The organism is Actinomyces sp. B33, from assembly GCF_028437565.1.
GTDB lineage: Bacteria > Actinomycetota > Actinomycetes > Actinomycetales > Actinomycetaceae > Pauljensenia.
This window is the reverse complement of record NZ_JAMRYR010000002.1, coordinates 170,791-227,330: the sequence shown is the minus strand read 5'-3', so window position 1 is coordinate 227,330 and position 56,540 is coordinate 170,791. Positions and strand designations below refer to the sequence as shown.

At 70.5% G+C, this 56,540-nt stretch carries 49 protein-coding genes and 3 tRNA genes (2 of these 52 only partly in view); 11 read left to right on the top strand and 41 right to left on the bottom strand.

Annotated features, from left to right (window positions below; all coding sequences use genetic code 11):
* The 4 genes from M3T53_RS03495 to M3T53_RS03480 all read right to left on the bottom strand — a co-directional run.
* Positions 1-182 carry the 5' portion of a metallopeptidase family protein gene (locus tag M3T53_RS03495; protein ID WP_272433068.1) on the bottom strand. 172 nt of this gene lie to the left of the window's left edge, so only the first 182 of its 354 coding nucleotides appear in the window; the start codon lies at positions 180-182; its stop codon lies off the left edge, out of view.
* A gap of 58 nt (positions 183-240) precedes the next feature.
* Positions 241-1,158 carry an ATP-grasp domain-containing protein gene (locus tag M3T53_RS03490; protein WP_272433067.1) on the bottom strand — a complete coding sequence of 306 codons (918 nt, stop codon included), beginning with the start codon at positions 1,156-1,158 and terminating at the stop codon, positions 241-243.
* Between the two features lie 53 nt (positions 1,159-1,211).
* The gene (locus M3T53_RS03485) at positions 1,212-2,351 is read right to left on the bottom strand and encodes a D-alanine--D-alanine ligase family protein (protein WP_272433066.1); all 1,140 of its coding nucleotides are present in this window, start codon (positions 2,349-2,351) and stop codon (positions 1,212-1,214) included.
* Positions 2,352-2,541: 190 nt separating this feature from the next.
* Positions 2,542-3,573 (bottom strand): NAD(P)H-dependent glycerol-3-phosphate dehydrogenase, encoded by a 1,032-nt coding sequence (locus M3T53_RS03480; RefSeq protein WP_272433065.1) that lies wholly within the window; start codon positions 3,571-3,573, stop codon positions 2,542-2,544.
* Positions 3,574-3,629: 56 nt separating this feature from the next.
* On the opposite strand from M3T53_RS03480, the gene M3T53_RS03475 reads away from it, so the two are divergent.
* Positions 3,630-4,289, top strand: a complete 660-nt coding sequence (locus M3T53_RS03475; RefSeq protein ID WP_272433064.1) for an AMIN-like domain-containing (lipo)protein — start codon at positions 3,630-3,632, stop codon at positions 4,287-4,289.
* A gap of 9 nt (positions 4,290-4,298) precedes the next feature.
* Here the strand turns inward: M3T53_RS03475 and M3T53_RS03470 are convergent, their stop codons facing one another.
* From M3T53_RS03470 to leuC, 5 genes are all read right to left on the bottom strand, one after another.
* A complete protein-coding gene (locus M3T53_RS03470) occupies positions 4,299-5,096 on the bottom strand; it encodes a lysophospholipid acyltransferase family protein (protein WP_272433063.1) in 798 nt (265 codons plus the stop codon).
* A gap of 92 nt (positions 5,097-5,188) precedes the next feature.
* Complete coding sequence (locus M3T53_RS03465) at positions 5,189-6,127, bottom strand: diacylglycerol/lipid kinase family protein (RefSeq protein WP_272433062.1); 939 nt, start codon at positions 6,125-6,127, stop codon at positions 5,189-5,191.
* A gap of 3 nt (positions 6,128-6,130) precedes the next feature.
* On the bottom strand, positions 6,131-7,456 hold the full coding sequence (murA, locus tag M3T53_RS03460) for a UDP-N-acetylglucosamine 1-carboxyvinyltransferase (RefSeq protein WP_272433061.1): 1,326 nt from the start codon (positions 7,454-7,456) through the stop codon (positions 6,131-6,133).
* A gap of 138 nt (positions 7,457-7,594) precedes the next feature.
* Positions 7,595-8,254, bottom strand: coding sequence for a 3-isopropylmalate dehydratase small subunit (gene leuD, locus M3T53_RS03455; protein ID WP_272433060.1), 660 nt, complete (start codon positions 8,252-8,254; stop codon positions 7,595-7,597).
* A gap of 26 nt (positions 8,255-8,280) precedes the next feature.
* Positions 8,281-9,681, bottom strand: a complete 1,401-nt coding sequence (leuC, locus tag M3T53_RS03450; RefSeq protein WP_272433059.1) for a 3-isopropylmalate dehydratase large subunit — start codon at positions 9,679-9,681, stop codon at positions 8,281-8,283.
* Positions 9,682-9,833: 152 nt separating this feature from the next.
* Here leuC and M3T53_RS03445 point away from each other — a divergent pair, with 152 nt between their 5' ends.
* The gene (locus tag M3T53_RS03445; RefSeq protein WP_272433058.1) at positions 9,834-10,568 is read left to right on the top strand and encodes an IclR family transcriptional regulator; all 735 of its coding nucleotides are present in this window, start codon (positions 9,834-9,836) and stop codon (positions 10,566-10,568) included.
* A 25-nt stretch (positions 10,569-10,593) separates the two neighbouring features.
* On the opposite strand, the gene M3T53_RS03440 is transcribed toward M3T53_RS03445, so the two are convergent.
* The 8 genes from M3T53_RS03440 to gltX all read right to left on the bottom strand — a co-directional run bounded on the left by M3T53_RS03440 (position 10,594) and on the right by gltX (position 16,428).
* Positions 10,594-11,463: a metal ABC transporter permease gene (locus tag M3T53_RS03440; RefSeq protein ID WP_272433057.1), complete on the bottom strand. Its 870-nt coding sequence runs from the start codon at positions 11,461-11,463 to the stop codon at positions 10,594-10,596.
* Positions 11,460-12,407: a metal ABC transporter permease gene (locus tag M3T53_RS03435; RefSeq protein WP_272433056.1), complete on the bottom strand. Its 948-nt coding sequence runs from the start codon at positions 12,405-12,407 to the stop codon at positions 11,460-11,462. The genes M3T53_RS03440 and M3T53_RS03435 overlap by 4 nt, the downstream gene beginning before the upstream one ends.
* The gene (locus M3T53_RS03430; RefSeq protein ID WP_272433055.1) at positions 12,404-13,183 is read right to left on the bottom strand and encodes a metal ABC transporter ATP-binding protein; all 780 of its coding nucleotides are present in this window, start codon (positions 13,181-13,183) and stop codon (positions 12,404-12,406) included. The genes M3T53_RS03435 and M3T53_RS03430 overlap by 4 nt, the downstream gene beginning before the upstream one ends.
* Complete coding sequence (locus tag M3T53_RS03425) at positions 13,180-14,148, bottom strand: metal ABC transporter substrate-binding protein (RefSeq protein WP_272433054.1); 969 nt, start codon at positions 14,146-14,148, stop codon at positions 13,180-13,182. Before M3T53_RS03425 ends, M3T53_RS03430 begins: the two co-directional genes overlap by 4 nt.
* Positions 14,149-14,336: 188 nt before the next feature.
* Positions 14,337-14,409: transfer RNA gene (locus tag M3T53_RS03420), tRNA-Glu, on the bottom strand.
* Positions 14,410-14,454: 45 nt separating this feature from the next.
* Positions 14,455-14,527, bottom strand: a tRNA-Glu gene (locus tag M3T53_RS03415).
* A 30-nt stretch (positions 14,528-14,557) separates the two neighbouring features.
* Positions 14,558-14,629, bottom strand: a tRNA-Gln gene (locus tag M3T53_RS03410).
* A 293-nt stretch (positions 14,630-14,922) separates the two neighbouring features.
* Positions 14,923-16,428, bottom strand: coding sequence for a glutamate--tRNA ligase (gene gltX, locus M3T53_RS03405; protein WP_272433053.1), 1,506 nt, complete (start codon positions 16,426-16,428; stop codon positions 14,923-14,925).
* 345 nt (positions 16,429-16,773) lie between these two features.
* Here gltX and M3T53_RS03400 point away from each other — a divergent pair, with 345 nt between their 5' ends.
* Positions 16,774-17,943 carry a MalY/PatB family protein gene (locus M3T53_RS03400; protein ID WP_272433052.1) on the top strand — a complete coding sequence of 390 codons (1,170 nt, stop codon included), beginning with the start codon at positions 16,774-16,776 and terminating at the stop codon, positions 17,941-17,943.
* A 70-nt stretch (positions 17,944-18,013) separates the two neighbouring features.
* Here the strand turns inward: M3T53_RS03400 and M3T53_RS03395 are convergent, their stop codons facing one another.
* From M3T53_RS03395 to M3T53_RS03375, 5 genes are all read right to left on the bottom strand, one after another.
* Positions 18,014-18,835, bottom strand: coding sequence for a TraX family protein (locus M3T53_RS03395; RefSeq protein ID WP_272433051.1), 822 nt, complete (start codon positions 18,833-18,835; stop codon positions 18,014-18,016).
* A 131-nt stretch (positions 18,836-18,966) separates the two neighbouring features.
* Positions 18,967-19,791 (bottom strand): purine-nucleoside phosphorylase, encoded by an 825-nt coding sequence (locus M3T53_RS03390; RefSeq protein WP_272433050.1) that lies wholly within the window; start codon positions 19,789-19,791, stop codon positions 18,967-18,969.
* 1 nt (position 19,792) lies between these two features.
* Positions 19,793-21,271, bottom strand: coding sequence for a purine-cytosine permease family protein (locus tag M3T53_RS03385; protein WP_272433049.1), 1,479 nt, complete (start codon positions 21,269-21,271; stop codon positions 19,793-19,795).
* Between the two features lie 86 nt (positions 21,272-21,357).
* A complete protein-coding gene (locus M3T53_RS03380; RefSeq protein ID WP_272433048.1) occupies positions 21,358-22,134 on the bottom strand; it encodes a fumarylacetoacetate hydrolase family protein in 777 nt (258 codons plus the stop codon).
* 18 nt (positions 22,135-22,152) lie between these two features.
* Complete coding sequence (locus M3T53_RS03375) at positions 22,153-23,625, bottom strand: alanine/glycine:cation symporter family protein (RefSeq protein WP_272433047.1); 1,473 nt, start codon at positions 23,623-23,625, stop codon at positions 22,153-22,155.
* Between the two features lie 618 nt (positions 23,626-24,243).
* On the opposite strand from M3T53_RS03375, the gene M3T53_RS03370 reads away from it, so the two are divergent.
* The 3 genes from M3T53_RS03370 (at position 24,244) to M3T53_RS03360 (ending at position 28,810) form a co-directional block, all read left to right on the top strand.
* Positions 24,244-24,621 (top strand): hypothetical protein, encoded by a 378-nt coding sequence (locus M3T53_RS03370; RefSeq protein WP_272433046.1) that lies wholly within the window; start codon positions 24,244-24,246, stop codon positions 24,619-24,621.
* A gap of 304 nt (positions 24,622-24,925) precedes the next feature.
* Positions 24,926-26,035 carry a sialidase family protein gene (locus M3T53_RS03365; protein ID WP_272433045.1) on the top strand — a complete coding sequence of 370 codons (1,110 nt, stop codon included), beginning with the start codon at positions 24,926-24,928 and terminating at the stop codon, positions 26,033-26,035.
* Between the two features lie 75 nt (positions 26,036-26,110).
* Positions 26,111-28,810: a DEAD/DEAH box helicase gene (locus M3T53_RS03360; RefSeq protein WP_272433044.1), complete on the top strand. Its 2,700-nt coding sequence runs from the start codon at positions 26,111-26,113 to the stop codon at positions 28,808-28,810.
* Between the two features lie 111 nt (positions 28,811-28,921).
* On the opposite strand, the gene ybaK is transcribed toward M3T53_RS03360, so the two are convergent.
* Both ybaK and M3T53_RS03350 read right to left on the bottom strand, forming a co-directional pair.
* Positions 28,922-29,428 carry a Cys-tRNA(Pro) deacylase gene (ybaK, locus tag M3T53_RS03355; protein WP_272433043.1) on the bottom strand — a complete coding sequence of 169 codons (507 nt, stop codon included), beginning with the start codon at positions 29,426-29,428 and terminating at the stop codon, positions 28,922-28,924.
* 1 nt (position 29,429) lies between these two features.
* Positions 29,430-29,819 (bottom strand): YccF domain-containing protein, encoded by a 390-nt coding sequence (locus M3T53_RS03350; protein WP_272433042.1) that lies wholly within the window; start codon positions 29,817-29,819, stop codon positions 29,430-29,432.
* 140 nt (positions 29,820-29,959) lie between these two features.
* Between M3T53_RS03350 and M3T53_RS03345 the strand changes: the two genes are divergently transcribed.
* Entirely contained in the window at positions 29,960-30,658 is a 699-nt protein-coding gene (locus tag M3T53_RS03345; RefSeq protein ID WP_272433041.1) for a YggS family pyridoxal phosphate enzyme, read from the top strand.
* A 71-nt stretch (positions 30,659-30,729) separates the two neighbouring features.
* On the opposite strand, the gene M3T53_RS03340 is transcribed toward M3T53_RS03345, so the two are convergent.
* Positions 30,730-31,779, bottom strand: a complete 1,050-nt coding sequence (locus M3T53_RS03340) for a lipoate--protein ligase family protein (RefSeq protein WP_272433040.1) — start codon at positions 31,777-31,779, stop codon at positions 30,730-30,732.
* Between the two features lie 46 nt (positions 31,780-31,825).
* Positions 31,826-33,697 (bottom strand): dihydroxy-acid dehydratase, encoded by a 1,872-nt coding sequence (gene ilvD / locus M3T53_RS03335; protein WP_272433039.1) that lies wholly within the window; start codon positions 33,695-33,697, stop codon positions 31,826-31,828.
* Between the two features lie 173 nt (positions 33,698-33,870).
* On the opposite strand from ilvD, the gene M3T53_RS03330 reads away from it, so the two are divergent.
* Entirely contained in the window at positions 33,871-35,064 is a 1,194-nt protein-coding gene (locus M3T53_RS03330; protein ID WP_272433038.1) for a cobalamin-independent methionine synthase II family protein, read from the top strand.
* Between the two features lie 99 nt (positions 35,065-35,163).
* Here the strand turns inward: M3T53_RS03330 and cydC are convergent, their stop codons facing one another.
* From cydC to M3T53_RS03315, 3 genes are all read right to left on the bottom strand, one after another.
* A complete protein-coding gene (cydC, locus tag M3T53_RS03325; protein WP_272433037.1) occupies positions 35,164-36,930 on the bottom strand; it encodes a thiol reductant ABC exporter subunit CydC in 1,767 nt (588 codons plus the stop codon).
* The gene (locus tag M3T53_RS03320; RefSeq protein WP_272433036.1) at positions 36,927-38,528 is read right to left on the bottom strand and encodes an ABC transporter ATP-binding protein/permease; all 1,602 of its coding nucleotides are present in this window, start codon (positions 38,526-38,528) and stop codon (positions 36,927-36,929) included. The genes cydC and M3T53_RS03320 overlap by 4 nt, the downstream gene beginning before the upstream one ends.
* 103 nt (positions 38,529-38,631) lie before the next feature.
* Positions 38,632-39,780: a branched-chain amino acid aminotransferase gene (locus M3T53_RS03315; protein WP_272433035.1), complete on the bottom strand. Its 1,149-nt coding sequence runs from the start codon at positions 39,778-39,780 to the stop codon at positions 38,632-38,634.
* A 155-nt stretch (positions 39,781-39,935) separates the two neighbouring features.
* Here M3T53_RS03315 and M3T53_RS03310 point away from each other — a divergent pair, with 155 nt between their 5' ends.
* Complete coding sequence (locus M3T53_RS03310) at positions 39,936-40,436, top strand: hypothetical protein (protein WP_272433034.1); 501 nt, start codon at positions 39,936-39,938, stop codon at positions 40,434-40,436.
* Positions 40,437-40,466: 30 nt separating this feature from the next.
* Here M3T53_RS03310 and M3T53_RS03305 read toward each other — a convergent pair whose 3' ends face one another.
* The 3 genes from M3T53_RS03305 to M3T53_RS03295 form a co-directional block, all read right to left on the bottom strand.
* Positions 40,467-40,946 (bottom strand): S-ribosylhomocysteine lyase, encoded by a 480-nt coding sequence (locus tag M3T53_RS03305; protein WP_272433033.1) that lies wholly within the window; start codon positions 40,944-40,946, stop codon positions 40,467-40,469.
* A gap of 137 nt (positions 40,947-41,083) precedes the next feature.
* The gene (gene dnaG, locus M3T53_RS03300) at positions 41,084-43,057 is read right to left on the bottom strand and encodes a DNA primase (protein WP_272433032.1); all 1,974 of its coding nucleotides are present in this window, start codon (positions 43,055-43,057) and stop codon (positions 41,084-41,086) included.
* Positions 43,058-43,099: 42 nt separating this feature from the next.
* Entirely contained in the window at positions 43,100-44,365 is a 1,266-nt protein-coding gene (locus M3T53_RS03295; protein ID WP_272433299.1) for a deoxyguanosinetriphosphate triphosphohydrolase, read from the bottom strand.
* A gap of 114 nt (positions 44,366-44,479) precedes the next feature.
* Between M3T53_RS03295 and M3T53_RS03290 the strand changes: the two genes are divergently transcribed.
* The gene (locus M3T53_RS03290) at positions 44,480-45,730 is read left to right on the top strand and encodes a hypothetical protein (RefSeq protein WP_272433031.1); all 1,251 of its coding nucleotides are present in this window, start codon (positions 44,480-44,482) and stop codon (positions 45,728-45,730) included.
* Positions 45,731-45,846: 116 nt separating this feature from the next.
* Here the strand turns inward: M3T53_RS03290 and M3T53_RS03285 are convergent, their stop codons facing one another.
* The 3 genes from M3T53_RS03285 to M3T53_RS03275 form a co-directional block, all read right to left on the bottom strand.
* A complete protein-coding gene (locus M3T53_RS03285; RefSeq protein WP_272433030.1) occupies positions 45,847-47,739 on the bottom strand; it encodes an ATP-binding cassette domain-containing protein in 1,893 nt (630 codons plus the stop codon).
* 2 nt (positions 47,740-47,741) lie between these two features.
* A complete protein-coding gene (locus tag M3T53_RS03280) occupies positions 47,742-48,776 on the bottom strand; it encodes a biotin/lipoyl-binding protein (RefSeq protein WP_272433029.1) in 1,035 nt (344 codons plus the stop codon).
* Positions 48,777-48,996: 220 nt separating this feature from the next.
* On the bottom strand, positions 48,997-49,638 hold the full coding sequence (locus tag M3T53_RS03275) for a hypothetical protein (protein ID WP_272433028.1): 642 nt from the start codon (positions 49,636-49,638) through the stop codon (positions 48,997-48,999).
* A 919-nt stretch (positions 49,639-50,557) separates the two neighbouring features.
* Here M3T53_RS03275 and M3T53_RS03270 point away from each other — a divergent pair.
* Entirely contained in the window at positions 50,558-50,800 is a 243-nt protein-coding gene (locus M3T53_RS03270) for a hypothetical protein (RefSeq protein WP_272433027.1), read from the top strand.
* Here the strand turns inward: M3T53_RS03270 and M3T53_RS03265 are convergent.
* The 6 genes from M3T53_RS03265 to M3T53_RS03250 form a co-directional block, all read right to left on the bottom strand.
* Positions 50,797-51,666 (bottom strand): Abi family protein, encoded by an 870-nt coding sequence (locus tag M3T53_RS03265; protein WP_272433026.1) that lies wholly within the window; start codon positions 51,664-51,666, stop codon positions 50,797-50,799. The genes M3T53_RS03270 and M3T53_RS03265 overlap by 4 nt on opposite strands.
* Before the next feature lie 278 nt (positions 51,667-51,944).
* A complete protein-coding gene (locus M3T53_RS09870; protein ID WP_442866922.1) occupies positions 51,945-52,565 on the bottom strand; it encodes a transposase in 621 nt (206 codons plus the stop codon).
* Positions 52,566-52,708: 143 nt separating this feature from the next.
* Positions 52,709-52,852, bottom strand: coding sequence for a transposase (locus tag M3T53_RS09865; RefSeq protein ID WP_442866921.1), 144 nt, complete (start codon positions 52,850-52,852; stop codon positions 52,709-52,711).
* A 176-nt stretch (positions 52,853-53,028) separates the two neighbouring features.
* A complete protein-coding gene (gene aroD / locus M3T53_RS03260; protein WP_272433025.1) occupies positions 53,029-53,904 on the bottom strand; it encodes a type I 3-dehydroquinate dehydratase in 876 nt (291 codons plus the stop codon).
* A 1-nt stretch (position 53,905) separates the two neighbouring features.
* Complete coding sequence (gene dusB / locus M3T53_RS03255; RefSeq protein WP_272433024.1) at positions 53,906-55,168, bottom strand: tRNA dihydrouridine synthase DusB; 1,263 nt, start codon at positions 55,166-55,168, stop codon at positions 53,906-53,908.
* Positions 55,169-56,540, bottom strand: partial view of a glycine--tRNA ligase gene (locus M3T53_RS03250; protein WP_272433023.1) — the 3' portion only. 20 nt of this gene lie beyond the right edge of the window; the window shows 1,372 of its 1,392 coding nt (coding positions 21-1,392); the start codon falls outside the window, past its right edge — the gene reads right to left on this strand; its stop codon occupies positions 55,169-55,171.

Genomic DNA, 56,540 nt, shown 5'->3' with positions numbered 1-56,540 from the left:
TCCCGCTCGGTCAATGCCACCCCGTCGTACAGGCCCAGCAGATCCGGCTCCATGTCCGCGGGAGGATCGTCCTCGACGAGGACGACGAGGTTGTCCACCTGCTCCCAGAACTCCTCGGGGATCTCATCGAGGGCGTCGGCGACGAGCGACTCGAACTCCTCCCGGTTCATCTCGACGGGCACGCCGCGCTCCCCTCGCCGAACATCCCGATCGTTCCGCTCCCTGCCGGGCGCACGTCCGTCACCAGTGGGCGCGCACCGAGATCGCGTCGGCGAAATTGCCCAGCGCCTCATCGGTCGCGCCCAGGTACAAGTCCGCGTCGACGAGCGACACCTCCATGACGAGGAACGACCCCTTCCCATCGGGCACCAGATCGACCCGGTTGAAGAGGAACTGCTCGTCGCGACCGATGCGCTCGCGCACGTACTCGTGGAGGACCTTGCGGATCTGCTCGCCCCACTGCCACGCCTGGCTGTCCGCGGTCCCCGCCGTGATGACCGCCTCGTGCATCGTCGGATCGGTGACCGACGCCGGGTGGAGGACGGCGCGCTTCTCCACCGCGTGAGAGACGATCCCGTTGAAGAACACGAGGGAGATCTCGCCGTGGGTGTCGATCTGCTCGACGTAGCGCTGGATCATCACCGAGCGGTTCTGCGAGAGGATGTCCTGGACCTGGGAGATCGCCGCCTGGCGCTGGGTCGTCGACAGCGTCGTGTACCGGCCGATGTCGCGCACGCCCGAGGACACCGCGGGCTTGACGATGAACTCGCCGGACGCCGGGAAGCGCGTGTGGATCTGGTGCTTGGACAGCCCCTGCTCCGGTTCGAGCCACGTCGTCGGAATCGTCGGCAGGCCGCGCGTGGCCAGGGACCGCAAGTAGGTCTTGTGGGTGTTCCACTCCAGGACGTCGCGGTGGTTGAGGATCCTCGGCACCTTCCGCGTCCATTCGAGGAACGCCTCGCGCTGGCGCGGGTAGTCCGACACGGAGCGGACGACGACCATCCCCGCCTCGGCCCAGTCGATGTCGGGGTCGGTCCAGCACGCGATCCGCGGGTCGCAGCCTCGCTCGGCCAGGGCGTCGGGCAGGGCCTCCTCACCGCGATACAGGTTCGGCATGGACTCGGAGGTCACAAGGGTGACCTTGGGCTTAGACGTCATGCGTTCACTCTACCCGGACGGCCGTCGGCATTCGCACAGCCCGGCTCTCTTCCTCAGCGCAGGCCCAGGTCGCGCGATCGGGCCTCCTCCAGGAGGGCGTCGAGGAGCGCCGGGTAGTCGAGGCCGCCGACGGCCCACATCTGCGGGAACATCGAGATCGGCGTGAACCCGGGCATCGTGTTGACCTCGTTGACGACGATCCGCCCGTCGTCCTCGCAGTAGAAGAAATCGACGCGCGCCAGCCCCTCGCATTCGAGGGCGTCGAAGGCCTCCATCGCCAAGGAGCGGATCGACTCGGCGACCGGCTCGGGCAGTGACGCCGGGCAGACGAGGCCGATGGCCTCCGTGTCGACGTACTTGAGCTCGTAGTCGTAGAACTCCCCGTCGGGCACCTCGATCTCGCCGAGCGGCGCGGTCCCGCTCCTCCACGAGTCCCGCCCCCCCAGGACTCCGCACTCGATCTCGCGGCCCGAGACCCCGGCCTCGACGATGACGCGAGGATCGTGGTTGCGCGCCTCCTTGACGGCCGTCGCCAGCTCCTCGGCGCAGTCGACGCGGCTGATCCCGATCGACGATCCGGCCCGGCAGGGCTTGACGAAGAGGGGGAATCCCAAGGGGACGAGGCGATCGAGGCACCCCTGGGGGTCGTCCTCCCATTGGCGCGGAGTGATGAGTTCCCACGAGCCGACGTCGATCCCGGCGGCCGCCAGGACCGTCTTCGTCAGGTGCTTGTCCATGCTGATGGCGCTGGACGTCACCCCGCAGCCGACGTAGCGCACATCCGCCATCTCGAAGAGCCCCTGGATCGTCCCGTCCTCCCCGTAGGGCCCGTGGAGGAGGGGCATGACGACGTCGACGCGCCCCAGGTCCTCGACGGAGACGACGCGCGCCGCCGGGTCCGACGGGTCGGCGTCGTAGGTCAGCTCGATAAGCGACGCCCCCCCGGGGGTCAGGGCGATGCGCGTGCGCCCGGCCCGCACCGACTGCCCCCGCCCGTCGCGGAACTCCAGGGCCTCCGGGTCGTCGGCGACGCGGACCCACTGCCCGTCGCGGGTGATCCCCAGGGGGATGACCTCCCACTTCGTTCGATCGACGGCGCGCAGGATGCCCGCGGCGGTCGCGCACGACACCTCGTGCTCGCTCGAACGGCCTCCGAAGACGATGAGGACGCGGGGACGGGTCGTTTCAGTCATGGGGTCCAGCCTAACGGCACCCGCCCCCGTCGCCGGCCACCGCCGACGGCCCGCGCGCGGACGACTCCCCTCGCGCCGAAGGGCCGCCGCCTCCCCGACCGGCGGACCCGGGCGCGGGCGCGGGATGACCTGTTCGTCGTCGAATGGCGTCGCGGCGGCCCGACAGCCCCGGGCCCGGGCGCCCTCCGGGTCACACGAGCTCGATGCGCCACCCGTCCATCTTCTGGGGCCGCGACAAGAGCATCTCCCCCATCTCCTCGATGCTCGCCCTCCCCGAGACGACGCGGACCACGGACTCGGTGATCGGCATGTCCACGTCGAGCCCACGGGCCACCTGGAGGATCGGCGCCGCCGAGCGAACCCCCTCGACGACGCCCGGCGACAGGGACAGCGCCTCGTCGAGCCCCATCCCGGTCCCCATCCGGTAGCCGAGCGAGTAGTTGCGCGACAGGCGCGACGAGCACGTCGTGATGAGGTCGCCGATGCCGGCCAGGCCCGCGAAGGTCGCCGGATCGGCGCCCATCGTCGTCCCCAGCCTCGTCATCTCCGCCAAGCCCCGCGTCATCAGCGTCGACCGCGTGTTGACCCCCAGGCCCATGCCCTCGGCCGCCCCGATGGCCACGGCGATGACGTTCTTCGTCGCCCCGGCGATCTCCGTACCGACGACGTCGGCCGACACGTAGGGGCGGAAGTAGGAGGTGTGGGCGGCCTTGGCGATCCTCGCCGCCAGGTCGACGTCGCGCGAGGCGACGACGGTCGCCGCCGGCTGATGCTCGGCGATCTCGCGCGACAGGTTCGGCCCCGACATCACGGCGATCCGGGAGTCGTCGACCCCGGCGGCGCGGGCGATCACCCGGTCGACAGTGTCGAGGGACTCCAATTCGAGCCCCTTGGCCAGGGACAGGATCGCGGCATCGGCCGCGAGCGCCGGCGCTGCCTCGACCAGCGTCGGCCGGATCGCGGCGACCGGCACGGCGACGGCGACGAGATCGGCCCCCTCGACCGCCCCGCGCAGGTCCGTCGTCGCCCGGATCGTGTCGGACAGCTCGATGCCCGGCAGATACGTCGGGTTCTCCCCGGAGTTGATGAACTCGACGGTCTGAGTGTTGCGCCCCCACATCGATACGGGCAGGCCCGCGTCGGCCAGGACCTGGGCGAAGGTCGTCCCCCAGGCGCCGGTGCCCAGGACGGCGGCGGAGCGGATCTCAACGGCAGTGCTCATGCCCCGAGACTACCGGCCCAGTACGATCGAAGGACGAGGACTCCAAGGAGGCACCCATGTCGCGCCGTTTCGCACCCGCCATCGTCCCGCTGCTCCTGCCGGCCCTGTGCGCGGCTCTCGCGGCCTGCTCCCCCGCCGGCCCCTCCCCCGCCGCGCAGTCGGCCCCGCCCGCCGCCTCCGGCGACGCCCAGTCCGCCGCCCCGCGATCCGGCCTCTCCGCCCAGTCCGCGGCCCCGGCCTCGTCTAACGCCCCCTCTCCCGAGCCGGCCGCCCCGATCCTCGGCGACGCCTGGGCGACCTCCGTCGAGCCGACCGAGCCGGAGGGCGCCGACTCCCTCGTCTTCCACGACCTGCGCGTCGGCGAGCACGACTCCTTCTACCGGGTCGTCGTCGAGTTCACCGGCGAAGGGGTCCCCGGCGTCTCCCAGTCGTGGGCCGACAAGCCCCTCGAGCAGGGCCGCGGGCGGGAGTTGCCCGTCGCCGGGTCCTCGTGGCTGGACCTGGTGATCTCCGGGACGTCGATGCCCCTGGACGACGCCTCCCGGGCCGACTACTACTCCGGCGAGCGCAACATCCCCATCGGCCCCCTCGACGTGCGCGAGGACGGGACCTTCGAGGACACGACCCACCTGGTCATCGGCATGGACGAGCCCAGGGACTTCCAGATCGGATTCCTCGAGTCCCCCAGCCGCGTCGTCATCGACATCCGGAAGTAGGCGCCGGGGTCAGCGCCCGCCCCCCGGCCGGGGCCGGCCTCCCCGCCTGGCCCGTTTGGCCGCCTTCTTCGCGGCGATCCGCTGCTCGTACTCCCACCACGGGCCCTCTTTCGTCTGCGGGTCCCACACGCGGTCGGGCGCCTTGCGCCCGCGCAGCTCCTCGACGCCGGATGTCACCGCCGCGTGGAGGCGGGCCGTCGCCTCCGCCACCGCCTTGCGATCGGACGACCCCTGTTCCCCCATGAGGTCCGACAGGTCGACGGGGGCGCCGAAGCGGTAGCGGATGCGCCGCCCCGGGCGCAGGTCGATCGTCGAGTCGTAGCGGCCCTGGATGTCCTGGGCGCCCCACTGGGACAGGGGGATCACCGGGACGCCCGTGTCGAGGGCCAGGCGGGCCGCGCCCGACTTGAAGGCCATCGGCCATTCGTCCGGCTCGCGCGTCAGCGTGCCCTCCGGGTAGATGCCGACGACCTCTCCGGCGCGCAGCGCCCGCCTCGTCGGTTCGAGGACGGCGCCCGGCGACACGTCGCGATCGACGGGGATCAGCCCCATTCCCGCGATGACCCGGCCGAACACGGGGACCGCGAACATCGACTTCTTCGCGAGGAAGCGCACGGCCGTCCCCCGGCCCATGAAGTACCAGCACAGGCACAGGGGGTCGACGTTCGACAGGTGATTGGCGACGAGGAGGAACCCGCCATCGGCCGGCAGGTGCTCCTCCCCGGTGGCCTCGATCCTCACCCATGGGGCCATGATCGGGGTGAGGACGGTCTGGGCGAAGCGGTAGAACCCGGTGACAGGAGCCATGGGGCGATCCTAGCCGGATCGACGGGGCCCGCCGTCGCGCGACTGCGCTCCGGGCGTCCGCGCCCCCAGCGGGAGACGGAGCGGCTCGCGGCTCACACGAGAACGGTCACCGCGCCCGGGGCGACGCTCGCGACGAAGGGGACGCGGGCCACCCGGTCCCCGTCCGCCATGACGGGCATACCGACCGGTTGGACGACCTCGACGCGGCGCGCCTCCTCGATGGAGATGATGTCGCCGTCGGCGGCGCGCCCGCCCAGGGCGCGGGCGAGGACCGGCAGGGCCGTCCACCGCGACACGGCGCGGGCGTGGCACAGTTCGAGGACCCCGTCGAAGGGATCCGACTGGGGGACCAGGGTGATCCCCCCGCCGAAGCGCCCCGAGTTCGAGATCGACGCCAGCCAGCCCGTCAGATCGCGCTCGACCCCGTCGACGATCCCCCGGACCGGGATGTGGCGGTAGCGGGAGAACGCGGCGATCGCTCCGTAGGCGTAGGCCAGCGGCCCGTAATTGAGGGAGGACTCGTTGGCGCGGATATTCGCCTGCGCGTCTACCCCCAGGGACACGATCCCCAGGACGAGGCGCAGGCCGTCGGCCGAATCCACCCAGATCCCGTCCAGGGACCGCTTCCGGCCGTCGAACTCCCCGTCCGACGAGGCGCCCGCCAGGCCCAGGGGGGCCAGGGACCGGGCGCGCTCGCGCGGGTCCGTGCCGATGCCGAGCGCGCGGCACAGGTCGTTGCCCCGCCCTCCGGGGATGGGGGCGAAGACCCGGCCGGCGTCGTGGCACCCGCGGGCCACCGCCGACAGGTAGCCGTCGCCGCCGATCGCCGCGACGACCTCCTCGTCGCAGTCCCCGGCGATCCGGTCGGGCGCGTCCGAGCTGGTCGTCACCACCGCCTGCACCCGCCAGCCGCCGGCGCGCAGGATCCGGGCGACCTCGGGCCCGGCGGACACCGACCGGCCGGCCGCCGACATCGACGAGATGAGGAGGCGCAGGCCCCGCCTGGCCCCGTCCTCCGTACGGGCCCCCACCGGTCAGTCCGCCGCGTAGGCGACGCGGGCGTCGAGTTGCCCGAGCTTCGTCGTGAAGTGCTCGTAGCCCCGCGCGATGACGTCGATGCCCGCGACCGTCGACGTGCCCTCGGCGGCCAGGGCCGCGATGAGGTGGGAGAACCCGCCGCGCAGGTCGGGGACGACGATGTCGGCGCCGTGCAGGGGCGTCGGCCCCGACACGACCGCCGAGTGGTAGAAGTTGCGCTGCCCGAATCGGCACTCCGACCCTCCCAGGCACTCCCGGTACACCTGGATCTGCGCGCCCATCTGGTTGAGGGCCTCGGTGAAGCCGAAGCGCTTCTCGTAGACGGTCTCGTGGACGATCGACAAGCCCCGGGCCTGGGTGAGGGCGACGACGAGGGGCTGCTGCCAGTCCGTCATGAACCCGGGGTGGACGCCCGTCTCCAGGGCGATCGCGTGCAGCTCCCCACCGGGGTGGTAGAAGCGGATGCCCTCCGCGTCGATGTCGAAGGCGCCGCCGACCTTGCGGAAGGTGTTGAGGAAGGTCGTCATGTCCGGCTGGTGGGCTCCCAGGACGTAGATGTCGCCGCGGGTCGCCAGCGCCGCCGCCGCCCAGGAGGCCGCCTCGATGCGGTCGGGCAGGGCGACGTGCGTGTAGCCGACGAGGCGGTCGACGCCCTCGATGCGGATCGTCCGGTCCGTGTCGACCGAGATGATCGCCCCCATCTTCTGCAGGACGTTGATGAGGTCCATGATCTCCGGCTCGACGGCCGCGCCCCGCAGGATCGTGATGCCCTCGGCGCGCACGGCCGTCAGGAGCGTCTGCTCGGTGGCCCCCACCGACGGGAACGGCAAGTCGATGATCGCCCCGCGCAGGCCCTCGGCGGGGCGGGTGATGTGGATGCCGTCGGAGCGCTTGTCGACGACCGCCCCGAACTTGCGCAGCGTATCGAGGTGGAAGTCGATGGGCCGCCCCCCGATGGCGCATCCGCCGAGTTCGGGGATGAATGCCTCGCCGAGCTGGTGGAGCAGGGGTCCGCAGAACAGGATCGGGATGCGCGAGGACCCGCCGAGGGAGTCGATATCGGAACGGGAGGCGACCTTGACGTTCGTCGGGTCGAGGCTCATCCGGCCCCGCTTCTGGTCGAACTCGACGGTGACGCCGTGCAGGCGCAGGAGGTCGGAGACGACGTCGACGTCGCGGATCAGCGGGACGTTGTCGAGCTGGGAGGGGCTGTCCCCCAGGAGGGAGGCCACCATCGCCTTGGGGACGAAGTTCTTCGCCCCGCGCACGGTGATCGTGCCGTTGAGCGGGTGCCCGCCCTCGATCCTCAGCACAGAGGTCATGAGTACCAACTCCTGATGGCCGTCGCGCTCGTGATGGTCGAATCCACTGTAGAGCAGGGGCGCGCGGGCGGGAGCCCGGGGCGGGGTCGGATCCCCCACACCGCCGTGCCGATCGGCGTCCCGCGGCCGCGTCGGCCCTCAGCGGACGGCCGGCATCCCCAGGGGGACGGGCCGGGCTGGCACGACCTCCTCCTTGGGGAGGAAGCGGGCGGGCAGGGTCGTCGGCGCGAATGAGGGGCGGGTCGCCTCGTAGGCGCTGATCCTGTCCTCGTCGCGCAGGGTCAGGGCGATGTCGTCGAGTCCTTCCATCAGGCACCAGCGGACGTAGTCGTCGATCTGGAAGGAGCAGTGGACGGGGCCGGCGACGACCGTCGTGTCGACGAGGGAGACGGTGACGCTCGTGCCCGGCTCGTTCTCCAGGACCTTCCACAGGGACTCGCAGTCCTCCTGGGAGACGACGCCGGCGACGAGCCCCTGCTTGCCCGCGTTGCCGCGGAAGATGTCGGCGAACTTCGGGGCCAGGACGACGCGGAACCCGTAGTCCTTGAGGGCCCAGACGGCGTGCTCGCGCGACGAGCCGGTGCCGAAGTCGGATCCGGCGACGAGGACGGAGCCGGCGCGGTAGGCGTCCTGGTTGAGGACGAAGCCCGGGTCGGAGCGCCAGGCGGCGAAGAGGGCGTCCTCGAAGCCGGTGCGGGTGATCCTCTTGAGGTAGACGGCGGGGATGATCTGGTCGGTGTCGACGTTCGAGCGGCGCATCGGCACGCCGATGCCGGTGTGGGTCGTGAACTTGTCCATGAGGGCCTCCTTGGGGGCGGCGCGGGTCACAGGTCCGCGGGGCTCGACAGGGTTCCGCGGACCGCGGTCGCGGCGGCGACGAGGGGCGAGACGAGGTGGGTGCGCGACCCCTTGCCCTGGCGACCCTCGAAGTTGCGGTTCGAGGTGGACGCGGCGCGCTCCCCGGGGGCGAGCTGGTCGGGGTTCATCCCCAGGCACATCGAGCACCCGGCGTTGCGCCATTCGGCTCCGAAGTCGCGGAACACGGCGTCCAGGCCCTCGGCCTCGGCCTGGAGGCGCACCCGGGCGGAGCCGGGGACGACGAGCATGCGCACCCCCTCGGCCTTGGTCCGTCCTTTGAGGATCGAGGCGGCGGCGCGCAGGTCCTCGATGCGGCCGTTGGTGCATGAGCCGAGGAACACGGCGTCGACCTTGATGTCGCGCATGGGCGTGCCCGCCTCAAGGCCCATGTACTCCAGGGCCCGTTCGGCGGCCGCCCGCCGGGTGTCGTCGCCGAACTCCTCGGGGTCGGGGACGGCGGCGGACAGGGGGACGCCCTGGCCGGGGTTGGTCCCCCAGGTGACGAAGGGCTCGATGTCGGCGGCGTCGAGGACGACCTCGGCGTCGAACACGGCGTCCGGGTCGGAGGCCAGGGCCCGCCAGTGCTCGACGGCGCGGTCCCAGTCGTCGCCCTCGGGGGCGTGGGGGCGCCCTTTGAGGTAGGCGAAGGTCGTCTCGTCGGGGGCGACCATGCCGGCGCGCGCGCCGGCCTCGATCGACATGTTGCAGATCGTCATCCGCCCCTCCATCGACAGGTCGCGGATCGCCTGCCCCCGGTACTCGAGGACGTAGCCCTGTCCCCCGCCGGTGCCGATTGCGGCGATGACGGCGAGGATGATGTCCTTCGCCGTCGAGCCGGCGGGCAGGGCCCCGTCGATGGTGATCGCCATCGTCTTGAAGGGGGCGAGCGGCAGGGTCTGGGTGGCCAGGACGTGTTCGACCTGGCTGGTGCCGATCCCCAGGGCGAGGGCGCCGAAGGCCCCGTGGGTGGACGTGTGGGAGTCGCCGCACACGATCGTCATCCCGGGCTGGGTCAGGCCCAGCTGGGGGCCGACGACGTGGACGATCCCCTGGTCGGCGTCCCCCAGGGAGTGCAGGCGGATCCCGAACTCCTCGGCGTTCGAGCGCAGCGTGTGGATCTGGGTGCGGCTCGTCTCGTCGGCGATCGGCAGGTCGATGTCGACGGTCGGCGTGTTGTGGTCCTCGGTGGCGATCGTCAGGTCGGGGCGGCGGACCCTCCGCCCGGCCAGGCGCAGCCCTTCGAAGGCCTGGGGGCTCGTCACCTCGTGGACGAGGTGGAGGTCGATGTAGAGGAGGTCGGGGGCCCCGTCCTCCCCGTGGGCGACGACGTGGTCGGCCCAGACTTTCTCAGCCATCGTGCCGGTCATGGTCTCCTCCTCCGCTCGGTCCTCACCGGGGCTCTTCTCGCGCGGTCTCGCCGGATCGGCGGGGCGCCGTCGCGGCGGCATCGGGCTCATCGTCGGCCTGTTTCACGATACCGAGACTTGTGATCTCACCACATGAGATGCACAATGTGGCCATGGAGGACTCGACATCGAGCGGCGTGGGAGTCTTGGATAAGGCCGCACTGGTCCTTGGCGCATTGGAAGCCGGACCGTCGACCCTGGCCCAGCTCGTCTCCGCCACCGGACTGGCACGCCCAACCGCCCACCGCCTTGCGGTCGCCCTCGAATACCATCGGATGGTCGCCCGAGACATGCAGGGCCGCTTCGTCCTGGGCCCGCGCCTGCAGGAGCTGTCCTCCGCCGCCGGCGAGGACCGCCTCCTGTCCGCCGCCATGCCCGTCCTCCAGGCCCTGCGCGATCACTCGAAGGAGTCCTCCCAGCTCTACCGCCGCCAGGGCGACTACCGCGTGTGCGTCGCCGCCTCCGAGCGCGAGATGGGCCTGCGCGACTCCATCCCCGTCGGCGCGACCCTGTCGATGAGCGCGGGCTCGGCCGCCCAGGTCCTCCTGGCCTGGGAGGAGCCCGACCGCCTCCACCGGGGCCTGTACGGGGCCTCCTTCAACGCGACGATGCTCTCCCAGGTGCGCCGTCGCGGCTGGGCCCAGTCCGTCGGAGAGCGCGAGCCCGGCGTCGCCTCCGTGTCCGCCCCGGTACGCGGCCCGTCGGGCCGCGTCCTCGCGGCCCTGTCGATCTCCGGGCCCATCGAGCGCATGGGCCGCCAGCCCGGGCGCCAGCACGGCCCCTCGGTCGTCGCCGCCGCGAACCGCCTCTCCGACTTCCTGCGCAGCGTCGACGAGCCGGGGATCTAACCCCCGGGGCTCGCTCCCCTGACCCTCAGGCGCTCCCCGCCCGGCGGGCCCGCGCGCGCCTCGACGCCTTGACGCCCAGGGTGCACACGACGAACACGAGTCCGAACAGGAGCGCCGTCCACGACGAGGTCGGGCGGTTCGTCCAGTACGTCCCGAAGAACGCCGCCGTCGTCACGACGAGGGCGATGACGACCGACCCCCTGATGACTCCGGGGAAACTCGTGGCGAACAGGGCGGCGGTCGCCGCGGGCACGACGACGAAGGCGATGACGAGGACCGCCCCGGCCGCGTGGAACGAGGCCGTGAGCGTCAGCGCCGTCATCACCATCGCCGCGGACCGCAGCCGTCGCACCGGCAGGCCGAGAACCGCCGCGTAGTCCGGGTCCATGACGACCAGGGCGAGCTTCCTGTGGGTCAGGGCGAGGAACGCGACGTTGGCTGCGACGACGAGCCCCATGACCCACGCGTAGGACGGCCCCAGATTGACACCGGCAAACGTCAGGGGGATCACCGCGACGATGTTCGGATCCCCGACGAGCACCGCGTCCTCGTGCAGGTGCAGGTGGGAGAAGCGCGTCGATAGGAGGATCACGCCGATGGAGAAGAGCGCCGGGAACACCAGTCCGAGCGCGGCGTCCTCGGGGACGAGGCCGCTGTCGGCCGCCCACTGCGCGGCCAGGACGACGACGAGGGCGAGGGCGGTGGCCCCCAGGACGAGCAGCGGGGATCCGATCGGCCAGATCAGGGCCGCCAGGACGATCCCGGGGAAGGCCGCGTGGCTCATCGCGTCGACGAGCATCGACTGGCGCGAGGTCACCAGGTAGGCGCCGGGCAGGGCGCAGGCCAGGGCGGTCAGGAGCATGAGGGCGAGGACGCCGATCGCGTACGGGGTCATGCGGCGTCCTTCCCCCCGGCCGCGCCGGAGGCGACGCCGGCCAGGAGCCGGTCCCTGGCCTCGTGCCTGCGCCGTGCGCGCATGAGGACCGAGCGCTTGGGCGACAGGAAGAGCGAGACGAGCATGATGGCGGTCAGGACGAGGACGGTCGTCGGTCCGGACGGCACTTTCCCGGCCACCACCGAGATCACCGATCCGACGACGGACGACAGCAGGCCGAAGCACCCGGCCAGGGCCGCCATGGCGCCCAGCGAGTCGACCCACTGCCGGGCGGCGGCCGACGGGAGGACCACGTAGGCGACGACGAGGACCAGGCCGACGGATTTGAGGCCGATGACGATGCCGACGACGGTCGCCCCGACGAGGAGCACTTCGACGAGTCGGACGCTGCGCCCCAGGACGCGCGCGGCGTCCCGGTCGAAGACGAGCAGGGCGATATCGTTCCAGAACACGAGGACGACGAGGATGGCGACGACGGCGAAGACCGCGTTGATCCTGATGTCCTGCCAGGTCAGGGTCGTCGCGTTGCCGAAGAGGTAGTCTTCGAGCCCCGCCTTGGACGACGGGAAGGGCCGCGACCGGATCTCGGCGAGGAGCGCCATCCCCCCGCCGAAGGTCAGGGCCAGGACGACGGCCATCGCCGCATCGGTCCCTGCCCTCGTCCCCTTCGGCAGCCACGTCGTCGCCAGGGTCGCGAGGACCCCGACGAATCCGCACATGACGACGATGACGAGCATGTTGCGCCCGTCGACGCCCAGCAGGAGGACGCTCGCGAGGAAGGCGAGGGAGACGCCGAGCATCGACGAGTGGCCGATGACGTCGGCGACGAGGGACTGGCGGCGCAGGTAGGTGAAGCACCCGAGGAAGCCGCAGCTCAACCCGATGAGGGCGCTGCCGACGATGACCCGCTGGTAGACCGTCTGGGTGAGGATCTCGAGGATCATCGAGCGTCCCGATCGTCCGCGCCGCCGTCGCCGCCGTCGAGCGCCCAGTTCATCTCGGGCCCTCCGTAGGTCGCTCTGAGGGCGTCTGCGGTCAGGACCGTCTCGACGTCCCCCTGGGCGATGGTCTCCTTGTTGAGGAGGACGACGCGGTCGCAGACCCGTCGCAGGGTCGACAGGTCGTGGTGGACGAGGACGAGGGTGTGCCCGTCGTCCTTGAGGCGGCGCAGGACCCGCATGATCGCCCGCTCGGACACCGCGTCGATGCCGGCGAAGGGCTCGTCCATCACGTACAGATCCGGGTCCTGCGCGAGGACCCGGGCGAGGAAGACCCGCTGCTTCTGCCCCCCGGACAGTTCGCCGATCTGGCGCGAGGCGAAGTCGTCCATGCCGACTGCTTCGAGGGCCGTCCGCGCCGCGGTGCGGGCCCGGCGGTCGGGGCGCCGGCCCCATCGGAGGGAGGCGTAGGTGCCCATGAGGACGACGTCGGCGACGGTCGCGGGGAAGTCCCAGTCGACGGAGGCGGACTGGGGCATGTAGCCGACCCTGCGGCGGACCTGCGCGAGGGGCTCGCCCCAGTAGGAGACGCTGCCGGTCAATGTCGGGATCAGCCCGAGGACGGCCTTGAGGAGGGTGGACTTGCCCGCTCCGTTCGGCCCGACGATGCCGGTGACGGTGTTCTCCGGGATGCGCACGGACGCCCCTGTGAGAACGGGGGTGTCCCGGTAGGCGACGGAGATCGACTGGGCGTCGAGCGCGAACGGAGCGGCGGCGGTCACTGGGCGCCCAGTCCCGCGGTGATGGCGTCGATGTTGTGCTGGAAGACGCCCAGGTAGGTGTCGACGGGGGCGGCCTCGCCCAGGGAGTCGGCGTAGAGCTCCTCGTCGGCGACCTTGACGTCCCAGCCCTTCGAGGCGACGGCCTCCTGGAGGGAGGTGATGGCCTGGGGGTTCTGGAGGTTGTCGACGAAGATCGTCGGGACCTTCGCGTCGGCGATGAGGGTGGCGAGCTCTTCGAGGTCGGCGGCGGACAGCTGGGCCTCGGAGGTGACGAAGTCGGTGGCGTGGACCGTCATGTTGTAGCGGTTGCCGAGGTAGTTGAAGGCGTCGTGGCCGGTGATGAGGACCCGGTTTGCCTCGGGGATCGTCTCGAAGGTCTTCGCCGCCTTCTCGTCGATCTCCTGGATCTTGGCGTTGTAGGCCTCGGCGTTCTTCTTGTAGGCGTCGGCGTTGTCGGCATCGACCTGGGCGAGCTTGTCGGCGACCTGGGTGACGACGTTCTGCCAGATCTCCGGGGAGTTCCAGATGTGTGGGTCGTAGAGGGGGTTGCCGTGGTCGTCGGTCTCGGGCCAGTCGAGGAGGAGGTCGGCGGGGATGTTCTTGCCGACTTCGAGGGCCCGGTCGCCCTGGGATTCGAGCTGGTCGGTCATCAGGGCCTCGAGGTGGAGGCCGTTCCACACGACGACGTCGGCGCTCTGCATGGCCTCGATGTCCTGCGTGGTCGGCTGGTAGGTGTGGGGGTCTCCTCCGGGCTTGACCATGACGGTGACCTGCGCCTCGGGGGCGATATTGGCGACGGCGTCGCCGAGATAGCCTGTGGTGGCGAAGACGGTCAGGGCGCCAGTCGGGGCATCCGGCGCGGGGGCGCTCTGGGAGGCTCCGGCGTTGTCGGATCCGCAGGCCGCCAAGCCTGCGACGAGGGTGCCCGCAGCGCACAGGGCGCCCAGCTTCTTCAGCAGTGCCATCGATGTGACTCCATTCGAGGTGACGATTTTTCCAGGCCCCTTTCAGGCCGCGCTCACCGTATTAAGGGCCCCCTCATTTAGTCAAGATCGATGTCACGAATTTCGTGCACCCGAAAAATTGGAGAGATCGAGGCGCCTCCGGTTCGCAGATGAGAATCGGGGAGGCGCGATGCGCCTCCCCGAATCGGTACCCCCAGCCGGATTTGAACCGGCGTTAACGCCGTGAGAGGGCGTCGTCCTAGGCCGCTAGACGATGGGGGCCTGTATGACCTGTCTCCAGGTGTATGTCATCCGTTGACGGATGAGTACCCCCAGCCGGATTTGAACCGGCGTTAACGCCGTGAGAGGGCGTCGTCCTAGGCCGCTAGACGATGGGGGCCTGAGTGGGAAACCAGGAGGCTTCCGACCGCTGGGGTACCAGGACTCGAACCTAGAATGGCTGAACCAGAATCAGCTGTGTTGCCAATTACACCATACCCCAATAGCTTGTCCCCTCAGGCGCTGCGCGCCCGTGGCGACAAGAGAAAACAGTAGCCGAAAGGCGAGCGCGACGCCAAATCCTCCGGCAGTGGCGACTCTCACGCGCGCGGGCGCGCCCACGGCCGGCGGCCGCGAACAGGCTGCGGCGCCATCCAGCGCCTCCGCGGCCACCGCGACCCCGCGCGCCCCGCCTCACACGAGCCGGATTCCCTCCCCTCATCGCGGAGGGCCCGCCGCGAGGGGCTGCGATCGGCTCTGGCCGCGCAGATCCTGCGGAGTCCCGCGACCCGCGCGTCAGGCGAGCCGGTCGAGCAGGCGCGACACCCGGGCCAACGCCTCGTCACGCCCGAGGATCGCCATCGAGTCGACGACCGGCAACGAGACGTTCGTGCCCGTCATCGCCACGAAGAGAGGGCCGAACGCCAGGCGCGGCTTGATGCCCATCCCCTCGACGAGCGCGGCGTCGAGGGCGGACTTGATCGCCTCCGCCGTGAACTCCTCCACGCCGGACAGCGCCTCGGCGGCCGCCCGCAGGACGTCGGGCGCCGAGTCCTTGAGCTTGCCCAGGGCGCGTTCGTCGTACTCGATCTCGTCGGCCCCGACGAACAGGAAGCGCATGAGGGGGCCGGCCTCGCCGAGCATCTGGATGCGGGTCTGGGCCAGGGGCGCGGCGGCGTCCAGCACCGCGCGCTCGGCAGCCTCCAGGCCTTCGTAGGAGGAGGCCGAGACGAGCCCCTCGCGGGCGAGGAACGGGACGAGGCGCGCCCGGAAGTCCTCGGCGCCCAGGAGCCGGATCTGCTCGGCGTTGATCGCCACGCACTTCTTCTGATCGAAGCGGGCCGGGTTCGGGTTGACGTCGCCGATGTCGAAGGCCCCGACCATCTCCTCCATCGAGAAGACGTCGCGGTCGGGGGCGATCGACCAGCCCAGGAGAGCCAGGTAGTTGTTCAGCCCCTCGGGGATCATCCCCGCCTCGCGGTGCAGCAGGAGGTTCGACTCCGGGTCGCGCTTGGACAGCTTCTTGTTCCCCTCCCCCATGACGTACGGCAGGTGCCCGAACCGGGGCATGAACTCGGCGACGCCGATGGCCTCCAGAGCCCGGTACAGGACGATCTGGCGAGGCGTCGACGACAGGAGGTCCTCGCCCCGCAGGACGTGGGTGATCCTCATCAGGGCGTCGTCCACGGGGTTGACGAGGGTGTACAGGGGATCGCCGTTGGCGCGGACGATGACATAGTCGGGCACCGACCCGGCCTTGAACGTGATCTCCCCGCGGATCAGGTCGACGAAGGTCACATCCTCGTCGGGCATGCGGATGCGCAGGACGGGGCGGCGGCCCTCGGCGCGATAGGCGGCGATCTGCTCGTCGCTCAGGTCCCGGTCGAAGCCGTCGTAGCCGAGCTTGGGGTCCTCCCCCTTGGCCCGGTGGCGCTCCTCGATCTCCTCGGGCGTCGAGTAGGACTCGTAGGCGTAGCCGGCCTCCAGGAGGCGCGCCGCGACGTCCCTGTACACGTTCATGCGCTCGGATTGGCGGTAGGGGCCGTGCGGCCCGCCCTTGTCGACGCCCTCGTCCCAGTCCAGGCCCAGCCAGCGCAGGGAGTCGAGGATCTGCTCGAAGGACTCCTCGGAATCGCGGGCGGCGTCCGTGTCCTCGATGCGGAAGACGAAGGTGCCCCCGGTATGGCGGGCGTACGCCCAGTTGAACAGGCAGGTGCGGACCATGCCCACATGGGGGGTCCCCGTCGGCGAGGGGCAGAAGCGGACGCGGATGTCGGAGCCGGTGGCAGTCGTTTCACTCATGATGCCCTCGATCCTATCGCGAGCCGGGACCCGCGGGTCGCGCCCGAGGACGAGAGACCGGTCGGGCACCGGGCCATTCCACGAGCCCTCGGGAGCAGCCGCACCGGGAGCGCCCGGAACGCCGAGGCGCTCCACGCGCCGACCCGCAGGAGGGGGACGACGATGCGACGGCCCCGAAAGCCCAATGATGGCCGCCGGTCCTCGGGAGCGGGGAGCGCAGGTGCACAAACCAGTCCGCGTACTTCGCCCGAGCTGCCGGCCCTCGGGGCGGGGCGCGCGGCTCGGGCGGGCGGGCCGGCCCCCGCCGGGCCTACAGTGGTCCGGTCCCCCACGTCAGGAGCGCCCATGCCCGTCCGATTCTTCACCGACGACCACCTGCGAGAAGCCGGCTCCCTCAAATGGACAGGGATGTCCCGCCCGGACGGCGGCCCCGTCATCGGCGCCTGGGTCGCGGAAATGGACTTCGCGACCGCGCCCGCCGTCGCCGACGCGATGAAGGGGGCCATCGACTCCGGGCTCCTGGGCTACCAGCCCTCCTGGCTCGCCGGAGCCGTCGCCGAGGCCACCGCCTCCTTCCAGGAGGAGCGCTTCGGCTGGAGCCTCGACCCCGACCACATCCGCCTCGTCGCCTCAGTCCTGCCCGCCCTGCGCGCCACCATCGAGCACCTCACCGCCCCCGGCTCCCCCGTCGTCGTCCCCACCCCCGCGTACATGCCGTTCCTGACGATCCCCGGCGAACTCGGCCACCCGGTCATCGAAGTCCCCTCCCGCCACGGGGACGACGCCGATGGGCGCGGCTGGGCCCTCGACCTCGACGGGATCCGCGCGGGCCTGGAGGCCGGCGCCGGCCTCGTCGTCGTGTGCAACCCGTGGAACCCGACGGGGCGGGTCCTCACCCGCGCCGAGCTCGCCGCCCTCGACGCCGTCGTCGCCGACTACGACGCCCTCGTCTTCGCCGACGAGATCCACTCCCCCCTGATCCTCGACCCTGCCACCGCCTTCACCTCCTACGCGCGGCTCAGCCCGGAGGCGGCCTCGCGCGCCGTCACGGCCACCGCCGCGTCGAAGGGGTGGAATATCGCCGGACTGCCCAGCGCCCAGGTGATCCTGCCCGACGGCGCCCTGCGCGAGCGGTGGGACGAACGGGCCGCCCACCTGTCCCACGGGGCGACGACCATCGGCGCGATCGGCGCCATCGCCGCCTACCGGCACGGCATCGACTGGCTCGACGAGGTCTGCGCGATCGTCGCCGGCAACGTCGCCATCGTCGCCGACGCCCTGGCGGGCTCACCCATCGACTTCACCCGCCCCGAGGGCACCTACCTCACCTGGTGGGGGTTCGCCGACGCCGGTCTGGGAGGAGCCCCCGCCGACGAGCTGCTCTCCCGGGCCGGCGTGGCAGCCAACGCGGGGCGCGCCCTGGGGGCCGGCTACGAGCAGTGGGCGCGGATCAACCTCGCCTGCTCGCCGGACGCGGCCGCGCGGATCGCCGAGGCCGCCCTGTCGATCCTGTGACGCCCGACCTCTGCGCATCCATGCGGGCGCGGTTCACGGCCGCCGGGCCGGGAGCCGCGCCGGCCCGGCCCTACGCCCGCATGTAGGCGATGAGGGCGAGCAGCCACAGGTGCGCCGGATAGAACACGTAGAAGAAGTACTTGGAGAACGCCGTGTGCGGACCGCGCTCCCCGTTGTACAGGTGCAGGACCGGGATGACGAGGATCAGCATGAAGTCGGAGTTGAAGGCGAGCATCGACAGGGTTTGCTCCGGCGTCGAATACGGCACCCACGACATGGCGAAGAGCACCACCGCGAACAGGACGTAGCCGATATCTCTGACTACAGGACGCCGGTACGCGGCGAAAGTGATGAGCATGAACGGGATGATGACATTGCCGCCCTCGACGATCCCGCCCACGACGGCCCCGACGACGCCCATAACCGCCAGGTAGACTCCCCGCGCCATCGGGTTGACGATCATGCGCGCGACGGCGATCAGCGAGACGCCGATGGCGAGGGTCAAGAAGATGTTGTTCTCGAAGTGGACGAGTCCGCGTGTGGCGAGCAGACGGGTGAGGAGCGCGTTGCCGAGGAACATGATGGCCGCCGCGCCCCACAGTCGAATGAGGTACCTCCTCAGGTCTCGCGTATGGAGGACTCCCTCGACCGCGCCGTAGGCGAACCAGACGGCGACGCAACGGGTGATGACATGGAAGGCGAGGGCGAGATTGGGATCGATGAGCCCGGGAACGTGCTCGAGATGATCGGTGACCATGAGCGCCGCCATCGCGAGTTTGATCCAGTACTGGTTGATCCCGAATCGACGAGGTCGCACCGCGGAGCCGGGGTCGGCGTGGAACTCTCGTTCGGCGAGAAGAGGTCGAGGCGATGAGGGGAGCGGCGATGGCATCGAGGCCTTCCTTTCAATGGGATTTATGCCCTGAAAAGAATCCTCATCCCGCCGACACGGCCCCCGATATCCAGGAACCCCCTGTTTCTCCCCTCATCGCCCCCGATCCGCGTTCGCCGACGGTCCTTCGGTCAGGAGGCGATGACCGCCTCAACGCCCGTGCGGACGGTGGCGCCCGCGGCAGTGGCGGCCTCGACGACCGCCGTCGGATCCGTCGGGGAATCGGCGAACGACAGGTCCGACACCACCGACATGCCGGCGACGCGGACCCCCAGGGCGTGCAGGGTCAGCGCCTCCATGACCGTCGACATGCCGACGCAGTCGACGCCCAGGGCCGCGAGGATCCGCGTCTCGGCGCGCGTCTGGTACTCGGGGCCCCGCAGGATCGCGTACGTTCCGGAGCGCTGGCACACCCCATCGAGGACCCGGGCGAGACCCGCGTCCCACGTGCCCGTCGGGTCGCAGAACAGGGGGCCGGTCAGCGGCGACGACCCCGACAGGTTGACGTGGTCGGTGATCGCCATGACGTCTCCGAGCCCCCAGTCCCTCAGGCACCCGTTCGCATTGGCCAGGACCGCCCGGCCCGCCCCCGCGGCGGCGGCGATGCGCGCCAGGGCGGTCACCCGCGCGGGCTCGACGCCCTCGTACAGGTGAGTGCGCCCCAGGGCGACGAGGACGCGGGCGCCGTCGCGCTCGTAGGAGCGCAGTTCGTCGACGTGCCCGTCGGCCACGGGCGCGAGGACGCCGGGCAGGTCCGACAGAGCGAGGGTCGCGGCCGGGCTCCCCCACCCGTCGGCGCCATCGAGGGCCGAGGCCAAGCCGGACCCCAGGACGACGAGGACGTCGTGGCGCGCCGCCCCGGTGCGCTCGGCGAGGAGACGCGCCCCCCGCCTCGTCGGCTCGTCGAGGAGGGCCGCGGCGAAGCGAGGATCGGGCGGATCGGTCTGGGCGCCCATGTCACTGCTCCCCGAAGACGCGGGACTCCTCGCGCTCCTGGGCGCGCACGCGGCCGCTCGACGTCGCCAGGTAGCCGACGAAACCGATGACGAGGGCCAGGAGGATCCCGATGTTCGAGAACGCCCACGCGCCCTCCTTGCCGCCGATGACGCCGAGGAGGTAGCCCTGCCACGACAGCCACGAGGCCGACGTGTTGACGACGAGGCCCCAGCCGATGAGGGAGGCGAGCGCCAGGGAGACGATCGCGCCCCAGTTGACCGACCCGTAGCGGCCCGAGGGCGTGAAGAGCGACGGCTCGTCGTAGTCCTTGCGGCGCAGGGCGATGTCGGCGAGCATGACCCCGCCCCACCCGGCGATGACGACGCCCAGGGTCGTCAAGAACCCCTGGAAGGGGCCGAAGAACGAGTCGGAGAAGAACACGACGACGATCGTGCCGAGCGTCATGATCGTCCCGTCGATCGCCGTGGCCACCGGCCGCGACACCGGGGCGCCGGTCGCCAGGAGGGACAGGCCCGACGAGTAGATGTCCATGATGATGCCGCCGACGAGGCCGAGGATGGCGACGAGCGCGAAGGGGATGAGGAACCAGGTCGGCAGGATCGTCGTCAACGCGCCGATGGGGTCGGCGGACACCGCCTCGTTGAGCTCGGCGTTCGACCCGGCCAGGAGCAGGCCGAAGAAGACGAGGACGACGGTCGGCAGGGCGGCGCCGAAGGTCGTCCAGCCGACGACGCCCGCGGTCGAGGCCCGGCGGGGCAGGTAGCGCGAGTAGTCCGCGGCGGCGTTGATCCACCCGAAGCCGAAGCCGACGAGCAGCATGCAGCCGGCGCCGACGACGGCCGCCGTCGACCCGGCGGGCAGAGCCATGACGGCGCCCATGTCGATCGTCGGGAACGCGAGGACGAGGTAGATCACCGTGAGGACCGCCGTCGCCCACGTGATCCACGTCTGGACGCGCATGATCATGTCGAAGCCGAGGATGCCCGATCCCGCGGCCAGGGCGACGACGAGGACGAGGGAGATGACCTGGGCGGCGAGGTGGTTGGAGAACCCGAGGGCCCCCATGACGGTGGCGCTGGCCTGGACCGCCATGACGCACAGGAAGGTCTCCCACCCGACGGTGAGGATCCACGAGATGACCGCGGAGATGCGGTTGCCGTTGTACCCGAAGGCGGCGCGCGACAGGACGAGGGTCGGGGCCGAGCCCCGTTTGCCCGCGATGGCGATGAGGCCGCACACGAGGAACGACAGGGCGACGCCGATGACGGAGACGACGACCGCCTGGACGAAGGAGATGCCGAACCCGAGGACCCACGAGCCCCAGGAGATCCCCAGGACGGAGATGTTCGCGGCGAACCACGGCATGAACAGGTCCGCGGGGCGGCCCTTGCGGTCGGATTCGGGGATGACGTCGAGACCGGCCATCTCGACGGCGAGGGCGCCCTGCTGCGGGGCGTCGGGGACTGATGCGGTGGACATGACGGCCTTTCTGACGAAGTGACGGGATTCTCGGGCCCCTCGGGTCCGCGGAGCGCGGCCTGACCGGGGGGGGAGGCCTGGTACGGCTAGGAGCTGCGCACGGGGGTCGAGAGGGTCCCGATCCCCTCGATCTCGACTTCGACGAGCCGGCCGGCCTCGACGGCGCCGGTCGCCGCCGGGGCTCCGGTGATGATGACGTCGCCGGGCAGGAGGGTGAACACGCTCGAGGCGTAGGAGACGATCTGCGCGACGGACATGTTGAGGTCGGCGGTCGAGCCGCGCCCGCACACCCGGCCGTCGACCGAGGTCGTCACCGTCAGGTTCGACACGTCCAGCCCGGGGTCGACGACGATCCACGGCCCCAGGGGGCAGGCGGTGTCGAAGCCCTTGGCGGTCGACCAGGGGGCCCCGGGCGACATGGACCCCGAGGCGGTGACGTCGTCGGCGCAGGTGTACCCGAGGATCACCTCGTCGGCGCGGTCGGCCGGCACGTCCTTGGCGAGGGTCTTGATGACGACGGCGAGCTCGCCCTCGTGGAGGACGTCGCGGGCCCACGCGGGGTTGACCACCGGGTCGTCGGGGCCGATGACCGAGGTGTTCGGTTTGAGGAACAGGCCCGGCGGGATCAGGGTCCCGTCGTCGCGCCAGCGCTGGGCGTCTCCGTACGTGCCGGCCAGGCCGACGACCTTCGAGCGGGGGATCACCGGCGACAGGAGGCGGACCTCGTCGAGTTCGACGATGCGGCCGTCGGGCTCGATGGGCGCGAAGAGAGGGTCCCCCTTGAGGACGACGATGCGGGTGGAGTCGTCCTCAAGGACGCCGTAACGGGGGCTGTCCCCGTCGGAAAAACGAACGATTCTCATGGGATGGAGCCTACTGCGTCACTCCCGGTCGGCCCAGACCTCCCCGGGGAGGTCGCCGGGCAGATGCGGATTGCCGACCCCGGAGAACACAGGGGAGACGACGCCGGCGCGGCGCTGGGCCTCGTAGTCCCTCAGCGCCCCCAGGCCCCACGCGGACAGGACGACGAGGGCGACGAGGTTGGTGATCGTCATGACGGCCATCGCGATGTCGACGGAGTTCCACACGAGGTCGAGGGAGACGAGTCCTCCGAGGGTCGCCGAGCAGACCGAGAGGACGCGGACGAACCAGGTCGCCGCCGTCGAGTCGGAGACGAGATAGCTCATATTCGTCTCGGAGTACACGTAGGCGGCGATGATCGACGAGAAGGCGAGGACGAAGATGAGGATCGCCATGGGGACGACCGTCCACGCGCCGAGTTCGCTGGCGACCGCCAGGGTCGTCAGGTTCGACGGGTTCGCGCCCTCGGCCCCCCACACGTCGGGGCCGGCGATGAGGATGACGAAGGCGGTGGCGGTGCATACGACGATGGTGTCGACGAAGACGCCGAGAGACTGGATGAGCCCCTGCTGGACGGGGTGGGCGACGGTGGCGGTGGCTGCGGCGTTAGGGGCGGTGCCCTGGCCCGCCTCGTTGGAGAAGAGGCCGCGCTTGGTGCCGTTGATGATCGCCGCGAGAAGGCCGCCGCCCAGGCCGGACACGAGGGGCTCGGGGGCGAAGGCGGAGGAGAGGATCTGCCCGAGGACCTCGCCGAAGCGGCCGATGTTGAGGAGGCAGACGACGGCGACCATGGCGATGTAGATCAGCGCCATGATCGGCGCCATCCATTCGGTGACCCGGGCGACCGTGCGGATCCCGCCGAAGATCACCATCGCCGTGAAGACGAAGATCAGGCCGGCGACCGTCAGTTGAGCGGCCGAGTAGTCGCCGAGGCCGGGGATCGGCTGGTTAGCCCCTTGGCCGAACGCGGCCGACAGGGTGCCGGCGACGGCGTTCGACTGGACGGAGGTGATGACGAAGGCGCAGGTGACGACCGTGATGACGGCGAAGACGGCGCCCATCGCCCTGCTGCGCATGCCCCGCGCCATGTAGAAGGCCGGGCCGCCGCGGAAGGTCCCGTCGGAGGCGCGCACCTTGAAGATCTGGGCGAGCGTCGCCTCGAAGAACGCGGTGGCCATGCCGACGAGGGCGACGACCCACATCCAGAAGATCGCGCCGGGGCCGCCCATGAGCAGCGCCGCGGCGACGCCGAAGACGTTGCCGACGCCGACGCGCGCCGCCAGGGAGATCGCGAACGCCTGGAAGGAGGAGATCCCCCCGGCGGCACCCCCGCGCGAGCCGAGGGTCGCGCGGACCATCGACGGGAAGTGGCGCACTTGGACGGCGCGGCTGCGGATCGTCAGGTACAGGCCCGCCCCGATGAGGATCCAGACCGTCAGGTGCAGGGTGATCCAGTCGGCCACGTCGAGAATCGACTTCGCTAGTGCGTCCACGTCAGTCCTTTCCCACTTCCCGGTCCCGCAGGCCTGGAGCCGGGCGGCCGGGGCGCGCACGCGCGCCGCCAGCCAGCATCGCACACGACGGGCGCCTCCTCGCAATCCCTCCACGCCTCGGGATCGCTCTGAGTCGTCCCAGGGAGAGGCCGTCGTCGCGATGACGGCACGAGGGGCTGACGCGGAAGAGGGGGTGGAGAGGGCGGAGGGGTGAAGTCCGTGGAGTCCGCGCGTGGCTCGGCGCTGTCATCGGGCCGCACGATCGCCCGCGCCACCGGCAGGCGACAACCCCGCACGTCGCAGGGGTCAGCCGGACGGGGCCCCGGGCGCTCGACACGGCGAAACGTGGCCTCCCACAGTGGTCTCAATCAGCCCCGAGGCCCGAGCAGCCGCCTTTATCGGAGTATCCTCCCTCATGGGCGGACCCGTTGGAACAGCTTTGAGCGGCGGAGTGGCACTCCTGGGGATCGGATTCTCGTCGATATCGCCGCTAAGATCACCGGCGCGCTCTGGCAGGGCAAAGGCGTCGCCTTCTATCCCCAATGGGGATTCCCGCCGATCAAGACGGCGATTGAATGAAACGCATTGGGAGGTGAAAGAGATTTGAGTCGCGAGACGATGACGAAACTCTATCGTTCGGGCCTGTTCCACTATTTCATAGGAGGTGGAGCGCTCGCCGCGGCCGTGGAGGTTCGCGAAGGATTCGACGCCGCCTATCCAGCCGTCTTCTACTCCCTTCACGGTCTGATCGCCGTCGCGGCTTTGGCCTGGCTGTTCTCACTGTTGCGCATACAGGCCGTCCCACTCTCCGTCCTACTGAGAGACCTCATTCTCCTCATTCTTCTCCTCGCAATAGCCCACACCGCTTCAGTCACGTCCCTCTTCGTGATTCCCATACTCTCCATTGGAGCAGCCCTCATTGCCACTCGCGCAGGAGGCATTCATGGCTCCGGAGCCGACGAGAGAAGCAGGAGTCGGACAAAGAGCGAGAATTGACACCCCTGCCGCGCACCTGAATTCTCGCAGCACCCCGTGTCCCGTTCGAGCGCGTTGGAAGAATTCGCCGTCCGACGGCAACGCCGACAGCCGCGTTCGAGCGCAGAAGAACCGATCTCCCGGACGCCCCACTTCCTTCACCCACGACGTACCGCCGAGCCCCCAGCCGCCGCGGGCGGGCGGACATGGGCCGCTCCCGCGCCGAGGAACACGGGACCGGGAGCCGACCACCACCAGTGAAGACGGGCGGGGCGCCTGGCACGGCACCGCGATCACGGCGGGCCCGTCTGGGAGAATCACTGCCATGAGAACCCACGTCCTGGCCCGTGCGGGCGACCCCTTCCCCGGCTCGGCCTTCGACAGGCCCCTCTACCGGATCCCCGCCCTGACGGTGACGCCCCGCGGCCGCATCATCGCGGCCTACGACGTGCGCGCCGACTGGCGCGACCTGCCCGCCGACTTCGACATCGCCGTGCGCCACAGCGACGACGCCGGACTGACGTGGTCGCCGCCGCGCCCCCTGCGCCGCCACGCGCCCGGGCACGGATTCGGCGACGCCTCGTTGACCGTCGACCCGGCCACGGGCCGCATCCACTGCTGGTACGTCGGCTCCACCGGGGAGTCCTACTTCTCCGCCCGCGCCGACGCGCCGGGCCTGGAACTGTGGCTCGCCTCCTCCGACGACGACGGCCTCACCTGGGAGCATCGCGACCTCAGCGCCCTGCGCCCCCGCGGAGTCGCCGGCATGTTCTGCGCGAGCGGCAACGGCGCGGTCCTGTCCGACGGCTCCCTCGCCCAGCCCTTCGTTGCCCGGATCGACGGGCAGGACTGGGCGATGTGCGCGACCTCCGCCGACCACGGGGCCACATGGCAGATGGGCTCGCCGGTCGGACCCGACTGCGACGAGAGCAAAGTCGTCGGCCTGTCCTCCCCCGCCTCGGCCCCCGACGCGGCCCCGCGCGTCCTCATGCACGCGCGCGCCACTCCCCGGCGGCGCCAGGCCCTGTCGCACGACGGGGGCCGCGTCTTCTCGTCGCCCCTGCCCGTCGACGCCCTCGTCGACCCCGCGTGCAACGGGGGCCTCACCCGCATCGGCGGGCTCCTCGTCGCCTCCCTGTGCGACCACCCCGAGGGGCGAGGGCGCCTGAGTCTGCGGGTGTCCCCCGACGAAGGGGCGTCGTGGGGGCCCGCGATCCTCGTCGACGAGGGGGCCGCCGCCTACTCCGTCCTCGCCGCCCTCGACGACGAGACCCTCGTCCTCGCCTGGGAGGCCGACGACTACCGGAGCCTCCTCGTCGCCGTCATCGGCCTCGACGAGATCCTCCCCGGCCCCGCGACCGCCCGCCTCATCCCCCGTCGGGGAGCCCCGGGCTTCGCCGCGCCGCCCCTCGTCACTCCCCGGCCCCACCCCTGATCCCCGCGCCCCCGGCGGCGCGCCCACCCCCACCGCGGTGCGCGACCCTCCCCTCCCCTGGGGGACAATGGCCCCATGACCTCCCCCACCCCGCAGGACGCCGGCGTCCACCCCCTCAACGCCCTCCTCGACCGCCTCGAGGACGAGGGCTCCTCGTCCTCCCCCGACGCCCTCCACGAGGCATTCTCCGCATGGGCCGAATCGACCGGCCGCCCCCTCTACCCCCACCAGGAGGAGGCGCTCATCGAGATCCTCGCCGGGAGCCACGTCATCGCCGCCACCCCCACCGGATCCGGCAAATCGATGATCGCCCTGGCCGCCCACTTCGCGTCCATGGCCCACGGGGGCCGCTCCTACTACACCGCCCCCCTCAAAGCCCTCGTGTCGGAGAAATTCTTCGACCTCGTCGCCCTGTTCGGGGCCGCCAACGTCGGCATGGTCACCGGGGACGTCTCCCTCAACGCCGACGCCCCCATCATCTGCTGCACCGCCGAGATCCTCGCCAACCAGGCCCTGCGCGAGGGGCCCGGCCTCGACGCCGACATGATCGTCATGGACGAGTTCCACTTCTACTCCGACCCCCAGCGCGGCTGGGCCTGGCAGGTGCCCCTCCTGGAACTCACCGGCCCCCAGTTCGTCGCCATGTCCGCCACGCTCGGCGATACCTCCCGATTCGAGGAGCAGTGGGCCCGCCGCACGGGCCGGCCCGTCGCCCTCGTCGACGACGCCGAGCGCCCCGTCCCCCTCGAGTTCGACTACGTCGTCGACCCCCTGGGCGACACCGTCGAGCGCCTCCTGGCCGAGGGCCGCTGGCCCGTCTACATCGTCCACTTCGCCCAGCGCGACGCCGTCGAGACAGCCCAGTCCTTCGACCGGGCCCGCCTCATCACCGACGAGCAGCGCGCCCGCATCCGCCAGGCCCTCTCGACCGTGAGCTTCGGACGCGGCTTCGGGCAGACGCTGCGCCACCTGCTCTCCCAGGGCATCGGCGTCCACCACGCGGGGATGCTCCCGCGCTACCGGCGCCTCGTCGAGCGCCTGACCCAACACGGGCTCCTGCCGATCGTGTGCGGCACCGACACCCTGGGAGTCGGGATCAACGTGCCGATACGCACGGTCCTGCTGACCTCCCTCGTCAAGTTCGACGGCGAGCGGATGCGCCACCTGTCGGCGCGCGAGTTCCACCAGATCGCCGGCCGTGCGGGACGCGCGGGCTTCGACACCGTCGGATTCGTCCGCGTCCTCGCCCCCGAGCACGAGGTCGAGGCGGCCCGCGAGCGCGCCCGGCTCAGCGCCGCCGAGGAGGCCGCCCGCGACGCCCGCGAGCTCAAGCGGACCCGGAAGAAGGCCGCGAAGAAGCGCAAGGGCCCCGCCGACGGGGCAGTCTCGTGGACGCGAGGGACCTTCGACCGCCTCGTCGGCGCCTCCCCCGAGCAACTGCGGTCCCGCTTCTCCCTGACCCATTCGATGGTCCTCAACGTCCTGGTCGGCGCCGAGGCGGCCGGGCGGGACCCGGGCGCCCACCTCGTCGACCTGGCGACCGGCAACGACGATCCGCCGCAGGCGTCGAACCCCCATCTGCGCAGGCTCGGCGACATCTACTCGTCGATGCGCCGCGCCGGCGTCGTCGAGCACGTATCGAGCGCGCGGGCCGCGGCCGACGGCCTGCCCCGCCTGCGGGCGGCGACCGACCTGCCCGACGACTTCGCGCTCAACCAGCCGTTGTCCCCGTTCGCGCTGGCCGCCCTCGACCTCCTCGACCCGCAGTCCCCGTCCTATGCGCTCGACGTCGTCTCGGTCGTCGAGTCCGTGCTCGAAGACCCCCGTCCGCTGCTGTACGCCCAGCAGAAGGCGGCGCGCGGCGAGGCCGTGGCCGCGATGAAGGCCGAGGGCATGGAGTACGAGGAGCGCAGGGAGGCCCTGGAGGAGGTGACGTGGCCCCAGCCCCTCGCCGAGCCGCTGCACGCGGCGTTCTCCGCCTACGTGAGAGCGAACCCGTGGGTCGGGGATCTGGAGATCTCCCCGAAGTCCGTGGTCCGCGAGATGGTGGAGAACGCGATGACGTTCACCGAGCTCGTCTCGCGCTACGACATCGGGCGCTCCGAGGGCGTCGTCCTGCGGTACCTGACAGACGCCTACCGGGCGTTGCGCCAGATCGTCCCCGACGAGGCGATGACCGACGAGGTCGCGGCGATCGTCGACTGGCTGGCGGGGCTGATCCGGGCGGTCGACTCGTCTCTCCTGGACGAATGGGAGGCCCTGGCGTCGGGCCGCGAGGCCGTCGACGGGCCGGACGCGGTGGGCGCGGAACTGGCGTTCGGCGCGGACGAGGACGGGCGCGTCGCCTTCTCGGCGAACCGCCACGCGTTCCGCACGGCGATCCGCGCCGCCCTGTTCGCCCGGGTGGAGCGCATGAGCCGCGACGACGTCGCGGGCCTGGCGCGCATGGACTCGGCCGCCGGGTGGGGCGAGGAGCGGTGGGACCGGGTCCTGGCGCGGTATTGGGCCGAGCACGATTGGATCGGCATCGATCAGGAGGCGCGGTCGGCCGCGCGGTGCGTCATCGACGAGGAGCCGGACCGGGTCGGCCTGCTGGCCGCGGGGGCGTCCGAGGAGGAGGTGCAGGCGCCATCCGGGTCGTTCTGGCTGGCGACGCAGACGCTCGTCGACCCCGCGGGGGACGGGGACTGGCGGATCGTCGCCCTCGTGGACGTCGCCGGGTCTGATCGGGACGGCGCGGTGGACCTGCGGGTCCTCGACGTCGGGCCGCGCTGACGCCGAAGGGGTCTGGCGGTCCTCATCGCCGGCAGGCGCCCGAGGAGCCCGCTCGACCCCGGCCCTGGCAGGCCGGGCCTCTCTTCTACGATGAGGGCGGCCTCCGGGGCGTCAGGGGATCGCCGTCAGGTCGACCAAGCGCGCTCCCGTCGCCTCGATGAGGTCCCGGGGCGCGAGCTCCACGGAGCAGCCCCGTCGCCCTCCCGACACGATGACCCTGTCGTGGTCGAGGCACGAGGAGTCGACGAAGACCCGGTGCGCCCTGGCCTGGCCCAGCGGGGAGATCCCCCCGACGACGTAGCCGGTCAGGCGCTCGGCCTTCGCCGGATCGGCCATGGTCGCGCTCTTGGCGCCGGCGGCGCGGGCGATGAGCTTCATCGACAGCCGCTCGGGCACGGGGATGACGGCGCACACGTGCTCGCCGTCGGAGCACTCGACCATCAGCGTCTTGAAGGTGGCGGCCGGGTCGGCGCCGAGCAGGGCGACGGCCTCCTCGCCGAAGGCCCGCTCCCCCGGGGAGTGCTCGTACTCGTGGACGACGAAGTCGACGCCGGCGGCGGCCAGGGCCCTCAGCGCGGGGGTCGCACCGCGTCCGGGCGCCGACGACGAGCCGCCCATGTCACAGGATCGAGGCGTTCGGATCGGCCACGACCGTCTTGCCGAAGGGGAAGCAGGTCACGGGGATCAGTTTGAGGTTGGCGATGGCCAGGGGGATGCCGATGATCGTCACCGCCTGGGCGGCGGCCGTCATGATGTGCCCGATGGCGAGCCACAGGCCCGCGACGAGGAACCACACGACGTTCATCAGCGCCGACCCGGTGCCCGCGCCGGGAGCGTCGACGACCCGCTTCTTGAAGGGGAAGGCGACGTAGCCGGCGATGCGGAAGCAGGCGACGCCCGCCGGGATCGTCACGATGAAGACGCAGGCGAGGACCCCGAAGAAGATGTAGGCGATCCACAGCCACAGTCCGGCGAAGACGAACCAGATGGCGTTGAGCAGGGTCCGCATGCGTGCACTCCTCACTTGACGCTCATGACCCGCCCATTATCCCAGACGGGGCCGGGCCCCTCTCCTCCGGGACCCCCCGGATCGCCCCCGGTCGTGTTCCCCGGCCGAGGCCGCGTCGGACCGGCACTAGGATTCCCCTCATGACACTCCTCGAGGGCATCGCCTCCGCGCGCCTGCGCATCGACGAGGCCGCCGCAGCCGCCGGGCGCGCCGACACCGTCTCGCTCCAGCTCGCCGTCAAGACCCGGACCCCCGACGAGTGCCGGGAAGCCGCCGAGGGCCTGGCGTCCCTGGGCCTGCCGGTGCTCCTGGGCCACAACCGCGTCCAAGAGGCCACAGCGACGGCGCCCGCCATCCGCGAGGTCCCCGGGTCGAGGATCAGTCTCATCGGCCCCCTCCAGACGAACAAGATCAACAGGGCGCTGGCCTGCGTCGACGCGATCGACACCATCGATTCCCCGGGCCTCGTCGACGCGATCGACGCGCGCGCCCAGCGCATCATCGACGTCCTCGTCCAGGTCAACGTCTCCGCAGAGCCCTCCAAGCACGGCGTCCGGCCCGACGACGCCCCCCGCCTCGTCGACGCCGTCGTCGAGTCGGAGCACCTGCGCTTGGCCGGGTTCATGACCGTGGGGCTGAACTCCCCCGTCGAGGCGGACGTGCGCGCCGCCTACGCGGATCTCAGGAGGCTGCGCGACGATACGGCGGACCGCGTGGGGGTGGCGACCGCAGACCTCGACCTGTCGATGGGCATGTCGGGCGACCTCGAATGGGCCGTGGCCGAGGGGGCGACGATCGTCCGCCTGGGCACCGCGGTCTTCGGGCCGCGCCGTCCCTGACCCCGAGGCGCCGCCGATCGCTCACCGTGAGACCCAGCTCGTCCCTCATCCGCTCCGCTGGGCCGCCCGTCTCAGGGGATGCGGAGGACCCACTCGGGGGTGGCGAACTTCTCCTCGCAGCGCCGCCGGGCCCGGGCGATATCCGCCTCGGTGATCTCCCCCGGGACGGCCCGGTACTTCTCCTTGAAGTAGTCGTAGAAGGTCCTGAGGATCTCCTCGCGCTCCAACCCGGTCTGCGAGCGCATCGGATCAACCCGTTTGACGGCGCTTCGCGTCCCCTTGTCGCGGATCTTCTCCATGCCGATGCGCAGGACCTCGTTCATCTTCACCGCATCGATGTCGTAGGCCATCGTCACATGGTGGATCATGTAGCCGTTCGCCCACCTCTTCTGCGCGGCGCCGCCGATCTTGCCCAGGTCGGAGGCGATGTCGTTCAGAGGGATGTACTTCGCGCGGATCCCGAGCCTGTCGAGGACCTCCATCACCCACTGGTCGAGATACGGGTAGGACTGCTCGAAGCTCATCCCCTCGACGAGCGCCGTCGGCACGACCAGCGAATACGTCACGCAATTGCCCGGCTCCATGAACATCGCGCCGCCGCCGGTGACCCGCCGGGACACCGTGATCCCATGACGCTCGACGCCGTCGGGCTGGAGCTCGTTCTCGTAGGACTGGAAGGAGCCGATGACGACCTGCGGGGCGTTCCACTCCCACAGGCGCATGAACGGTTTGCGCCGGCCCGCGGCGACGTCCTCGACGAGGGTCTCGTCCATCGCGACGTTGATCATCGGGTCGACGACCGGCCCGTGGATCACCTCGAAGTCGATGTCCTCCCACGCCAAAGCCGCCCCCACCGCCCGGCGAACCGCGATGCCGACGGCCTCGGGCGTGATCCCCATGAGGGTGTCGCCATCCGTCAGCGCCGCGCCGACCCGTGCGGAGATCTCCTTGGCGCCCGCCGACGCCGGCGCCCCCTCGATCGCCGCGGCCATGCGGAAGAGCGCGTCGTCGGGGTCGAGGAAGAAGTCGCCGGACAGTCGGACGCCGGTCAGGGCCTCGTCGACGACGTCGAGGTCGACGACGACGAGCTTGCCGCCCGGGACCTTGTACTCACCATGCATACCGGCATTGTCCCCCAGGGGCCCGGCAGCGGCCAACCCGGGCGGTTCAGCGCAGGATGCGCGACACGTCTCGCGCCGCCCCCCTCGACGCCGACATCGCGGTGGCCGCGTAGAGCCTGAGCGCGTCGGACACCGCGCGGTCGCGGGACACGGGCGTCCACGGGTGCTCGCGCGCCTCCTGGGCTGCGCGGCGCCTGCTGATCTCCTCGTCGTCGACGTCGAGGCGAAGCACCCCCTCGGTGACGTCGATGACGATCCGATCCCCATCCTCGACGAGCCCGATGAGCCCCCCGTCGGCGGCCTCCGGGGAGATGTGACCGACGGAGATCCCGGAGGTGCCCCCCGAGAACCGCCCGTCGGTGATGAGCGCGCACGCCTTGCCCAGTCCCCTCCCCTTGATGAACGAGGTCGGGTAGAGCATCTCCTGCATGCCCGGCCCTCCGGCCGGCCCCTCGTAGCGGATGACGACGACGTCCCCGGCCTCGACCGTGTGGTCGAGGATCTTGTCGATCGCCTCCTCCTGGGACTCCATGACGCGCGCCCTCCCCTCGAAATGGAAGAGGGACGGGTCGATGCCCGCGGCCTTGATGATCGCCCCCTCGGGGGCGAGATTGCCGAAGAGGACGGTGAGCCCGCCGTTGGCGGTGTACGCGTGCTCGATGTCGCGGATGCACCCGGCTTCGGCGTCGAGGTCGAGGTCGGTCCACCGGTTGTCCGTGGAGAACGCCTCGGTGGTGCGCACGTTGCCGGGGGCCGCGTGCCACAGGTCGAGGGCCCGGGCCGAGGGGTTCTCGCCGGCGGGGTCCCATTCGGACAGCCACGAGGCGAGGTCGGGCGAGTGCACGGAGTGGACGGTGTGGCGCAGGAGCCCGCCGCGGTCGAGCTCGCCGAGGAGGCGGGGGATGCCGCCGGCGCGGTGGACGTCCTCCATGTGGTAGTCGTTGTGGTTGGGCGCCACTTTGGACAGGCACGGCACGGTCCGGCCCAATTCGGCGATGTCGGCCAGGTCGAAGTCGACGCCGCCCTCGTGGGCGACGGCCAGGAGGTGCAGGACCGTGTTCGACGACCCGCCCATCGCCATGTCGAGGGTCATGGCGTTCCAGAACGCGTCGGCCGTCGCGATGCCGCGCGGCGCCACGGAGTCGTCCTCGTCGTCGTAGTAGCGCCGGCACAGGTCGACGATCGTCGTCCCCGCCCGCTCGAAGAGGCCCCTGCGGGCCGCGTGGGTCGCCAGGGTCGAGCCGTTCCCGGGCAGGGACAGACCCAGGGCCTCGGTCAGGCAGTTCATCGAGTTCGCGGTGAACATCCCCGAGCAGGACCCGCACGTCGGGCAGGCGAGGCGTTCGATGGCCAGGAGCTGGTCGTCGCTCACCTCGTCGTTGGCGGTCGCGTTCATCACGGTGATGAGGTTGCCGTGGCCGATGTCGGCCGGGCCGATGATGAGGTCGGGGTCGATGTCCTTCCCGGCCTCCATCGGCCCCCCGGAGACGAAGACCGTCGGGATGTTCAGGCGCATCGCGGCGATGAGCATCCCGGGGGTGATCTTGTCGCAGTTCGAGATGCACACCATGGCGTCGGCGCAGTGGGCTTGGACCATGTACTCGACGGAGTCGGCGATGACCTCGCGGCTCGGCAGCGAGTAGAGCATCCCGCCGTGGCCCATGGCGATGCCGTCGTCGACGGCGATGGTGTTCATCTCCTTGGCGACTCCGCCGGCCTCGACGATGGCGTCGGCGACGATCCGGCCGACGTCGCGCAGGTGGACGTGCCCGGGGACGAACTCGGTGAAGGAGTTGACGACCGCGATGATCGGCTTGCCGAAATCGTCGTCGCCCATGCCGGTCGCGCGCCACAGGGCGCGGGCCCCCGCCATGTTCCGCCCCCGGGTGGATGTGGCGGAGCGCAGTTGTCGGCTCATCGGTTCTCTCCTCGCACTCGTGTCCCCCACAGCGTAAGAGCCGCGCGTTCTGACGGCCCGTCGTGATCGGAGCATGGACTGCGTGTGACATTCGACCGTCTGTCGGACACCGCCGGGTCCCGCCCCCCGCTCGCCTACCCTGGTGGCGCACACCGCTTCCGAGAGGACACCCCATGACCATCCGCACATCCCACGTCGGATCGCTGCCCCGATCCGCACGCCTCCTCGACGCCAACAGGGCCCGGCACGACGGCGAGCTGGGCGCCGACGAGTTCGCCGCGATCCTCGCCGACGAGGTCGACGCCGTCGTCAAGCGCCAGGCGGACTTGGGGATCACCATCGTCAACGACGGCGAGTACGGGCACGCGATGCTCGACACCGTCGACTACGGCGCCTGGTGGACCTACTCCTTCTCCCGCTTCGGGGGCCTGTCCTTCGAGGACACCGAGCGCTTCGACGTCCGCCCGCCCGCCGGGCGCGCCGGGCGGCTGTCCCTGTCGTCGTTCGCCGAGCGCCGCGACTGGCAGCGCTTCGCCGACGCCTATGCCGACCCGGATTCGGGGATCCACATCGCCAACAAGAACCCCGTGCGCTTCCCGACGATCACCGGGGAGCTGACCTACATCGGCGCCGAGGCCGTCGACCACGACATCGCCTCCACCAAGGCCGCGCTCGCCGCCGTCGGCAAGCCCGTGTCCGAGGGCTTCGTCGCCGCGATCTCCCCCGGGTCGGCCTCGAGGGTCGCCAACGCCCACTACGAGGACGACGAGGCCGTCGTGTGGGCCTGCGCGGACGTCCTGCGCGAGGAGTACAAGCGGATCACCGACGCCGGGCTGACCGTCCAGATCGACGCCCCCGACCTGGCCGAGTCGTGGGACCAGTTCGCGATCGAGCCCTCCCTCGAGGAGTACCGGGCCTTCTCCCGCGTGCGCATCGACGCCCTCAACCACGCCCTCGAGGGGATCGACCCGGACCTCGTGCGTTTCCACGTGTGCTGGGGCTCGTGGCACGGCCCCCACACGACGGACATCCCCTTCGCCGACATCGTCGACCTGGCGCTGGCCGTCAACGCCAACGGATTGACCTTCGAGGCGGCCAACGCCCGCCACGCCCACGAGTGGACGATCTGGAGGGACATCGCCCTGCCCGACGGGAAGTACCTGATCCCCGGCGTCGTCTCGCACTCGACGAACGTCGTCGAGCACCCCGAGCTCGTCGCCCAGCGGATCCGTCAGTTCGCCGACCTCGTCGGCGATGAGCGGGTCGTCGCCGCGACCGACTGCGGCCTGGGCGGGCGCATCTACCCATCGATCGCGTGGGCCAAGCTCGACGCGCTGGCCCAGGGGGCCCGCCTGGCCTCCCGCTGATCGGCTCCCCGCGGGAACGGCCCGGCCCCCTCTCCTGGCGGCCCCGCGCCGGTCGGCGACCCCGACCGGCGCGGGGTCGCAGCCCTTCCCAGGTTTCGGTCAGAGCCCGGTCTCGCGGGCCGCGAGCGCGGCGAGCGCCCCGCCGGAGGCCATGAGCTCCTCGTAGGCCCCCTGCTCGACGATCCTTCCGGCGTCCATGACGACGACGAGGTCGGCGTCGGCGACCGTGGAGATCCTGTGGGCGATGACGACGAGGGTGCGCCCGCGCGTGGCCCGGCGGATCCCGTCGAGGACGGTCTTCTCCGTGGCGGCGTCGACCTGGGAGGTCGCCTCATCGAGGACGACGATGGGGGCGTCGCGCAGGAGGGCCCGGGCCAGGGCGAGGCGCTGGCGCTGGCCACCGGAGAGCCGCTCGCCCATCTCGCCGACGCCGGTGCCCATCCCGTCGGGCTCGGAGGCGATCCATTCGTCGAGGCCCGCGTCGGCGCATGCGCGGGCCAGATCGGCGTCGGAGGCGCCGGGGACGGCGAGCAGAAGGTTGTCCCGGACGGAGGCGTTGAAGATGTAGGGGCGCTGGGGGGCCGAGGCGACGAGGTCGCGCAGGCGTTCGAGGGGCAGGTCGCGCAGGTCGACGCCGCCGATGCGGATCGAGCCACGATCGGGGTCCCACACGCGGGTCAGGAGTGCGCCGAGGGTCGATTTGCCCGATCCGGAGGCTCCGACGACGGCGGTGGTGCGCCCGGCGGGGATCCGCAGCGTCAGGTCGTGGAGGACGTCGGGGCGCGCGGCGGTGTCGTCGGGAGGCGCCGGGTAGGCGAAGGAGACCCCGACGACGTCGATATCCCCGGCGCCGTCGGAGTCGGCGGGCTCGGCGGGGTCGGTGACGGCCGGGGGCCGGTCGGTGACGGCGAAGACGCGGGCCGCGGAGGCGAAGGCCTGGTCGAGGTCGGCCGTGAAGTCCTCGACGGCCAGGACCGAGGGGAACAGGCCGAGGGCGGCGCCCACGGCCAGGCCCGCCTCGGGAGCGGCGATCTCCCCGGCCCCGACGAGGCCGAGGGCCGTGGCGGCGACGGCGATGACGGAGCCGCCCAGGAGGGCCTGGTTGACGGTCCGGCGCAGTGCGACGCGGGCGCCGGCGGCCCTTTGGGCGGCGGCGATCCGGTCTTCGAGGGCGCGCATCTGGGCGAGGCGTCGCCGCTGGGCGCCGAAGGCGAGGACTTCGCGGACTCCTTGGACGGAGTCGGTGACGTGGGCGGCGAGGACGCCGCGGGTGCGGCGGATGTCGACGGCGGCCGCGGCGGTCGCCCGTCCGGCGATCATGGGGACGAGGAGGCCTGCGGCCAGGAGCGGGGCGGCGAGGGCGGCGACGAGCCACCAGGACAGCGCGGCGCCCATCCAGGTCAGGGCGGCGACCGGGACGATGACGGCGGTCAGGCCGGGGGCGAGGGTGTGGGCGAAGAAGACCTCGATACGGTCGATGTCCTTGGTGACGCGGTTGAGGAGGTCGCCGGAGTCGGCTCCCTCGGTGGCGGCGGGCGCTTGGGGTTCGAGCCGGTCGTAGAAGTAGCCGCGCAGGAGCGCCAGGCTGTGGAAGGCGACGAAGTGCCCGGCGAACTGCTCGAGGTAGCGGGCCAGGCCCTTGAGGAGGGACATGGCGATGAGCGCCCAGACGACGCCCGTCGTGGTCCACGCGCCGCAGGCCCCCGTCGGGATCGCGACGACGGCCCATCCGGCGAAGGCGAACAGGCCGACGCCCAGGAGGAGGAAGGCCGTGCGCGCGAGGACGGACAGCCCCAGGGGGGCCAGGACGGGGCGGGCGACGGCCAGGAGGCGCCGGGCGAGGGCGGGCCGGGTCGCGGGGGTCATCGCAGGGCTCCCTCGGTCAGGTCGATGCGCCGGTCGGCGTCGGCGATGGTGGCGGTGCGGTGGGAGATCGTCAGCACGGTCCGCCCCCGTCCGGCGTCGGCGAGGGCGTCGAGGATGTCGCGTTCGCTGGCGAGGTCGACGTGGGCGGTGGGCTCGTCGAGGAGGAGGATCGGCGCGTCCTTGAGGAGGGCCCGGGCGATGGCGACGCGCTGGGCCTCGCCGCCGGACAGGGCGAGGCCGCGGCTGCCGACGCGCGTGTCGAGCCCGTCGGGGAGGCGCGCGAGCAGGTCGGCGAGGCGCGCGCGGGTGAGCGCGTCGATGAGCCGGGCGTCGTCGGCCGCGGGATCGGCGATGAGGAGGTTGTCGCGCAGGGTCCCGGAGAACAGGTAGGTCGCCTGCTCGACGACCCCGGTGCGCGAGCGGATCCAGTCGAGGGGGGCTCGGGCCAGGTCGACGCCGTCGATGCTGAGGCGTCCGGAGTCGGGGCGCCGGTGGGCCTGGAGGAGGGAGGAGAGCGTGGATTTGCCGGCGCCGGAGGCCCCGGTGAGGACGACGTGCTCACCGGGGTCGATGCGGGCCGTGGCTCCGACGAGGACGGGGGCGGCGGGGTCGTAGGCGAAGGAGACGCCGTCGATGTCGATCCGACCGGGGGCGGGCGGCTCGTCGGGGGCGGCGGCGCCGGGCGGGTCGGCGACGAGAGGGGTCTGGGAGGCGAATCGGCGGATCTCCTTGTCGGCGGCGATCCCGCCCATGCCGATGTAGAAGAACTGGCCGATGCGGTCGAGGGGGTCGAGCATGATCGACGAGAGGAGGACGAGGGCCAGCCCCTCTCCCACGCTCAGGGCTCCCGCGTCGACGCGGATGAGGGCCAGGGCGGCGGCGCCGGTAATCATGCCGAGGCTGAAGACCGAGTCGATGACGAGGAGGACGAGCTGGTTGCCCGCGAGGTAGCGCATGACGGTCGAGCGGACGTCCTCGGAGGCGCGGGCCAGGCGCCGCCCCATGGGGCGGCCGGCGTTCATCAGGGCCAGGGCTCCCAGGCCCTGGATGGCGTCGAGCTCTTGGGCGGCCAGTGCTCGCGAGGCGCTGCGGTAGCGGCGGGAGACGGGGCGGAAGGCCTTCTGGAATCCTCCGACGCTCAGCGGGACCACGGGGATGGAGATCGCGAGGAATCCGGCGGCGGTCCAGTCGAGGGTGGCGCCGATGAGGAGGACGACGAGGACGGGCGTGGTCAGGGAGGCGATCATCGGGGCGATGAAGGCGCCCTTGTAGGCGGCGGCGCGCTCGACGCCGTCGGTGGCGGTGTTGACGATGCGCCCGGCGCGCTCGGCGGTGCGCTCGGTGGGGCCCAGGGCGAAGACCTGGCGGATGGTCGCGCCCCGAAGATGGGGTTCGAGGCGCGCCGCGTCGCGGGAGGTCAGGACGGCGACGGCTCCTGAGGCGGCGCCGGAGAGCAGGGCCGCGCCCAGGGCGAGGGGCCAGTGGTCCCATGTGGCGCCGGCGAGGACGGCATCGACGCCCCGGCCGATGAGCAGGTAGGCCGTGCCCAGGGCGAGCGCGGTGAGCCAGGCGAGGGCGACGACGAGCGCGCGTGTCATGAGGGAACCTCCGTCGCTTTGTTGTGCCAGGCTCACCTTAGTCATGTTCTGACACGGAGTCACTATCGACGGCTGCTCGGGGCCGCGTGCCGCCGACGCCCCCTCACACCAGCCGGTAGGTCCACCCGTAGGGGTCGGCGGCGCGCCCCATCTGGATGTCGGTGAGCTCCTCGTAGATCTGCGTCGTCGTCGCGCCGACCTCGAGCTCGACATCGAAGTCGTCCCCGGCCAGGCGCGTGATCGGGGTGACGACGGCCGCGGTCCCGCAGGCGAACACCTCGGCGACCTCGCCCGAGCGGATCCCCCAGACGACCTCGTCGAGGGCGATCGGCTCCTCGACGACCCCTCTGCCCCGGTCGGCGAGCATCCGCAGGATCGCCGAGCGCGTCCCGCCCTCGAGGATCACCCCGGACAGTTCGGGCGTGCGGACCGTGCCGTCGGCCATGACGAGGAACACGTTCATCCCGCCGAGCTCCTCGAGGTACTTCTCCTCGTAGGAGTCGAGGAAGCACACCTGGCTGAAGCCCCTGTCGGCGGCCTGCGCCTGGGGCAGCAGGGACGCCGCGTAGTTGCCGCCGGTCTTGGCCGACCCCGTCCCGCCCGGGCCCGCCCGATGGTGCCCCTTGACGACCCAGATCGACACGCCCGTCAGCCCCGCCGAGAAGTAGCGGCCCGAGGGCGAGCCGATGACGTAGTAGTCGACGACCCCGGCCGGGTGGACGCCGACGAACTCCTCGGAGGCGAACATGAAGGGCCGCAGGTACAGGCTCGTCCCGTCCCCGCCGGGAACCCATTTCTCGTCGGCGCGCACGTAGTCGACGAGGGAGGCGACGAAGTCCTCCGGATCGATCTGGGGCAGCGCCATGCGGCGGGCCGAATGGTTGATGCGGGCCGCGTTGTAGCCCGGGCGGAACGTCCACACGGACCCGTCGGCGTGGCGGTAGGCCTTGATGCCCTCGAACACGGACTGGGAGTAGTGCAGGACCGCGGCCCCCGGCGTCAGCGACAGGGGACCGAAGGCGACGACCTCGCGCTGCGACCACCCGCCCTCGCGCGTCCAACGCATATGGGCCATGTGGTCGGTGAACTCCCTCCCGAAGGCCAGCTCGCCCATGATCCGCTGGTACTCGGCCTCGGGGGCCGGATTCTCGTTGCGCGTCAGGGGGAAGCGCCCCGCGAGGGCGTCGGCGTCCGCGAGGGGGAGGTCCCCGAGCCGCTCGAGTTCCGTCGGGACGTGCGCGCGTGCCGTCATCATGGCCTCCTGATCACCGGGTCTCAACGCCCACAGGATAGGGTCGGGCGCAGGCGCCGGACCGCCCCTTCCGGCATGTGGCCCGGACCCGGGCCGAACGCGCCCGAACCGGGCGGGAAGGGGCGCAGTCGGACGCCCGCCCGTAGGATCGCCCCATGACGCCCGCTCCCCCCGCCGCCGTGACCGCCGTCCTGCCCGACTCCGACCGGCGCGCCCCCGCCGAGCCGCTGGAGGACGGGCGCTGGCTCGTCGCCGGGTCCTACGCCCTGATCGTCGTCGACGACCCCGGGGACGGTCCCGCGGCCGTCGTCGACTCGGCCATGTGGTACGAGGTGGCGTCGGCCCGCTGGGAGGCGGCGACGCGCCGCTTCTCCTGCGCCTGGGTGGACCCGGCCAGGACGGGCCTCGTCGGCGTCACCCGGTCCGCCGACCCAGCCGCCTTCATGGGCGCCGTGGCGGAGGGCGTCGACCGGAGCCTCGTCGTGCGCCAGGAGGCGCGCGCGGACAACGGGACGCGGATCACCGGGTGGGTGCGGCGCCGCGAGGACGGCGCGCTCTTCTCCGTGCTGACGGCCGACGGGCCTCTCGACGGGCCGGCGCAGACCCTCGCCGACCGACTCGAGGCGCAGGTGCGCGACGACGTCGGCCTCGACTGAAGTCCCCCCGGCGCGCTCGGGGCGCGACGGTCACTCCCCCAGGAGGCGCCGCTCGAAGGGATCGACGGAGAACCCCTCGTCGAGGATCGCGCGCGCCCACTCCCGGGCGCTGAACAGCGAGTGGTCCCGGTAGTTCCCGCACGAATAGGCGTCGGTGCCGGGCACGTCCTCCCAGGTCACGGTCGTCGCGATCTCCTCCAGCGAGGAGGCGAGGGCGCGGACGACGTCCTCGACGGAGGGCGTCCCCCAGGTGATGAGGTGGAACCCGGTGCGGCATCCGAAGGGGGAGCAGTCGATGACGCCGTCCATGCGGTCGCGCAGGAGCGAGGCGAGGAGGTGCTCGATCGTGTGCAGCCCGCCCGTGGGGATCGCGGTCTCGTTGGGCTGGACGAGGCGCAGGTCGAAGTTCGAGATCCGATCCCCCGCCGGCCCCGTCTCCGTGCCGATGAGACGGACGTAGGGGGCGAGGACGGCGGTGTGGTCGAGGGTGAAGGATTCAACGTCTGCCATTGGGGGCTCCTCAATTCATCGGTGCGATCATGCGGATCGGTGACCCCGCCGAGCGGATCGCCGTCGCCGCCCCACCGTAGCCGCAGCGCCCGGGGCCCGCGACCGCGCCCGACCCGTGGGAGTCGGTGACACGCCGCTCACCCCCGCTCGACGAACTGCTGCCTGCGGTTCTCCAGCCGCATCAGCTCCGAGAACGCCTCGGCGAAGCCCGGGGCGTCCTCGTCCATGCGCTGCAGCGCGGCCCGAGCCTCGCCCATCCTGCGCGTCAAGTCCATCCTCACCATCGCGGCGACCACCCCCCGGCAGTACGAGCGCATCCCCTCGCCGTCGACGTCCTGCGGCAGCGGCGCCACCGCCAGCTCGGTGACCGCCGCGCCGACGACCTCCCCCGCCGTCTCGCGGACGACCTCGATGAAGCGGCGCGACGCCGCGACCACGGACTCCTCGCCGGCCCCCCAGTGTTCCTCCGCCCGCGCGAGCATCCGGGCGAACTCGTCGAGGCTGCCCGCCGCCCGGATCGCGTCGTGGACCGCCCGATGGGCCGGCACCGTGAAGGACGACCCCTCCAGATCCTCGAATCCCGAGCCGATGACGTACAGCGGATGCTGGAGCACCGCCTCCAGGGCCTCGCGCTCGACCCTCGCCACCGGATCCTCCGGTCCCGACCGGCCCGGAGCCGGCGCCGGGCGCCCCGCCCCGGCCATCTGCGACGAAGCCCCGCCCCCCTCGCGCCTCGGGGCCCCCGCGTCGCGGCCCGCCGCCCGCACCTGCTGCTCCACCGAGCCGATGTCCATGCCCAGCCAGCCCGCCAGGGACCGCGTGTACTCCGAGCGCAGCGCCCGGTCCTTGATCCCCGCGACGACCGGGGCCGACGCCCGCAGCGCCCCGACCCGGCCCTCCGCCGACCCCAAATCCACCTGCGACAGGACCGATCGGATGACGAACTCGAACAGCGGCGTGCGGGACCCCACGAGATCGAGCACCGCCCGGTCCCCCCGCGCCATCCGCAGTTCGCACGGGTCCATCCCCGTCGGCTCCACCGCGACGAACGTCTGCGCCGCGAAGTTCTGGTCCTCGTGGTAGGCGCGCAGCGCCGCCTTCTGACCGGCCTCGTCCCCGTCGAAGGTGAAGATCACCTCCGACCCCCGGGCCCGGCCCCCCGACAGGAGCACCCCCGCCGCCGGATCTGCCGCGTCCCCGACGAGGCGCCGGATCACCTTGACGTGCTCGGGCCCGAACGCCGTCCCGCACGTCGCCACCGCGCACCCCTCCCCCGCGACGTGCGCCGCCATGACGTCCGTGTAGCCTTCGACGACGACGACGCGCCGCTGCGACGAGATCGCCCTCTTGGCCAGATCGAGGCCGTACAGGAGCTGCGCCTTCTTGTAGATCGGGGTCTCCGGGGTGTTGAGGTACTTCGGGGAGTCCTCGTCGTCGTCCAGGCGCCGCGCCCCGAACCCCACCGTCGTCCCCGTGATGTCCCGGATCGGCCACATCAACCGCCCCCGGAACCGGTCGTACGCGCCGCGGGCGCCCCGAGAGGCCAGGCCCGCCGTGACGAGCTCGTCGTCGGTGAAGCCCCGCGAGCGCAGATGGCGGGTCAGCGCGTCCCACGAGTTCGGCGAGTAGCCCACCCCGAAATGGCCGCACATCGCCTGATTGAAGCCCCTCTGGGCCAGGAAGGACCGACCGGCGTGCGCCTGGGGCGAGGCCAACTGCTCCCGGTAGAACTCCTCGGCGACCCGATGGGCGTCGACGAGCCGCTGGCGCCGCCCCGGTTCCTCCGAGCGGACCTGACGGCCCCCCTCCTCGTAATGGAGGACGATCCCCGTGCGCTGGGCGAGGAACTCCACGGCCTCCGAGAACGACAGGTGGTCGATCCTCTGGACGAAGGAGATGACGTCGCCGCCCTCGCCGCACCCGAAGCAGTGCCACATCCCCACGTGCGGGCGCACGTGGAAGCTCGGCGTGCGCTCGTCGTGGAAGGGGCACAGGCCCTTCATCGAATCGACGCCCGCCGACTTGAGCGTCACGTGCTCGCCGACGATCTCCTCGATCCGCGCCGCCTCGCGGACCGCGGCGATGTCTTCCTTGCGAATGAGCCCGGGCATGTCCGCCAGTCTACCGACGCGACGGCGCCCCGACCCGGCCGCTCACATCTGGCTCGACAGCATCCCGCACAGGCGCGCGTGCCAGGCCGACGCCGACGAGTCCGTCAACGACGCCACCTGGTCGACGACGACGCGCAGGCGATCGTCCTCCGACTCGCACCGGCGCCACTGGGCGGCGAACAGGGGCTCGAGCGCGTCGGCGCCGCGCTCGACGAGGGCGTCGACCAGATCCGCCAGGAGCGTGCGCTGCTGGTAGTACACGGGCTCGGTCTCCCTCGGGCTCATGACGTAGTGGACCGCCATGCCCTTGAGGACCTGGATCTCCGAACGCGTCTGCGTCGGGACGACGAGATCGGCGAGGTACCGCCCCAGCGGCTCGTCCCCGAAAGCCTCGCGCGTCGTGCGCACCGTCGCCGTGCAGAAGCGCCCGATGAGGTGGCTCGTCAGGTTCTTCAGACGCGCCAGGTCCGCGTAGGAGCCCGTGAAGGAGTCGATCCACCCGTCCATGCGGGCGATCCGCTCGACGGCGTCCTCCAGATCCGCCCGGGCCACCGCGTGCCCGTACCAGTCGATCGTCGACTCGATGATCTGGGCGACCCGGGCGTCGTCGCGCAGATCCGCCGGATCGAACTTCATCGTCGCCACCGCGTCCTCGACGTCGTGAACCGAATACGCGATGTCGTCCGACAGGTCCATGATCTGCGCCTCCAGGCAGCGCCTGCCCGGCTCGGCGCCCCGGCGCATCCACTCGAACACCTCGGCGTCGTCCTCGTAGCACGAGTACTTGCGCATCGACCGCTGCTCGTCCGGGCCCTGTCCGCGCCGCCACGGGTACTTGCAGATCGCGTCCAGGGTCGCGCGCGTCAGATTGAGCCCGGCGGGCCGCCCCGACTCGGTGAGGACCTTCGGTTCCAGGCGGGCGACGATCCGCAGGGTCTGGGCGTTGCCCTCGAACCCGCCGATGTCCGACGCCAGCGCGTCGAGGGTCCTCTCGCCGTTGTGCCCGAAGGGCGGGTGCCCCAGGTCGTGGGACAGGCACGCGGCGTCGACGACGTCCGGATCGGCGCCCAGCTCCTTGCCGAGCTCGCGGCCCACCTGGGCGACCTCCAGGGAGTGCGTCAGCCGGGTCCGCACGAAGTCGTCCGTCGAGGGGCCCAGGACCTGCGTCTTCTCCCCCAGGCGCCGCAGCGCCGACGAATGGAGGACACGGGCCCGGTCCCGCTCGAAATCCGTGCGCATCGGGGATTTGGGGCGCTCGGCGACCATGCGCTCGCGGTCGGCGACGTCGTAAGACAGGCGCGCCACCACGGCGGGGACGACGGTGTCGGCCCCGGACGGGGGGAGGTTCTGGGTCTGGGTCACCGGCCCAGCCTAATGGCGGACGGCGCTGCCTTGAACCCCCGGATGTGTCAGGATTTCCACGTGCTCGCCGTCGACGCCTCCGCGCCCCCCGTCACGACCGCGCTCGTCCACAGGATCAGCCGCGGCCCGACCCCCTGGTGGCATACGAGCGTCGTCTGCGACGTCACCGCGGGCGTCGACGAGGCCGGGCTCGATGCGATCGCCTCCCTGCTGCCGCACCTGGCGGCGGCCGGATTCGACGCCGTGTGCGTGCGCCCCTCCCGCCTCGAGGCCGCCTGGGCGCCCCGCTCGCCCCTGCCGCGCTTCATCGCCTCCGCCCACGACTGCGGTCTGCGGGTCCTCGTGCGCATGACCGGCGCGTCCCTGCCGCGCCTCGACGAGCCCCTCCTGGCCTCCGAGGGGGAGGAGGTCCTCGTCGGCCGGATCGGGTCGGCGGTCGCCGCCGGTGCCGACGGCATCGACCTGGGGTCCATCGCCCCCGCCGAGGACTCCCCCCTGTCCCCCGTGCGCACCGCCGTGCAGCGCCGCCGCGTCTCCGACCTCACGCGCCGCCTCCTGTCCGACCTGGCCGTCGCCGAGCGGGCGCCGATCCTCGCGGCCTCCGTCGCCGGCGGGAACCCGTCCGCGGCCGGCTACCACCTCGCGGAGGACTGGTTCCACCACCTGCGCCTGGGCTCCCTGCGCCGCGTCCCGTGGGACGGGGGCGCCGCCCTGGACGCCGCCTGCGCCGCCCTCGCCCTGCACGACCCGGCGGGCGCCGTGGCCCCGTGGTCGTGGCTGCACACGCCGGGCCTGACCTCGGCGGGCGAGCCCGGAGAGGCGACGATCGCCCCCGGCTCCTGGGAGGAGGGGGCCGACGCGTCGCGCCGCCGGGCGATGAGCCTCTTCGGACTGTCCCTGCCCGGCGCCGCCTACATGTCCTACGGGCAGTTCGGCGCGGGCTCCATCGAGACGGCCCCCAGCGGCGCGCGCGCCTCCTGGGCCGGCGACGACGAGTCCGCCGCCGCGGCCGCGACCCTGTCGGCCGCGCTACGCATCCGCCGCGAGCGCGCGATGGGCTCCGGATCGATGGGCGTCCTGACCGGCCTGACGTGGGCCGGCGCCGGCGTCGGCGTCCATATGACGGCGGGCGTCACCGTCGTCCTCAACGCCTCCGACTCCCCCGTCGAGGTCCCCGCCGAGCACGAGCCCCTCGTGTCCTCCTCGCCCGTCGCCCGCACTCGGACGGGCGCCTCCCGCGTCGGCGCGCATTCGTGCGCGTGGTTCGACACGGCGCGGGTCCGTCGGGTCGAGGCCGCCTACTGGGATTGACCGCGAACCGGGCCGACGACGCAGGCCCACGGAACTGAGGCGCTGTCCACGATTTGCGCCGCGCCCTTGAGGACCCGGAGCGAGCCGCTATCCGCCTTCTGCGCGTGAGAGGGCGCTCAACGGGTTTTGAAGTAATCGAAGAGCTTCTTCTCGCGCACCATCAGTCCCGCGCCGAGCGTTCCGAGGAGGAATCCCGCCGCTCCGACGGTACCGAGCAGTCCGGCGTGCGCCCACAGCGCGCTCTGGTCCCCCGTCGGCGCTAGGAGGATCACCCGGGTGAGGACGGGAAAGACGACGATGCAAGCGGACAAGCCCCCCATCGCGGCATGGATGAGGAGTTTGATGAGCAGATCGACGCGCGCGACCCCGACGTGCAGGTCGGAAGCGATTTCAAGGCGGCGCCTGCTCACTGAGAGGGCGCCGACGATGAACGCCCCAGCCGCGATGAACCACATGATCGGCGCCGTGATCCTGCCGTGGTAGCGACCCTCCCCGTCGAAGGACGAACCGAGGTTCGCGTTCACCGAGTACATGTCCACCTGCTGCTCTTCTCCGGTAGGGATGACAGAGGTCCTCATGAGGGAGTCCATTTCCGGATTGAGGGGCCACAGCCGCACCCAGCAGGCGTCGAAGGCTCCTCCTGCAGGCACGGGGACGAGTGCGGAATAGGCGTAGCCGCTGCGACGCCCGTCGGTCTCGTCCCAGCTGTAGATGCCCTGAAGATGAGCCGATGCGCCGTTGGCGAGGGCGAGCTCGTTCCCCGCTTTGAGTCCGAGGGCTTCCCCGACCTGTTGGGCCACGACGATGCCGTATGCGCCGGCGTCGAGGGAGTCCATGTCGAAAACGCCTGCGATGTCGCCAGCGTACTCCCAGGTGTGGAAGGAGGAAGAGGGCATCGCGGCCGAAGTGAGGGGATCTCGGGCCTTTCGGATCGCGAGGGCCCCTTCGACTCCATCGAGCCGTGCGAAGGCTCGACATCCGGCGCCGTCAATCGCTCCGTGTGCTTCAATGACGCGGACGGAGGCCATCGCCTTCTGGTATTCCTCGGCGGCGTTTGCCTCCCGTGCGATGATGCGCAGATCGAGCGCGATACCGCCGCCGACGAGGAGGGAGACGACGAGGGTCCAGATTCCGATCCATGCGGTGCCGCTCATCACGTCGCGACAGGCTTCGCGGACGAGGGCCCGCGTTCTCATGCTCCGCTCAGGCATCGGGGTTCCCGGCCGCCTCGGGGACCGTTTCGGCCCTATGGGGGCATCGCTGCCTTCGTGGGGAGTGCGATCGTCTTCTTGCGGTTCATCGGAGTCGGCATCCACGTAGGCAGCGAGATCGATGATGCGCGTGCACCGGTCCCTCACGTGGGGATCATGGGTGGCGATGATGACGACGAGCTCCCGATCGCGCAGGGCGGTGAGGGTGTCGGCGACGTGGGCGGCGGTCCGCTGGTCGAGTTGGGCGGTCGGCTCGTCGACGAGGAGCACATCGGGGTCGGAGGCAAGGGCTCTGGCCAGGAGCATCCTCTGGGCCTCCCCTCCGGAGAGGGTCTTGAAGGGGCGCTCGGCGACGTGGTCGAGGCGGAAGTCAGCGAGGAGTCGGCGGGCCTCGTCGTCGGCTTCGTCGGGGTCGAGCCCGCGGGCGAGGAATGGCAGGGCAACGTGGTCGAGGACGCTGCGTCCGGGCACGCCGTGAGGGTTCTGGAAGACCCAGGCGATGCGGGGTTTTTCACGGTGCGCCGGGGCGTGTTCAGCTTCTCCCGTGTCTTTTCGGAATCCCGCACTATCGGGCAGACGCGCGCCGTCCGCCGATCGCGTAACGCCTGGCGATGCCGCGGCGCCGACGTCGATGACGCCTTCCACCGGGGCGAGCCAGCCGGAGATCATCGACAGGAGCGTGGACTTACCGGAGCCGGAAGGGCCGATGAGGGCGACGACCTCTCCTTCGTTGACCTCTTCGCTCAGGCCTCTGAAGAGCCATGGCCCCTCACCGAATCGGTGTCCGAGTCCGCTCACTGTCACTGGCATACGAGGTCCTCAGTGTCCAGATCGACGCTGGAGATCGGGTCGGCGACGGTGATGTAGGACTGTCCGAGTTGGGAGCCGATGATACGCGCCTTGTGGACAGTTCCGTTCTCGGCGACGCAAGCCTCGGCCCCTACGATCCCGAAGAGGGAGGAGGGCGGGACGACGAGGGCGTTGATCGGTGAGGCGAGGGACCAGGGGACGGAAAAGACGCCTTCGCCGTCAGCGAGGGTCGCCGTGAAGCCGGTGTATTGCTCGGATTCTTTGATCGCTCGAACTGTTTCGGGATCGGTGATGATGCCGTCGGCGGGCACAGGCAGCACCCCTGTCGACAGGGTGATGACGCGGTCGCCGGGGATCGCCTCTTTGGGGATGGTGAGGACCCCGCGTTCGTCCGAGTCGGCGACGGTGAGCAGGAGCCCGGCGGGCTCGACGTTCTGACCGAGTCCGACGTCGATGGAGACGACGGCGACTGAGGGAGAGGGAATCCATGCGAATCCGCTGATCGGCACGTGGGCGGGCACTCCCCCGGCGCCGTCGTCGATGCCGAGGAGATCCGCTGCGCCGGCGCGAGTATTCCAGTCGGCGACGCCGCTCGTGTCGACGGAGTAACCGAGGCGCGCGAGTTCGGTCTGGAGCGCGCGGATGTCATCGCCTTCGATGCCGTTGATGATCGGACGGTACAGGGGCGTGGTTGTGGCGAGGGCGATGAGCGGCGTCCCGTCGATCCGTGCGATGGTGTCACCGGATTCGAGCGTGTCCCCGGCGGAGACGGCGAGGGCGGTCACTTTACCGGGGAAAGGAGCAGAAAGCTTCGTCGTGTCGCCTGTGACGAAGGTGAGGGGGATCGTGCGCGAGTCCTCGACGGCGCGGGATTCGACCGGCGCGGAGGAGAACGTGCGGGTTGTTTCGAGGGATGCGGGGACGGGAGGGGCGAGGACGAGTGCGCCGAGCGCAGTTCCTCCGGCTGCGCAGAGAAGGCAAGCGAATGCTCCGATCGCGAGGGGTCTCAGTGGTATCCGCGTCATCGGCCATGCCCTCTCTGAGGCTCGGGGGTGAACGGCTGAGGGATCGTCTTCGAGTCTCCCCTTCCCGCGTCCATGCGTCCGCGGACGCCGCGGTTTCCACTGTAAGCGAGTCACTGCTGAACAGTGGACCCCTTCGGTATTGACTTTTGTCGACCAGCACGGCGAGAGCGCAGACGATACGAGAGGTCGTGGCGGGGCTCTCCCCGCCTATTCGACGGGGTTATCCCGGCAATTGAAGAATCTCCGTAGCGCTCATTTCGATGCACTCGCTGTGCGCCGCAGGACCGTTCTCCTCGTCGACGAAGCTCGGGAATTCCAGGACGCCCGGACGCTGGGACTCCGGGAGCGCGAAGTAGTGCTCCATATCCGCCGCGTACTGCTCACCGCCATAGGAGTGATCGACGACCTTCTTCTTCACGAGGCACAAGGCGATCAGGGCATTCGGATCGACGTTCTCCGGATTATCGTGCATCCGCAACGCATACATCGTGATCGTATCGGCTGAGGTCTTCTCATTGCACGCATCGATGATCGCTTGGTGGTCGCCCGCGTCAATCGCGGGTCCAGTGTATTCGAACCCTCCATCGGTCAGATCAGTCGCCGCGAGTCTGCCCGATTCGCCGACGCATTGGACGAACCGGCTTCTTGCTTCTATCACTTCTGCCTCGGAAATCTCATCATCGGCGAGGACTTCGCGCAGGAAATCAGAAGGTGATGAAGAACGAAGCTCCTCGAATTCGGGGCCATAGCCCGGTCCGCGCAAGCCCGTTCCAGCGGCGTTTTCAACGCACCCGGAGAGCCCCAACGACAGGAGGGCGCTCGCCCCGAGGACGAGCCCCCTCCTTTTCAACGCTCCGCTCATGGGACAACGACTGGCCACGGACCGGAGGAAATGTAGCCGCCGGAGTAATTACCGGAATAGCTCCAATATCCCATCGCTGCCCTCAGCGACTGACGCAGTGCTGAGTATCCAGAAAACTGAAGCCGCGCTTCAGCGTAGTGTCCATTTCCAGGAGTTCCGGCCAAGCACAACGACTTCATTGAATTCGACGCGACCTTGTGCGCTTCACACGTTCTCGGAGCCGCATGCGCCGGAGTGACCAACACGGCGGAAAACGCCAGGCTCGCCGCGCAAGCCCCCACCAGAGCCTTCATCCGAAACTTCATCGTTTTCCTCTTCCCCTGCGCAGGAGCCCCGTTGCTCCTGCCGGCTCCAGGCTACGGGACCACCACACGACCCGGAAGAACTGTTGATATCACAGAATGTCAACACTTTCCTCACCCGATGCGCCGAGCGCCTACGACTCTCCGAACCGCTTGTAGCAGCGCTTGACGCCACGCGCTCGACGATGATGGATCTCCGCCTCATCATCGACTCCGACTCCTCACCTTCACCCCGGTCTGAATCCTTCGAAGCAGTTCTCGCCGATGGGACGCGACTGCTCGCCTCCCATGGAATCAGCGTCGACTCCGAGGTGGAGCCCGGATTAGACGAGCACCTCGACGTCGAGGGACGGGCGCTCCTCAGCGCGATCATCAGGGAAGGGTGCATCAATGTCTTCAAACATGCGCCCCGGAACTCCCCGGCCTCACTCATCATCGAGAAGAACAAGAATGCGAATCGCCCGGGCACTCGCCCTCTCCGAAGGAACTGCCCGGACCTATGTGAGTCAGTTGATCAAACTGCTTTCCTGCTCCTCACGCACCGAAGTCGCAATCCGGGCGCAGAGGTGCGGGAACTTCAGTCCCTGAAGAAAGAAAGACGGAGCTAGGGAGGGAAATTGACTGAGAACATCGTCCAAACCATCGCCCGCGACATCCTCACCCACCCCATGCACACCCTCGAGCAGGCTGGATACAAGATCGTCATGCATGTCCACGATGAAGTCGTCATCGACCATCCCAAATCGAGCGGCGTGACAGTTGATGAGCTCTGTGAGCTCATGGCCACCGTCTCCGAGTGGGCAGCAGGTTTGCCATTGGATGCTGATGTGTTCGAATGTTCCTACTACCGCAAGGATTAGTGTTGCCAGAGGGTGAGCGTTTCCCAATTGGAGGGGACACCCATGTGGCTTTGAGGAAGCACCTTTACTGCGGGGTACGTTTCCACGACGTTTGGCAGAATGGTCGAGTCACCGACGTCAAGTTCACTCAAGAGATACTGGATGAGTGTGAGCTGGCCGAAGCATCGGTTAAGTGCATTTGCAGCGGGCTCAAGCTCTGGTACATCGTATTGCGCGGGGAGTTTCGGCTTGATGGTGTAAACCCGATTAAACATCCGGGCATGATGCGCTGAGTAGTTGCGGACGATGTTTAGTGCTTTAAGCCATGATCCAAGTTGAGCTGCGGTTAGGCGGATTCTGGCGGCGATAGTGTCGCGCAAATCGATGGGGGCAAGCTGGTAAAGGTATGACAGCGAACCCCAGTCGATAATTTCGACGGCGGCCCATATCGGCAGTTGTCCTGAGTACTTGTTCTTGTGGTGTGCAACAAAGTCTTCCCGTGAGAGGGACAGCTCCTTTTCATAGAGTCGCTTCCATTTCTTGTATGTGCCGGAGGGATCAGTTGATGATCCAGGCTCTCGGGCCACCGGTCCAAGTAGCTCCGGTTTCAAATGGATCAGCGGATCGATGCGACCAAGTTCATGGCCCAGCGTTGACCGCACGGCCAACTCGATGGGCGTGAGGCACATGAAGACACCCGCGCGAAGACGTTCATCAAACTCGTAAAGTGCCGCCACTTCAGCAAATGAGGTGTCTTCGACAAAGGCGTCACGCCTCTGGGACCCGCTCGGTGATAGCTGCCGGTATGAATACCAGTATCCAGAGAGTCGGTAGTAGTTCACCCGTTCAAGAGTCCGGCGGGCTTCAGCCTCATCTTCGATGTGCATCCCTCGAGAGCGGAGAAGATCAATTTGCTCTCCGTGAGATTTGAAGATTTTTGACGGTTGTGACACGCAACTCCCCTCGGAACGACCGAAGAAAAATGAGGACCGGCCCTGGACTGCTCCGAAGAGCAGCGGAACCGGTCTTGATGTCCTCATTTTACCTGATTGAGCGGTGCTAAGCAACGATCTTGCGATTAAGTCAAGACGCAAGATGTAGCCCTTATCAGAGATCCACCCCGTTCCCAACCTAAGCCGGGGCGGGCTGAACGATTGACGCAATCCTAGTTCACAAGGGCGGATAGTCCATAGTTAGGGTGTGTTTCTCCATAGGTGCGGCCAGGTGGGGATGGTGCAGGTCGTGATGCCGGCGTGGTAGGTGATCGCGAGTCTGTCGAACCTCGTAGTGATGCCGCGCCATTGCTTGGCCAGGGCGAAGTGCCGCTCGATGACGTTGCGGCCCCCCTTGTAGGCCACCGTGTCGAGCCCGGCAGGGCGTCCGCCCCGGCTGGCGCGTCGCTTGCGAGCAGCTGCCTGGTCGCGTTGTCAGGGATCACTGCTTTGATGCCGCGTCGGCCCAGCGCGGAGCCGATGACACCAGTCGCATACGCCCGGTCGGCGATCACCGCATCGGGCCGGACGCGCGGCCGACCCGGACCGAGGCGAGGAACGTGGATCTGGACGAGGACCTGGGCGAGCATCGCCCCGTCGTTACGCTGCCCACCGATGACGATCATCGCCAACGGGCGGCCGTTAGCGTCGACCCCCTGGTGGATCTTTGTCGTCGACCCACCGCCAGAGCGCCCGATCCCGTGACCGGGCGGCTCTATCTCGTGCAAGAGCAGATTCTTGTGATTAGATTCCGCCCCCTGTGTCCTGCTCCGGACGAGTCGTGTTCGTCGCATGCTGATGCGCACGCGCGATCGTGGCATCCGCCGACACCGCCCAGTCGATCTTCCCCGGCCGCGTCGGCCTCAGCAAGAATCTGCGCAAGCACGCGGTCCCAGGTGCCGTCCCCGGCGTAACGGCGGTGCCGCTTGCACACCGTCTACCACGGGCCGAACTCATCGCGCGGCAGATCACGCCACGGTATCCCCGTCCGCAACCGGTACGCGATGGCCTCCACCACGCGCCGGTTATCACCCAACGGGTGTCCCCACAGGCCCGTGTTCGACGGCAACAGCGGCTCGATCCGCTCCCAATTGATCGTCCGTAAACGCCCGATACCGCCAACCCGTCGACCTCACCCCACAAGACTGCCGCGAGCCTCAGCCACAATATGGCAGACACGCCCTAGAGCCGATCCAGGCCCCCAGGAGTATCGGGGAATCGCGGTCGCGGCGCGAGCGCCGGGAGGAACGTCACGAATCAGCCGAACCAAGGCGGCCCATCGGGCTCGACGAGATCGAGCACCGCGCGCGTCTCCTCCACAGTGAACTGGCCGGGCGCAGACGCGGACCCCACCGCGGCGAAGGTCGCCGCAGAGCCCATCGCCGAACCCGCGACACGCGTGAGCGCTCCGAGGGGCCCCATTCCGATGACGATCAGCGGACGGGCAAGCTCCGCGCGCGCCCGCGCCTGAGCGGCGAGCAGGCGGACCGCGTCCTCGGGAGAATTCGCACGGCAGGCGATCTTGAGGACATCCGCTCCGGCTCCGCTCATGCGGGTCAGGGTGGAATGAATCACGCGGTCCGATGGGGTCTCGGAGAAGTCGTGGTGGGAGGAGACGACCACTGCGCCCGCCGCGTGCGCCCGGGCGATCAGCTCCGGCGCCACCTCCCTGTCGATCTCGACATCGACCGCGTCGGCCAGGCGCGCCAGAAGACGCACCAGCCTCGCGTACTCCCCCGCCGCGAGAGCCGCGGCGCCTCCCTCGTCGACGGTGCGGATCGTCGCGAGGACGGGCAGGCGGCTCGCGGACAGTGCGAGGCCCCACGCCTCCTCGACCGCGGCCCGCGGGTCGGCGCCCGAGGGCAGGGCCGCGAGCAGCGGGTCGACGCGCCATTCGACGAGATCGACCGGATGGCCGGGCAGGGCCGCGATCTCGTGCGCGAGCGCTTCGGGCGTCGCCCCCATGATCGGCGCGATGATACGGGTTGGCCCGCCGAGCACGACGGCGCCCCGGGGCGACGAGCCTGTCCCGATCAGCACAGGGCGGGCGGCTCTCCCCTCCCAGGGGAGCGGGCCGGCGTGGGGGTCATCGTCCGGCGGGGCCCCGCAACGGTTCTCAGGGCTCTCGTTCATCTCATCCTCCGTTCGCGCCGTCCTCGGCGAGGTGGAGGTCCGCCCGCTCCGCCTCGGAGAGGAACGGCGAATCGAGCCACCCGTCGGGAAGGTGGGGCGTCTTCTCCCCGCCGGCGCGCCCGCGCGGGCCCCGCGCCGCTGTCGGGAACCCCTGATCGAGGTCGAGGCCGGTGAGGAGTTCATGAAGCTCGTCGAGGGTCGAGACCATGCCGAGGGCATGGCGGGTCGCGCCGCCGACGGAGAATCCTCGCAGATACCAGCCGATGTGCTTGCGCATCTCGCGCATCGCCCGGGACTCGTCCCCCTGGTCGTCGACGGCCCAGCGGGCGTGCGTCTCGATGATCGAGGCGATGCCCCGCAGCCCCGGGTCCTGGAAGGCGGGGCCGTCCATCAGCGTCGAGACGATGTCGGCGAAGAGCCACGGGCGCCCCTGGCATCCGCGGCCGACGACGACCGCGTCGCAGCCCGTCTCCCCCATCATCCGCTGCGCGTCCTCGCCGGAGAACACGTCGCCATTGCCGAGCACCGGGACGGGGACCGCCTCCTTGAGGCGGGCGATCGCCTCCCAGCGGGCGGCGCCCGAATAGTGCTGGGTCTGGGTGCGCGCGTGGAGCGCGACCGCGGCGACGCCCCGGTTGACCGCGGTTCGGGCGGCGTCGAGGTAGGTCACGTGCTCGTCGTCGATGCCGATGCGCATCTTCACCGTCACGGGCACGTCCGCGCCGCGCCTGCGCCCGGCCCGCTCCGAGGCGTCGATGACCGCGCGGACGAGGTCGTCGAAGAGGTCCTTCTTCCACGGCAGCGCCGCTCCCCCGCCCTTGCGGGTCACCTTGGGGACCGGGCACCCGAAGTTGAGGTCGATGTGGTCGGCGAGGTCGCAGTCGACGAGGATCTCCGTCGCCTTCGCCATCGTGTCCGGGTCGACGCCGTACAACTGGACCGAGCGGACCCGCTCCTGCGGGTCGGGGCGGACCATGTCGAGGGTGCGACGGTTCCCCTCGACGAGGGCGCGCGAGGTCACCATCTCCATGACGTACAGTCCCGCGAGCGCGTCGACGCCGCGGATCGGCTCGATCCGACGATCCGGAGAGTCCGGGGACAGTTCGGCGGGCAGCCCCTGCTCGCCGAACTCGCGGCAGAGCCTGCGGAAGGGCGCGTCGGTGACCCCCGCCATGGGGGCCAGGACGACCGGGGACCACAGGCGCAGGGGCCCGACCTCCACGACGGGGGTCGGGCCGGCGGGCGCGCCCGGGGGCTCGGACATTCAGCAGGCCCCGAGCTTGTCGATGAGGTAGGACTTGACCTCGTCGAGCCCGATGCGCTCCTGGCTCATCGTGTCGCGGTCGCGCACGGTGACGGCCCCGTCCGCGAGGGAGTCGAAGTCGTAGGTCACGCAATAGGGGGTGCCGATCTCGTCCTGGCGGCGGTAGCGCCGGCCGACGGCGCCCGCGTCGTCGTACTCGACGTTCCAGATGCCGCGCAGCTCCTGGGCGAGCTCGCGGGCCGGGCCCTGCAGCTCGTCCTTGCGCGACAGGGGGAACACGGCGGCCTTGACGGGCGACAGGCGCGGGTCCAGGCGCAGGACGGTGCGCGTGTCGACGCCGCCCTTGGTGTTGGGGGCCTCGTCCTCGTGGTAGGCCTCGATGAGGAAGGCCATGAGGGAGCGGGTCAGGCCCGCGCTGGGCTCGATGACGTAGGGGGTCCAGCGCTCGCCGGTCGCCTGGTCGTAGTGGTCGAGCTTGGACCCGGAGGCCTCGGAGTGGACGCCGAGGTCGTAGTCGGTGCGGTTGGCGACGCCCTCGAGCTCGCCCCACTCCGATCCCTGGAAGCCGAAGCGGTACTCGATGTCGACGGTGCGCTTGGAGTAGTGGGAGAGCTTCTCGGCCGGGTGCTCGTAGAGGCGCAGGTTGTCCGGGTCGATGCCCAGGCCGACGTACCAGTCGCGCCGGTAGTCGATCCAGTACTGGTGCCATTCCTCGTCGGTGCCGGGGGCGCAGAAGAATTCGAGCTCCATCTGCTCGAACTCGCGGGTGCGGAAGATGAAGTTGCCCGGGGTGATCTCGTTGCGGAAGGACTTGCCGATCTGGCCGATGCCGAACGGCGGCTTCTTGCGCGAGGCGGCGGCGACGTTCGCGTAGTTGATGAAGATGCCCTGGGCGGTCTCGGGGCGCAGGTAGTGCAGGCCGGCCTCGTCGTCGACGGGGCCGAGGTAGGTCTTGAGCAGGCCGGAGAAGGCGCGCGGCTCGGTCCAGCTGCCGGGCTGGCCGGTCACGGGGTCGGGGACCATGTCGAGGGTGACGTCCTCGGGGTCGAGCCCCTTGCGCTGGGCGTAGTCCTCGATGAGCTCGTCGGCGCGGTAGCGCTTGTGGGTGTGGAGGGATTCGACGAGGGGGTCGGTGAAGGCCTTGACGTGACCGGAGGCGACCCAGGTCTCGCGAGGGAGGATGACGGACGAGTCCAGGCCCACGACGTCCTCGCGGGAGCGGACCATGTACTGCCACCATTGCTTCTTGATGTTCTCCTTGAGCTCGACGCCGAGCGGCCCGTAGTCCCAGGCCGATCGGGTGCCGCCGTAGATGTCGCCGCACGGGAAGACGAAGCCTCGCCGCTTGGCGAGGCTGATGACGGAGTCGAGG

Excerpts from the sequence above, each read along its gene's own strand:
- M3T53_RS03490 (WP_272433067.1), bottom strand. The coding sequence starts at position 1,158 with ATGACGTCTAAGCCCAAGGTCACCCTTGTGACCTCCGAGTCCATGCCG.
- M3T53_RS03485 (WP_272433066.1), bottom strand. The coding sequence starts at position 2,351 with ATGACTGAAACGACCCGTCCCCGCGTCCTCATCGTCTTCGGAGGCCGT.
- M3T53_RS03480 (WP_272433065.1), bottom strand. The coding sequence starts at position 3,573 with ATGAGCACTGCCGTTGAGATCCGCTCCGCCGCCGTCCTGGGCACCGGC.
- M3T53_RS03475 (WP_272433064.1), top strand. The coding sequence starts at position 3,630 with ATGTCGCGCCGTTTCGCACCCGCCATCGTCCCGCTGCTCCTGCCGGCC.
- M3T53_RS03470 (WP_272433063.1), bottom strand. The coding sequence starts at position 5,096 with ATGGCTCCTGTCACCGGGTTCTACCGCTTCGCCCAGACCGTCCTCACC.
- murA (WP_272433061.1), bottom strand. The coding sequence starts at position 7,456 with ATGACCTCTGTGCTGAGGATCGAGGGCGGGCACCCGCTCAACGGCACG.
- leuD (WP_272433060.1), bottom strand. The coding sequence starts at position 8,254 with ATGGACAAGTTCACGACCCACACCGGCATCGGCGTGCCGATGCGCCGC.
- leuC (WP_272433059.1), bottom strand. The coding sequence starts at position 9,681 with ATGACCGGCACGATGGCTGAGAAAGTCTGGGCCGACCACGTCGTCGCC.
- M3T53_RS03445 (WP_272433058.1), top strand. The coding sequence starts at position 9,834 with ATGGAGGACTCGACATCGAGCGGCGTGGGAGTCTTGGATAAGGCCGCA.
- M3T53_RS03440 (WP_272433057.1), bottom strand. The coding sequence starts at position 11,463 with ATGACCCCGTACGCGATCGGCGTCCTCGCCCTCATGCTCCTGACCGCC.
- M3T53_RS03435 (WP_272433056.1), bottom strand. The coding sequence starts at position 12,407 with ATGATCCTCGAGATCCTCACCCAGACGGTCTACCAGCGGGTCATCGTC.
- M3T53_RS03425 (WP_272433054.1), bottom strand. The coding sequence starts at position 14,148 with ATGGCACTGCTGAAGAAGCTGGGCGCCCTGTGCGCTGCGGGCACCCTC.
- gltX (WP_272433053.1), bottom strand. The coding sequence starts at position 16,428 with ATGAGTGAAACGACTGCCACCGGCTCCGACATCCGCGTCCGCTTCTGC.
- M3T53_RS03400 (WP_272433052.1), top strand. The coding sequence starts at position 16,774 with ATGCCCGTCCGATTCTTCACCGACGACCACCTGCGAGAAGCCGGCTCC.
- M3T53_RS03395 (WP_272433051.1), bottom strand. The coding sequence starts at position 18,835 with ATGCCATCGCCGCTCCCCTCATCGCCTCGACCTCTTCTCGCCGAACGA.
- M3T53_RS03390 (WP_272433050.1), bottom strand. The coding sequence starts at position 19,791 with ATGGGCGCCCAGACCGATCCGCCCGATCCTCGCTTCGCCGCGGCCCTC.
- M3T53_RS03385 (WP_272433049.1), bottom strand. The coding sequence starts at position 21,271 with ATGTCCACCGCATCAGTCCCCGACGCCCCGCAGCAGGGCGCCCTCGCC.
- M3T53_RS03380 (WP_272433048.1), bottom strand. The coding sequence starts at position 22,134 with ATGAGAATCGTTCGTTTTTCCGACGGGGACAGCCCCCGTTACGGCGTC.
- M3T53_RS03370 (WP_272433046.1), top strand. The coding sequence starts at position 24,244 with ATGACGAAACTCTATCGTTCGGGCCTGTTCCACTATTTCATAGGAGGT.
- M3T53_RS03365 (WP_272433045.1), top strand. The coding sequence starts at position 24,926 with ATGAGAACCCACGTCCTGGCCCGTGCGGGCGACCCCTTCCCCGGCTCG.
- M3T53_RS03360 (WP_272433044.1), top strand. The coding sequence starts at position 26,111 with ATGACCTCCCCCACCCCGCAGGACGCCGGCGTCCACCCCCTCAACGCC.
- ybaK (WP_272433043.1), bottom strand. The coding sequence starts at position 29,428 with ATGGGCGGCTCGTCGTCGGCGCCCGGACGCGGTGCGACCCCCGCGCTG.
- M3T53_RS03350 (WP_272433042.1), bottom strand. The coding sequence starts at position 29,819 with ATGCGGACCCTGCTCAACGCCATCTGGTTCGTCTTCGCCGGACTGTGG.
- M3T53_RS03345 (WP_272433041.1), top strand. The coding sequence starts at position 29,960 with ATGACACTCCTCGAGGGCATCGCCTCCGCGCGCCTGCGCATCGACGAG.
- M3T53_RS03340 (WP_272433040.1), bottom strand. The coding sequence starts at position 31,779 with ATGCATGGTGAGTACAAGGTCCCGGGCGGCAAGCTCGTCGTCGTCGAC.
- ilvD (WP_272433039.1), bottom strand. The coding sequence starts at position 33,697 with ATGAGCCGACAACTGCGCTCCGCCACATCCACCCGGGGGCGGAACATG.
- M3T53_RS03330 (WP_272433038.1), top strand. The coding sequence starts at position 33,871 with ATGACCATCCGCACATCCCACGTCGGATCGCTGCCCCGATCCGCACGC.
- cydC (WP_272433037.1), bottom strand. The coding sequence starts at position 36,930 with ATGACCCCCGCGACCCGGCCCGCCCTCGCCCGGCGCCTCCTGGCCGTC.
- M3T53_RS03320 (WP_272433036.1), bottom strand. The coding sequence starts at position 38,528 with ATGACACGCGCGCTCGTCGTCGCCCTCGCCTGGCTCACCGCGCTCGCC.
- M3T53_RS03315 (WP_272433035.1), bottom strand. The coding sequence starts at position 39,780 with ATGACGGCACGCGCGCACGTCCCGACGGAACTCGAGCGGCTCGGGGAC.
- M3T53_RS03310 (WP_272433034.1), top strand. The coding sequence starts at position 39,936 with ATGACGCCCGCTCCCCCCGCCGCCGTGACCGCCGTCCTGCCCGACTCC.
- M3T53_RS03305 (WP_272433033.1), bottom strand. The coding sequence starts at position 40,946 with ATGGCAGACGTTGAATCCTTCACCCTCGACCACACCGCCGTCCTCGCC.
- dnaG (WP_272433032.1), bottom strand. The coding sequence starts at position 43,057 with ATGCCCGGGCTCATTCGCAAGGAAGACATCGCCGCGGTCCGCGAGGCG.
- M3T53_RS03280 (WP_272433029.1), bottom strand. The coding sequence starts at position 48,776 with ATGACGCGGATACCACTGAGACCCCTCGCGATCGGAGCATTCGCTTGC.
- M3T53_RS03275 (WP_272433028.1), bottom strand. The coding sequence starts at position 49,638 with ATGAGCGGAGCGTTGAAAAGGAGGGGGCTCGTCCTCGGGGCGAGCGCC.
- M3T53_RS03265 (WP_272433026.1), bottom strand. The coding sequence starts at position 51,666 with ATGCACATCGAAGATGAGGCTGAAGCCCGCCGGACTCTTGAACGGGTG.
- M3T53_RS09870 (WP_442866922.1), bottom strand. The coding sequence starts at position 52,565 with ATGCGACGAACACGACTCGTCCGGAGCAGGACACAGGGGGCGGAATCT.
- aroD (WP_272433025.1), bottom strand. The coding sequence starts at position 53,904 with ATGAACGAGAGCCCTGAGAACCGTTGCGGGGCCCCGCCGGACGATGAC.
- dusB (WP_272433024.1), bottom strand. The coding sequence starts at position 55,168 with ATGTCCGAGCCCCCGGGCGCGCCCGCCGGCCCGACCCCCGTCGTGGAG.